This window comes from Mesorhizobium kowhaii (assembly GCF_042431665.1).
Lineage (GTDB): Bacteria > Pseudomonadota > Alphaproteobacteria > Rhizobiales > Rhizobiaceae > Mesorhizobium > Mesorhizobium kowhaii.
Genome location: NZ_JBHLYT010000011.1, coordinates 1 through 54,910, shown reverse-complemented (window position 1 = coordinate 54,910; position 54,910 = coordinate 1). Strand labels below are relative to the sequence as shown.

Here is a 54,910-nt window from a genome sequence, read left to right as displayed (position 1 = left end):
CCTCGACCTCGGTCCCGGTCAGAACCTCGATGTTCGGCTGCGCCCTGATGCGCTCGACCAGATAGCGCGACATGCTGGCATCGAGGCTGCCGCCGCGCGCCAGCAGCGTCACCTTGCGGACGTGGCTGGCCAGGTAGACAGCCGCCTGTCCGGCCGAATTGCCGGCGCCGACCAGCGCCACTTCCTGGCTCTGGCAAAGCCGCGCTTCGATCGGCGAGGCCCAATAATGCACACACGTTCCCTCGAACTGCGCCAGGTTGGCGACATCGAGGCGGCGGTAGCGCGCGCCGCTGGCGATCACCACGGTGCGCGTCCGCACGGTCTCGCCGTCGCCAACATCAAGCGTGTAACGGGCGCCGTCGGTCGCAGCGCTCAGCAGCTTCGCCTCGTCCGGTATCACCATTTCGACGCCGAATTTCTGCGCCTGGTTGTAGGCGCGCGCCATCAGCGCCATGCCCGAAATGCCGGTCGGGAAGCCGAGATAGTTCTCGATGCGCGAAGAGGCGCCGGCCTGTCCGCCGAAGGCCCGGCAATCGAGCACGATCGTCGACAGCCCTTCGGACGCCGCATAGACCGCCGCCGCCAGCCCCGCCGGCCCGGCGCCGACGATGGCGACGTCGTATAATTTGTCGGCATCGATCGGCCGCAGCAGGCCGATGCAGCGGGCGAGGTCCTTCTCGCCGGGATTGAGCAAAAGCCGGCCGTTCGGACACAGCACGATCGGCAGATGATGGGGGTCGACATCGAAGCGCTCGACCAGGGTTTTGGCACAGGGATCACTGTCGGAATCAAGCACACGGTGCGGCTGGCCGCTGCGAGCCAGGAAACCCTGCAGCCGCAAGACGTCGCTGTTGTCGACGGGCCCGATGATGACCGGCCCACTGGTGGCGCTTTCCAGCAGCCCGACACGGCGCAGGATCAGCGCCCGCATGATGCGCTCGCCGAGATTGGCCTCCTGCACCATCAGGTCGCGCAGCCTCTGCGAGGGGATGACGAACGCCTCCACCGGCTCGGCGGCCTGCGCATTCACCAGCGAGGGGCGGGCCGAAAGCTGCGCCAGTTCGCCGACAAAACTGCCCGGACCATGCGTGACGATCGTTTCGCGCCGGCCGAGCCCGCCATCCTGGATGATGTCCACTCTGCCCGACAGGACGACGATCAAGCCGGGCGCCACATCGCCGGCTGTGACGATGTGCTCGCCGGCGGCATAGAAGCTGGCCTCGCCGAACCGGCGCATGTGATCGATGTCGGCTTCAGCCAGCGTTGGGAACGCCTGATCGCGACGGGCACCGAAGATCGGGTTGGTGGTTTGAGACATGGTTTCGAGCCTACCGAAGCGGCCGCGGAGTTTGAAGCGGTTTGTTGGGCGCCTAGCCGGGAGGAGAGGTTGGCGGCAACAAAAAAGCCCGGACGAACCGGGCTTTTTTTCTTTGAGTCTCTGAACCGTCGAATGGTTCGAACGGGAATTTGGTGCCCAGAAGAGGACTCGAACCTCCACTCCTTGCGGAACACGGACCTGAACCGTGCGCGTCTACCAATTCCGCCATCTGGGCTGGTGCGGGCTCATGTAAGCGGGCAAGCGATGTGTGTCAACGCGCTTTTTTCAAAGCGTTTGCCGCTTGCCGGCTCAGCCCTCCAGCACTTCCTTGGAAGCCACCGTCGAATCGGCGTTGAGCTGGTAGATGACCGGCACGCCGGTGCCGAGTTCCAGTTTGACGATCTCCTCGCCCGACTTGCCGTCCAGCGCCATAATCAGCGCGCGCAGCGAGTTGCCGTGCGCGGCGACCAGCACGGTGCCGCCGCGCAGCACATGCGGCTGCAGGTCATGCAGGTAGTAGGGCCAGACGCGGGCGCCGGTGTCCTTGAGGCTTTCGCCGGCCGGTGGCGGCACGTCGTAGGAGCGGCGCCAGACATGCACCTGGTCCTCGCCCCATTTCTTGCGCGCATCGTCCTTGTTGAGGCCGGAGAGATCGCCATAGTCGCGCTCGTTCAGCGCCTGGTCGCGGATGGTTTTGAGATCGCTCTGGCCGACGGCGTCGAGAATATGCTGGCAGGTTTTTTGCGCCCGGATCAGCGCCGAGGTGAAGGCGATGTCGAATTTCACGCCGCGCGCCTTGAGTTTTTGGCCCGCGGCCTTGGCCTCGGCGTGGCCCTGCTCGGTCAGGTCGACATCGCGCCAGCCGGTGAACAGGTTCTTCAGGTTCCATTCGCTCTGGCCGTGGCGCACGAGCACGAGGGTTCTCGACATGTTTGCTCCCTTCAGTTTGGCAGATTGGCAGATTTTGGCCGCTCAGCTGAGGCCGAGCACGTCCCGCATCGAATACAGTCCCGGCTTGCGGCCACGCGCCCACAGGGCGGCCTTGACGGCGCCGCGGGCGAAGATGGCGCGGTCCTCGGCATGGTGAGAGAGCGTGATGCGCTCGCCGGTGCCGGCCAGCAGCACGCTGTGATCGCCGACCACCGAGCCGCCGCGCAGCGTGGCGAAGCCGATCGAACCCGTTTTTCGCACCCCGGTGTGGCCGTCGCGGACGCGCACATCATTGCCGGTAAGCGTGATGCCGCGCCCGGCGGCGGCGGCCTCGCCGAGCAGCAGCGCCGTGCCCGACGGCGCGTCGACCTTGTGCTTATGGTGCATTTCGAGGATCTCGATATCGAAATCGTCGGCGTCGAGCGCGCGTGCCGCCTGTTCGACCAGCACCGCCAGAAGATTGACGCCGAGGCTCATATTGCCCGACTTGACGATCATCGCATGGCGCGCCGCCGCCGCGATTTTCGCATTGTCGTCGACCGAGCAGCCGGTCGTGCCGATGACATGGACGATGCGCGCCTGCGCCGCGTAGCCGGCGAATTCGACGCTAGAGGCCGGCGTGGTGAAATCGAGCACGCCATCGGCCCTGGCGAAGACCGGCAGCGGATCGTCACCGATCGGCACGTCGATGCGGCCGATGCCGGCAAGTTCGCCTGCATCCTTGCCCAGATAGGGTGATCCCGCGCGCTCGACGGCGCCGATGACCCGGGCGCCCGGAATGGTGTGGATGGCGCGGATCAGCGTCTGGCCCATACGGCCGGCAGCACCCACCACGACCAGGCCCATATCGCTCATGAAGGTCTCCCGACCGCCTTTTTCGCGCGGCTGCGCGGCGGCGGAGTTTGGATTGGCTTGGCATCATCGACAAGCCCCAGCCCCTTTTTGCCCTGCACCCGGTGGAAGCGGGCATAGACGCTGTGCGGATCGGCCATCAGCGAGGCATGCGTGCCCTGTTCGACCAGATGGCCCTGTTCCAGCACGATGATGTGGTCGGCATTGACCACCGTCGACAGCCGGTGGGCGATGACGATGGTGGTGCGCCCTTCCATGACCTGGATCAGCGCTTCCTGGACCCGGGCCTCGGCCTCGTTGTCGAGCGCCGACGTCGCCTCGTCGAGCAAAAGGATCGGCGCCTGCCGCACGATGGCGCGGGCGATCGAGACGCGCTGGCGCTGGCCGCCCGACAGTGTCACGCCGTTTTCGCCAACCGGCGTGTCGTAACCCTGCGGCTGCTGGCGGATGAAGCCGTCGGCCTCGGCCTGCCGCGCGGCCTGTTCGATCTCGGCATCGGTGGCGTTCAACCGGCCATAGCGGATGTTGTCGCGGATCGTGCCTTCGAACAAATAGGGCTGCTGCGAGACATAGGCGATGGAGCTGCGCAGCGAGTGCTTGGTGATCTTGGAAATGTCCTGGCCGTCGATCTCGATCGCACCTGCCTCGACGTCGTAGAAGCGCTGCAGCAGCGCCACCAGCGTCGTCTTGCCGGCGCCGGAGGCACCAACGATGGCGGTCATCTTGCCGGCTGCGGCGACGAAGCTCAGGTCCTGCAGCACCGGCGCCTCCTCGACATAGCGGAAGGACACGTTGTTGAAACGCACTTCGCCCGTGGTGAACCTCGCCTCGGCGGCTCCCGGCGTGTCACCCTGCTGCGGCTCGATATCGAGAAGTTCGTAGATCATGCGCGCATTGACCAGCGCGCGCTCCATGCCGACCTGCATGCGCGCCAGCCGCCGTGCCGGATCATAGGCGAGCAGCAGCGCTGTGATGAAGGAAAACACCGCACCCGGCGGCTGTCCGAGAACGATCGCCCGATAGCCGGAATAGGCGATGACACCGGTGACGGCGAGGCCGGCCAGCATGTCGGAGATCGGCGACAGCCGTTCCGAGACGCGGGCGATCTTGTTTCCCCGCAGCTCGGCGCTGTCGGCGAGCGCGCCGATGCGGCGCGACAGCTCCTCTTCCATGGTGAAGGCCTTGACGATGGCAATGCCTTGCGTGGCCTCCTGCACGGCGCCGATCAGCCGCGAGTTGATCTGCACCGATTCGCGGGTGATGCGGCGCACCCGACGCATCAGGTAGGTGACGGTCCAGATCAACGGCGGCCCGATCAGCAGGGAACTCAGGGAGAGAACGGGATCCTGGTAGATCATGACGCCAAGCAGGCCGAGCAGCGTCACGCCATCGCGCGCAATCGACGTCAGCGTCATCGACAGGAGGTCGCGGATGCCGTTGACGTTCTCGTTCATCTGCGCGGCCAGACGGCCCGAACGCGTGTCGCTGAAAAAGCCGACGCCAAGCTTCATCAGATGGTCGAAGAGGCGTTTCTGGTAGCGCGCCACCAGATTGTTGCCGACCTTGGCCAGCGTCACCGCCTGGCCATAGCCGGCGAAACCGCGCACGAGGAAGGCTGCCATGATGGTGGCGCATATCCACACGATCAGATCGCCACGCCGTTCATAGAATATCTGGTTGACCACCGGGCTCATGACCCAGGCGGTGAAGGCGGTTGTCCCGGACACCGCGATCAGGCAGGCCGCGGCAAAAGCGTAGGACCAGCGGTAATCACGGCCGTTTTCAGCGATGATGCGGCGGAGCACCGCCGTGACCGCGCCGGGCGTGACTTTCTGCTTGCTTGGTGTTTGAAATGTCAAATCGGAGCGCTTCACAGGTTTCTGCATCCCGTGGCCGGGTTACAATTCGGCACTCCTCTTAGCGCCAAGGGGCCGGCTTGCCTATGCCTTGGGGTGACTAACTTCGTCGCGCCAGCGCCGGCCCGCGGTCTGCACACCGAACAGCGACGGGTTTCTGGCATAGGCGGCAAGGCCCAAAAGCGCTGCCAGCGGGTGGGTGATCACATAGACCGGCATGGTGCGCATCAGCGCACTGTGCGGCGCCTTGTCCTCGAAGGCGGCGCGGAAATTGCCGGCCTTCAGCGCCGGCACGATCTTCTGCGCAATGCCGCCAGTGAGGAACACGCCGCCGCGGCTCATGAACACCAGGGCAAGATCGCCGGCGGTGCGCCCGAGGCAGGTGACGAAGGTCTCCAGCGCTTCTTCCGCAACCGGATCGGTCTTCGCAAGTGCTGCGGCGGTGACTTCCGCCGGCGTGGTGAAGGGCGACGGCTTGCCGTCGGCCCTGGCCACCGCCCGGTAGACGTTGACGAGGCCGCGTCCGCACAGGATCTGCTCTCCCGAAATGCGGCCTTCGAGCTTTTCGATATGCGGGAAAACCTCGAAATCGCGCGGCGTGCGCGGGCCGATGTCCATATGGCCGCCCTCGCCCGGCACCGGTATCCAGTGGGCAAGCGCATAGACCAGCCCGGCAACGCCGAGCCCGGTTCCCGGACCGAGCACCACGCGTCCGGCATTGGGTTCCGGCGTGCCGCCGCCGATCTTTTCCATGTGCTCCTCGCCGAGCGCGACGACGGCCAGCGCCTGCGCCTCGAAATCATTGAGCACGACGATGTCGCTCAAGCCGAGGCTGGCGAACATCTGCCTGGGCTTGACGATCCACGGGCAGTTGGTGAGCTCGATCTCGTCGCCGTCGACCGGTCCGGCCACCGCCAGCACCGCCGAATTGGGGCGGACCGACGAGCGGTCGAGCACGGCCGCCTGGATCGCCTCGTCGATGGTGTTGTAGTTGGCGGTCTGGACGATGGTCGGCTCGCCGGCCTCGGAATTGGCGTCGAGCACGATCGAGAAGCGCGCATTGGTGCCGCCAATGTCGCCGATCAAGATCGGAAACCGCAACAAAGTATCGTCGTCGCCTGTGCTTGGCATGCTCTCGTCCGTCCCCGGCGCCCCCGACGGCGTATCGCCGTTCTTCCGTTGACTAGCGCATGAGTTTGAAAAGGGAAACGGTTTTCGAACCCGGTGGTGCGCACAGTCAGGTTCTGCGGCCAAACGGCCACTATTTTGCAAAACCGGGCACGCTAAACCGGTTCAACCCTGGATAAACGCGGCGGCGATCAGTTTCCCGGCCGTGGCCGCGGCAGCGGAATGCCTATCTCGGGGGTCGCTGTGAAAGCGTTCACCGAGCTTGGCAAGCCGGCCGCGCCATTGGCCGTGGTGGCGGGCAGCGAAGGCGCTTCGGGTTCAGGCATTGCGGCCGCGACCGGCACGCTGCCGCCATGATAGGTCGCGGCCTCGGCAGACGCCGGCCCCGGCGCGTCGAGCACGGCGCGGCATTCCTTCGGCAGGTTCGCCATCGTCATCAGGTCACGGGCCTTCGGCGCATCCGGGTTCTTGTTGGGCCGCCAGGGCTCTTCGGTGAACCACCAGGCCAGCGGCTTGCCGCAGCCATCATCGGGCGGCGTTGCTTCCTGCGCCTTGCAGTTGGGCGAACCCGGCTGGCAGCCGATGCGCATGTGGAAATGATAGTCGTGGCCCCAGAACGGCCTGATCTTGCGCAGCCAGTCGCGGTCGCCCTTGACGGTGTCGCAGAGCTTTTTCTTGATGCCAGGATTGACCAGGATGCGTTCGACCTCGGGATAGCTCGCCGCCCGCTTCAAAAGCCTTGTATGCGCCGGCGTCCACAGGGTGTCCTTCACCAGATGGGTCTTCTCGTCGACCATCAAGGTGGCGCTCTTGGTTTCGCGCTGCGCCGCCGACAGCGGGGAACTGGGCATCGGCGTCAGCCAGATGTCGGCGTCGAGCCCGATCTGATGCGAGGCATGGCCTGTCATCATCGGGCCGCCGCGCGGCTGCGAAATGTCGCCGATCAACAGACCGGGCCAACCATCGGCCGCGGCGTCGCGCGACAATTTCTCGATCACCGCGATCATCGCCGGATGGCCCCAGCGGCGGTTGCGCGACGGCCGCATCACCTCCCAGGTCGGACCATCCATGGGAATGGCGACACCGCCAGCAAAGCAGCCCTTGGAGTAGAAGCCTATCGACTGCGACGATGTCGCGGCCGGCAGTTTCTTGGCACCGAACAAGACCTTCGCCCGCTCCTCGGCCGCCGCCGGCTGCCCGGCGAGCCCGGCCAGCGCGAACAGGCCGAGCGCTGTGGCCAGCAGTGATTTCCTGCCGAAAGATGGCCGCGTCGCTGTCTTCATGAAACCGGATCCCCACCGCAATCCAAGGCCGAATCATAGCACGCAACGCGCGGCGCTTCGATGATTAGCGCTTCATCGGGCTGCGCGGCTCGCCATCGCGCCAGTCGCCGCTTGCCCACATATGGTCGAATGCGGCGCGGTAATCCGGAAAGCGAAGGGAATAGCCCGCCGCCTTGATCGCCGCATTGGCGACGCGCTTGTTCTCGCCATAGAAGGACCGCGCCATGGGCGAAAGTTGGGCGGCGTCGAAAGGAATTTCGGGCGGCGGTTCAATGCCCATCAGCCCGGCGGCATAGGCGACGACATCCTGCGGCGGCGCCGGCAGGTCGTCGGTGACGTTGAAGATACCGCCTGTATTGCCGGCGATCAGCTGCCACAGCGCGCCTGCAATGTCGTCGCAATGGATGCGATTGAACACCTGGTCCGGCTTGACCAGCCGTCTTGCGGTGCCGTTTTCCAGATTGACCAAAGCGTTGCGGCCCGGCCCGTAAATGCCCGACAGGCGCAGGATCGCCACCGGCCGGCCGATCTCCCGGCCGAGTTCCAGCCAGTCCTGTTCGGCCGCCACCCGCATCATCGAGCGCTTCGACACCGGCCGGCACTCGGCCGTTTCATCGACCCATGCGCCGTCATAGTTGCCATAGACGCCGACCGTTGAGAGATAGCCGATCCATTCGAGCGCCGGCATCCGGGCCACGATGTCGGCGCGGGCGGCATTCAGCACGGGATCGCCGGCCTCTTCCGGGGCGACCGAGATCACCAGATGCGTGGTGTTTCCCAGCGCATCGCCGATTTCACCGGTCAGTGCGCCGTCGAACAGCAGCGGCGCGATGCCGGCCTGCCGCAGCGCCTCGAACTTCTCCGGCGATCGCGTCGTCCCCGAGAGCCTGGCGGAACCTTTGCTGGCGCGCGCAAAAGCCTTGCTGGCTCGGGCAAAAGCCTTGCCGGAATAGCCGGCGCCGAAGATGAAGATCTGTTTTTCACTCATGCATGCGCCCTGGTTGGCCGCGCCAGACGCCATTCGTCGCGCACGGCCGCATCGCCTTCGGTTTTTAGGCCGGTCGCGGCCCGTTCGGAATATTCGGCGTCGGGCACGAGCCGCGCCAGCGCCCATATTGCCGCGCCCCGCACCAGCGGCGAGGTGTCGTCCAGCAAGACACGCACGGCGCCAGCAAGTGCTGCATCGCCGGAATTGCCGGCGGCGATCAGCACGTTGCGGACAAAACGATCGCGGCCGATGCGTTTTATCGGCGAGCCGGAGAAAAAGGCGCGGAAGGCTGCATCGTCGAGTTGCAGCAATTCGGCGAGCGGCGGTTCGCGCAATTCGTCACGCGCGGCGAGCTTTGCCTCGGAAGCCGCCCGGGCGAATTTGTTCCACGGGCAGGCGGCGAGGCAGTCGTCGCAGCCATAGATGCGGTTGCCGATCTTCTCGCGGAATTCATGCGGGATCGGCCCCTTGTTCTCGATGGTGAGATAGGAGATGCAGCGCCGCGCATCGAGCCGGTAAGGTGCCGGGAACGCATCGGTCGGGCAGACGTCGAGGCAGGCGCGGCAGGAGCCGCAATGGTCGATCTCCGCCCGGTCGGGCAAGAGTTCGGCTGTCGTGAAGATGGTGCCGAGGAACAGCCAGGAGCCGTGCTCGCGGCTGACCAGATTGGTGTGCTTGCCTTGCCAGCCGAGTCCGGCGGCCTCGGCCAGCGGCTTTTCCATCACCGGTGCCGTGTCGACGAACACCTTCACGGCGCCGCCGGCGCGCGCCACAAGCTTGCCGGCGATCTCCTTGAGCCGGCCCTTCATCACCTCGTGATAGTCACGGTTCTGCGCATAGACCGAGATGGCGCCACGGTCGCGCTTGGCCAGCACCCCGCGCGGATCATGGTCGGGGCCATAATTCATCGCCAGCACGATGATCGAGCGCACTTGTGGCCAAAGCGCGGTTGGTTCGCTGCGGCGTTGAAGCGTTTCGGCGATCCAGTCCATCGAACCGTGAAAGCCGTCGGCGACGAACTCGGCCAGGCGCCCAGGCGCCAGCGGGATCGCATCGGGGGTGGTGACGGCGACGGCATCGAAGCCGGCGCGATGCGCCTCTGCGTCGATCAGCGCGCGCAGTTTTACGGGATCAGAAGTCGAGGTCCGCATAATGCGACACCGGCGACAGGCCGCGCACCCGGTCGGTCAAAAGCGGCCGGAAAGAGGGCCGCGACTTCACCCGCGTGTACCATTCGCGCGCCGCGGCGTGTTCGCGCCAGTCGATCTCGCCGAGATAGTCGAGCACCGACAGCGTCGCGGCGGCCGCGAGATCGGCGTAGGTGACCCTGCTGCCGGCCAGCCAATGGCGGGTGCCGGCAAGCCAGTTGGTGTATTTCATGTGTTGGCGGATGTTGGCGCGCGCCGCGCGGATGGCTCCCGAATCGGGCGAACCGCCGCCCGCCGTTTCCGGCATCACCGGCTTCAGCACGCGCTCGCGCACCAGATGGCGGGTGACTTCGCTTTCGGCCTTGTTGAGATACCAGTCGATCAGCCGGCGGATTTCGGCGCGCTGCATCGGGTCTTCGGCGAACAGCCGCTTGTCGCGCTTCAAGACGCCGCGCGTCTCATCGAGATATTCGGCGATGACGGTTGCGCCGACGATCGGCACGTCGCCTTCGGCCAAAAGGATCGGTAGGGTGCCGGCCGGGTTCAGCGCCAGGAACTCCTTGCGCCGGGTCCACGGCTTTTCCTCGATCAGGGCCAGCTCCTCGCCATACTCGCCAAAAGCGAGGCGGACGAAGCGACAGGTGGCGAACATGGGATGGTGGAAAAGCGTCAGCATGGTTCCGCGATGATAAAGCGCACTGGCGAATCGCCGGGCGCACCGGTAAGTCTTGGCCGCCCGGTTAGCGGGCCGTCAGGGTGTTGCGACCTATAGGGGGACTTGCAGGCCATGACAAGCAAGCCGTTCTGTTAGCCGTCACGCCAATGCCGAGGTAGCCATGGAAAGCCAGACCATCGTCGAAGCCCTGCTGCTCGGCCTGCTGGAGGGGCTGACCGAGTTCATCCCGGTCTCGTCGACCGGCCATATCCTGCTCGCCGGCCATTTCCTCGGCTTCCATTCGACCGGCAAGGCCTTCGAGATCCTCATCCAGCTCGGTGCCATCCTGGCTATTCTGAGCGTCTATTTCCGCCGTCTGTGGAAAATGCTGCTCGATCTACCGCATGACCGGCTGACGCGGCATTTCGTCATCGGCATCCTGATCGCCTTCCTGCCGGCGGCGATCATCGGCGCGCTGGCGCATGATTTCATCAAGACGGTGCTGTTCGAATCGCCAAGGCTGATCTGCATCATGCTGATCATCGGCGGCGTCGTGCTGCTGGTGGTTGACCGCATGAACCTCAAGCCGATCTACCGCGACGTCGAGCGGTTCCCGACCCGGCTTTACCTGCAGATCGGGCTTTTCCAGTGCCTGTCGCTGATCCCCGGCACGTCGCGCTCGGGGTCGACGATCGTCGGCGCGCTGCTGCTGGGCGTCGACAAGCGGGCGGCGGCGGAATTCTCCTTCTTCCTCGCCATTCCGACGATGGTCGGTGCCTTCGCCTTCGACCTGTTCAAGAACCGCAACGTGCTGAGCAGCGCCGACCTGCCGATCATCGCCATCGGCTTCGTCGCCGCCTTCGTCACGGCGCTCATCGTCGTGCGCTTCCTGCTCGATTACGTCTCGCGCAACGGCTACTCGCTGTTCGGCTGGTGGCGGCTGGTGGTTGGCGGCGTCGGGCTGGTGGCGCTGATGATCTGGGGTTGAGCAGACCGCTACCTTACTGCTCCGTCGAGTTCCTTCGCGCCCCCCTCTGTCCTGCCGGACATCTCCCCCACTTGTGGGGAGATTGGATGTCATGAATGCTTTCGCTAATTTTCAACGTCGAAAAGAAAGGCGATTGAGCCGAAACTGCCAATCTCCTCCCGTGTGGGGGAGATGGCCGGCAGGCCAGAGGGGGGCGCTGTCCCGCCGACGTTTCGCAGGATTCGGCCTAGCGTGGCCCTCCTCAATTCCTTCCATAAAACGCGTTCTCGACATGCACCGGCCAGCGCCAGGGCAGCACCGCGACCATGTCGAAGCGCATCGACAGTTTGCCATAGTCGGACTGGCGCGACAGCCAGATGTCGGCCGCCGCCTCGATGCGGCGCTCCGATTCGTGGCCGATCGCCTCCATGGCTTCGATCAGCGTGCGGCGCACTTTGACCTCGACGAACAGCACGAGATCGCCGCGCCGAGCGATCAGGTCAATCTCGCCGAAGCGGGTGCGGTGGCGGCGCGCGAGGATCCGGTAGCCCTTGAGCATCAGCGCTGCCGCCGCCAGCCATTCGCCGCGATGACCGCGCCGATAGGCTTTTTGGCGGCTGGCGCTCGGGCGCTCAGCCACCACTCTCTCCAGCAGCATCCCTGAGCTCGAGCAGCCGCCGATAGAGCGCCTGTTTCTGGCCGCCGGTCATTTTCGCGGCTTCCGCCGCCGCCTTGGAAGCCGGCATTTCGGCGGCGAGCGACAAAAGCAGGCGGTCGACGTCGGCCGGTTCGTCGGCCTTGGTCTCGGCGGGGCCGACGCAGACGACGATCTCGCCCTTCGGCGTATCGGCCGCCGCATAGTGGTCGGCCAGCACCTGCAGCGTGCCAGTGCGCATCTCCTCGAACGTCTTGGTGAGCTCGCGGCCGATGGCGGCCTTTCGCTCGCCGCCAAGGGCCTCGACCATGGCGCCTAGGGACTCGGCCAGCCGGCGCGGCGATTCGAAGAAGATCAGCGTCGCCGGCACGGCTTTCAGGGCTTCGAGCCGCGTCAGCCGCTGGCCAGTCTTCACCGGCAAAAATCCGGCGAACAGGAAGGCGTCCGACGGCAGGCCGGACGCCGTCAGCGCGGCGAGTGGGGCCGACGGACCGGGGATCGGCACGACGCGTATGCCATGGTCGAGCGCCTCGCCGACCAGCCGGTAGCCGGGATCGGAGACGAGCGGCGTGCCGGCATCGGAAATCAGCGCCACGCTCTGTCCGGCCTGAAGTGCCGCGATCAGCTTCGGCCCGGCCTCGCCGGCATTATGCTCATGATAGGCCGTGGTGCGGCGGCGAATGCCGTAGCGGTCGAGCAGCACGCGCGACACCCGCGTGTCCTCGCACGCTACGATGTCAGCGGCGGCCAGCGTTTCCAGCGCGCGCAGCGTGATGTCGGCGAGATTGCCGATCGGTGTCGCCACCAAATAGAGCGCCGGTTCGAGCGGCCGGGCCGCGATCTCGGTCTGCCCGACCACATAGCTGCGCTTGCCCGTCTCGCCGGTCACCGATGCATCTCCATTCGAACCTTGTTTGGCACGGCTGAGGCCGGCTTGCAAAAGCTGACGTTGGGTCCGCCTCGCCATTCCTTTGCCACAGTAGGGAACGAAACCGGTTTCGGCAGATTTACCCCCTGATTCCGGAGGAGGACAGGATGGACAGCCTAAAAATACAGGATGCTTTCGCGCCCTACTATGCCGGCCGCAAGCGCGTTGCCGCACCCAGGGACAAGCGCCTGCCTGCCAAGACCGACACCAGCCTGACCAAGCGGGCCACAAGCGCCTTGCCGACGAACGTCAGGCTTTCCGACAACAAACCAGACAGCACGACGGAGCACTGACCGGACGATGCCCAATCGCTTCGATATCTTCATCACCCGTCTTGAAACGAAAAACGCCCGCAACGACGCGCCGCTACCCCCGATACGCGACCAGCACCGCGCCCGCGGCGACAAGGGCGACACCAAGCCGGTTCGCTCCGGAGAGTCGCCCGCCGAGAAAGACCGCGCCAAACACCGCCACAAGCACGACGCCTAGCGCAACAGCTTGCGACGGCTCAGAATTCTGCCATTGCATGCCGCCGCAAGGGTCGCGGCATGGATCCTCGGGTCAAGTCCGAGGATGACGAACGTGGGGTTGCGAACGCTCGGCCACATCATTCAGCCCAGATATCGCGGGACCTTCGCCTCGAGAAGCTGGACCAGCACCGGATCCATGAATTCATAGTTGTCGGGGATGTCCAGGCAGATGACCCGGGCCTTCTTTAGGCTGGCCTTGAATTTCTTCTGCAATTTGGCGCGGTGCGCCTTTTCCATGACGAAGATGATGTCGGCCCAGGCGACGAGCTCATGCGTCAGCGGCGTGTCGGCATCGTGGTTTGTTCCCGCCGACGCAACCTCGATGTCCCGGCGCTTGGAAAACACCTGCTCGGCGGTCGGGCTGCGCAAGCGGTTCTGGCTGCAGACGAAGAGGATGTTCTTCAAGGGCAATACCCGAGCATGATCTTGTCCGAAAACCGGTGGCCACTTTTCGGGATCATGCTTTAGCGCGCCAGATCGGCCACCACCGCGTCGAGCACGATCATGCCGGCCGGCGTGGCGCGGAGCCGAGCATTGCCGATCGGCGCCACCAGCCCCTCGCCCTGCAGCACCGACAGCCGCGCGCTCGACAGGCTGCGCCCGGAAAACGCTTCGTAGCGGGAAAGGTCGATGCCTTCGGCCAGCCGCAATCCCATCAGCAGGAACTCGTCTGCCTCTTCCGAGCGCGTCAGGATCTCGCCGCCGGTGACGCCGTGGCCCTTGGCTTCGACCAGATTGGCCCAGGTTTCCGGCATCCGTTCGGCGATCGTGACCGTGCGGCGGCCGTTTTCGACGAAACGGCCATGCGCGCCGGGCCCGACGCCGACATATTCGCCATAGCGCCAATAGGTCAGGTTGTGCCGGCTTTCGGCGCCCGGCCTGGCGTGGTTGGAAATCTCATAGGCCGGCAGGCCATGCGCCGTCGTGATCTCCTGCGTCAACGCGTAGAGGTCTGCGGCGTGGTCATTGTCGGGAATGATAAATTTCTTCGCCGCATGCAGGGCGTGGAAGGGCGTGCCTTCCTCGATGGTCAGCTGGTAGAGCGACAGATGATCGGCGGCATGGCCGATCGCCTGTTCGAGCTCGGCCTGCCAGGCGTCCGGTGTCTGGCCGGGCCGGGCATAGATCAGGTCGAAGGACAGGCGCGGGAAGATTTCGCGCGCTAGGCCAATCGCATGAAGCGCTTCCTCGACATTGTGCAGCCGGCCGAGGAAGCGCAAATCCTTGTCGTTCAGCGCCTGCACGCCAAGCGAGACGCGATTGACGCCTGCAGCGCGATAGCCGCGAAAACGTTCGGCCTCGACCGAGGACGGATTGGCTTCCAGCGTCACCTCGATGCCATCCGGAACGGTCCAGTTCTTCGCCACCGCGTCGAGGACCCTGGCCACGGTTTCCGGCTTCATCAGCGACGGCGTGCCGCCGCCGAGGAAAATGCTGGTCACCTCGCGCGGCCCGGTGCGCTGGCGCATGGTCGCAAGCTCGGCCTCGAAGGCACTGGCGAAGCGGTCCTGGTCGACTGGCTGGTGGCGGACATGGCTGTTGAAGTCGCAATAGGGGCATTTGGCCGCGCAGAACGGCCAATGGATGTAGACGCCAAAACCGGGCGCCCGGTCGAGCAGCATGCTCATGCCGAGCCCAATCGTGCCAAATTCAATCGTGCTTGAGCGAATTTCTGGAAAGCGCGGGCGCGGTGCGACAACGCGGTCGGCTGGCCGGGCTTCCAGCCGTGCTTTTCCTCGGCGCTCATCTCGCCAAAGGTCTTGTCGAAGCCATCGGGCAAAAAGACCGGGTCGTAGCCGAAGCCAAGTTCGCCGCGCGGCGGCCAGACCAGCGTGCCTTCGGCCTCGCCGCGATAATATTCGGCGTCGCCGTCGGGAAAGGCCAGGCAGATGACGGCGACAAAGCGCCCCTTGCGCTGTTCCGGCAAGGCGGCGCCGACTTCCTGCAGCGCCACTTCGGTGCGCTGCATGGCCATGGCGAAATCGCGCGAACCGTCAGGGGTTTCGGCCCAGTTGGCGGTGTAGACGCCGGGCGCGCCGTCGAGCGCGTCGACACACAGGCCGGAATCATCCGACAGCGCCGGCAGGCCGGTCGCCTGGGCGGCGGCGAGCGCCTTGATGTAGGCGTTCTCCTCGAAGGTCGTGCCGGTCTCGTCCGGCTCCTGCAAGCCATAGTCCTTGGCCGATTTCGCTTCGAAACCGAATGGCCCCATCAAATCGGCGAATTCGCGCAGCTTGCCGGCATTGTGGCTGGCCACGACAATTTTCTTTCCATCAAGCGTATGAACAGTTGGCGAATGCATCATATGCCCCAGATTCGTGGCTCGGCGAATTCGATCGAATTGCCCGAGGGGTCGCGTATATAGATCGAACGGCCGCCTTGCGGCCATTCGAATTCGCTTTCGATGGCGATCTTCTTCGCCTCGAGATGCGTTTTCCAGCGCGCGATCTCGTCGGCGCTGGCCGCAAAGCAGAGATGACCCTCACCAACCGCGCCGTGCGGCGGTACTTTCAGTCTGGCATCGGGCGCGGGCGGCACTTTCGTCGCCTCGGCGTTGAAGATGAGCAGCACGCCGGAGCCGCAGCGGAAGAAGAGGTGCCTGCCGTCAACCTTGCCGAGCAGGTCGAGCCCGAGGACGCCGGTGTAGAAGGCTTCGGCGGCGTCGAGGTCGGTGACGTAGAGGGCCGATTCCAGAATTGTGGAGGGAGTCACGCTCAAACTCGGCATTTGAAAATTACGCCACCGCCATCTGCTGCAGGCTGACCAGGCGCTGGATGCCTTTCTTGGCCAGACCCATCAGGGCGGCAAACTGTTCCTCGGAGAAAGGCTCGCCCTCGGCGGTGCCCTGGATCTCGACGATGCCGCCCTTGCCGGTCATGACGAAATTGGCGTCGGTGCCGGCCGAGGAATCCTCGATATAATCGAGGTCGATGACCGGCTGGCCGTCATGGATGCCGCAGGAAATCGCCGCGACATGGTCCTTCAGTACCTTGGCGACGCTGGCCATCTGGCGGGCTTCCATCCAGCGCAGGCAATCATACAGCGCCACCCAGCCGCCGGTGATCGAGGCGGTGCGGGTGCCGCCATCGGCCTGGATGACGTCGCAGTCGACGGTGATCTGCTGCTCGCCCAGCGCCTGCAGGTCGACCACGGCGCGCAAGGAGCGGCCGATCAGCCGCTGGATTTCCAGCGTGCGGCCACCCTGCTTGCCGGAAGAAGCCTCGCGGCGCATGCGCTCGCCGGTCGAGCGCGGCAGCATGCCGTATTCCGCCGTGACCCAGCCTTTGCCGGAATTGCGCATCCAGCCCGGCACCTTTTCCTCGAGGCTGGCGGTGCACAGGACATGGGTGTCGCCGAACTTCACCAGGCATGAGCCTTCGGCATGCTTGGAGACGCCGCGCTCGAAGGAGATGGCGCGCATTTCGTCGAATTGGCGTTTGGAGGGGCGCATACAGGCTTCTTTCCCGTCATTTTTCGGATTCTTGGCCGGCTTGTAACCACATGGGGCGCGTGGCGCAAAGGAAAATGGCCGGCGACCTGACTCAGACACCCGCGTGATCTGCCTCAAGACACCGGGTGATCTGACAAAGACACCGGGTTGCGCGGGCCGTGGTGAAGTCTATATCCTTGAGGCGGAGGTTTTTGGCCGAATGACCAAGGCAGTTGCCGAACCCAGCCTGCTGTCGCCCGCGCTGCAGTCGCTCGACATGCGTTCGCGCGACATCTTCCGGCGCATCGTCGATTCCTACCTGAAGGACGGCGAACCGGTGGGATCGCGCAGCCTGTCGCGCATCCTGCCGTCCTCGCTGTCGCCGGCGACCATCCGCAACGTGATGAGCGACCTCGAACATCTCGGCCTGATCTACGCGCCCCACATCTCCGCCGGCCGTCTGCCGACGCAGGCCGGCCTCCGCTTCTTCGTCGACGCCTTCATGGAACTCGGCGACCTCTCGGACGAGGAGCGCCGCACCATCGAGGCGCAGGTGCGCGCGTCCGGCTCGGGCGCGACGCTGGAACATATGCTGACCGAGGCCAGCCAGATGCTGTCCGGCATGTCGCGCGGCGCCGGCCTGGTGCTGGCCGCCAAGAACGAAGTAGCGCTGAAGCACATCGAATTCATCCAGCTCGAGCCGACCAAGGCGCTGGCGGTGCTGGTGTCGCAAAATGGCGACGTCGAAAACCGTGTCGTCGACCTGCCCGCCGGCATCACCGTCTCGCAGTTGCACGAAGCCTCGAATTTCCTCAACGCCCATATCCGTGGCCGCACGCTGGCCGAGGCGCGGATCGAGATTGCCCGTATCAAGGAAGAGACCAGGGCCGCGCTCGACACGCTGTCGCAGGACCTGGTCGAGAAGGGGCTGGCGGTGTGGGCCGGCGCCGACAGCGGCCTGCCGGCGCGGCTCATCGTGCGCGGGCGCGCCAACCTGCTCGAAAATGTCACCGCCCAGGCCGACATCGAACTGTTGCGCCATCTGTTCGAGGACATGGAGACGCAGGACGGGCTGATCCAGCTGCTTGACCTTGCCGAGGAAGGATCGGGCGTGCGCATCTTCATCGGCTCGGAAAACAAGCTGTTTTCGCTGTCGGGCTCGTCGCTGGTCGTCGCGCCCTATCGCGACAAGGATGCCCGCGTCGTCGGCGCGCTCGGTGTCATCGGTCCGACCCGGCTCAACTATGCCCGTATCGTGCCGATGGTCGACTATACGGCGCAGCTGATTTCCCGCATGCTGCGTTGAGGTAGGTGTATTGATATTCAGGTGATGCCGGCCTGCAAACGGCGGCTTCCTGCGCTTCCGGTGCTCACGTACGAAAAGTACGCTCCGCTCCGGTTCTCGGAAACCACCATTTTCGGCTCGGCCTGACCTGAATCTCAACACACCTTAGAGCCCAAACCGAAGAACAGGCTGCCGAGGAGAAAAACAATGGCGCTCGAAGAATTCAAAGCCCGGATCAGCCTGTTGCTTGAGGAAATGGTCAACCAGCCGGAGGATCAGCACGAAATCCAGGAGCAGTTGCGCGAAAAACTGCGGGAAATGCGTGCCATGGGCCTGCCGCTGCCGGCCGATCTCGTCGAACTGGAAAAACGCCTCGACGACGATTTCTACGCTGCCGGCAACTGAGGCTGGAGCCTCCGTTTCGCTTCAACTCATCGTGTGTCGCGGAACGATCGACGAAACCGCCCGTTTGTTCTCTCGCAACCTGTCTCTGCGACCAGGGTGGAGGACAGAATGATCCGGTTGGCTTGGCTGGCGTTTCCCGCCGCACTGTTTCTCACGACCTCGGCATTTGCCCAGCAGGCGGAGCAGCCGTTGCTGAAAGGTGCGGCCGCCTTCGGCGACTGGCGTGCCGACAGGCCAGGCGTACGCCGCCTGATCAAGCCGCAAGACCTGCCAAGGCCTTACGTCACCAAATCCGCCTCGAACAGCGCCGGCCTAGCCGACAGGCCGGCGGACGCCGAGCCGAAACTGCCACCGGGCTTTTCCGCCGAGCTGATCGCTTCGGGCATCGACAATCCGCGCGTCGTGCGCATCGCGCCGAATGGCGACCTGTTCATCGCCAACAGCGACGCCAACCAGATTCGCGTCTATCGCCTGACCGAAGGCAGCGCGAAGCCGGCGAAGGACGGCATCTTTGCCGGCAATCTCAACCAGCCTTACGGGATTGCCTTCTATCCGCCGGGCAATGACCCGCAATGGGTCTATGTCGCCAACAGCGACAGTATCGTGCGCTTTGCCTACCGCAATGGTGACCTGAAGGCCGCCAGTGATCCGGAAACTGTCGTCGACAGCATCCCTGCCAACCATCACTGGACGCGCGACATCGTTTTCTCGCCGGATGGCAAGACGCTCTATCTGTCGGTCGGCTCCGGATCGAACGTCGCCGAGGATATGGCAAAGGAGCCGGAAGGTGGCCTCGACGCCTGGGCCAAGTCCAAGCCGCTGGGCGCCACATGGGGCTCGGAGGACGGCCGCGCCGACGTGCGGGCTTTCGACCCAGATGGCAAGAATGGCCGCATCGTCGCCACCGGCTTGCGCAACTGTTCGGGCATGACCGTTCAGCCGGCGACCGGGGCGTTGTGGTGCGTCGTCAACGAGCGCGATGCGCTCGGCGACAATGTGCCGTCCGAATATGCGACTGTGGTCAAGGACGGCGGCTTCTATGGCTGGCCCTGGTACTATATCGGCAACAATCAGGATCCGCGCCACAAGGGCGAACGCCCCGATCTTGCCGGCAAGGCGACCATTCCCGATGTGCTGATGCAGGCACACTCGGCGCCGCTCAACATCGCCTTCTACGATGGAAAGGACGTGCCCACCGGTTCCGGCTTTCCGGCGGAATACAAGGGCGACGCCTTCGTCGCTTTGCACGGTTCATGGAACCGCGGCAACAGGACCGGGTACAAGGTGGTGAGATTGCTGTTCAGGGACGGCAAGCCGACCGGCGAGTACGAGGACTTCATCACCGGCTTCGTCGTCTCCAACGGCGAGGTGTGGGGACGACCGGTCGGGGTGGCGGTGGCCCGCGACGGTGCGCTGATCGTGACCGAGGACGGCAACGGCACCATCTGGCGCGTCACCTATAGTGGCGGCCGTTCCTGACGGCGTGGTCATACCACCGGCGTGGTGCAATCGAATCCGGTTTCAGGGAATTCACGCGTAGCTGACCTTGTGTCATAAGGCGCCGTCTCAACAGCGTCGCGCGCAAGGCCGCACCCATGACCCTTACCGGCTTCCTCGCCTACAGTGCCGCTCTCGGCATCGCCGCCGCCATTCCCGGCCCCGGCGTCACCGCGCTTGTCGCGCGGGCGCTCGGCTCCGGCTTCCGCTCGTCGTTGGCCATGTCCTTTGGCCTGATGCTCGGCGACCTCACCTATCTGACTGCCGTGGTGCTGGGCCTCGCCTTCGTCGCGCAGACCTTCGGCATGGTGTTTCTCGCCATCAAATGGCTCGGTGTCGCCTATCTCGCCTTCCTCGGCTGGCGCTTCTGGACCAGCGGCATCACGCCCGAAACGGTCGAGGCGAAGAAGGGCAAGGGCGGGCTGGTTTCGAGCTTCCTCGCCGGCCTCACCGTCACGCTCGGCAATCCAAAGACGATGATCTTCTACCTCGCCATCACGCCGACCATTGTCGACCTGAAGACGATCACGCTGGCCGATTACGGCATTCTCGTCGCGCTGACGATCGTCGTGCTTTTGGTGGTGCTGGTGCCCTATCTGGCGCTGGCGGCCAAGGCGCGCTGGTTCCTGAAGTCGCCGCGCGCGCTCAAGGCGCTGAACCGCACCGCCGCCGGCTTCATGGTCGGCGCCGCGGCGGCGATTGCCGCCCGTCAGTAGGCCCCTTTCGGCCAAATCGTTCCAGGGACAGGCTTTTCCGGGAAATGCTTTTCCGGGAGCCCGATGTTTTAGACACGGGTCCCACTCGATATTTTCGGCCGACAGTCTATCTTGCGCGACCGAAGGTCCTATCTTGCCGGCTGCAATGCCATTTGCCTGAAGTCCTCCACTTGCCTGAAATTCTCACTGCCTGAAGTTCTGGGAGCGAAACCAATGAACAAGCCCGTCACCCCTGCCCGCGTGCCCGGCCGCGGCCGCGTCTACGATTCCATCACCGACACGATCGGCGACACGCCGCTGGTGCGGCTCGACAAATTCGCCAAGGAAAAGGGCATCGTCGCCAATCTCATCGCCAAGCTCGAATTCTTCAATCCGATCGCCTCGGTCAAGGATCGCATCGGCGTGGCGATGATCGAGGCGCTGGAGGCAGCCGGCAAGATTTCTCCCGGCAAGACCACGCTGATCGAACCGACGTCCGGCAACACCGGCATCGCGCTTGCCTTCGCCGCTGCCGCCAAGGGCTACAAGCTGATCCTGACGATGCCGGAAACGATGTCGATCGAGCGCAGGAAAATGCTGGCGCTGCTCGGCGCCGAGCTGGTGCTGACCGAAGGTCCGAAAGGCATGAAGGGCGCCATCGCCAAGGCCGACGAGCTGGCGGCGACGATCCCCAATGCGATCATCCCGCAGCAGTTCGAAAACCCGGCCAATCCGGAAATCCATCGCACGACGACGGCCGAGGAAATCTGGAACGATACGCATGGCGAGGTCGATATCTTCGTCGCCGGCATCGGCACCGGCGGCACCATCACCGGCGTCGGCCAGGTGCTGAAGAAGCGCAAGCCCTCGGTGCATGTCGTCGCCGTCGAGCCGGAATCCTCACCGGTGCTGTCGGGTGGCCAGCCCGGCCCGCACAAGATCCAGGGCATCGGCGCCGGCTTCGCACCAAAAATCCTCGACACCACGATCTATGACGAGATCGTCAAGGTCTCGAACGAGGATTCGGTCGCCAATGCGCGCCTCGTCGCCCGCCTCGAGGGCGTGCCGGTCGGCATCTCGTCGGGCGCGGCGCTACAAGCGGCGATCGTCGTCGGCTCGCGGCCGGAGAACAAGGGCAAGAACCTGGTGGTGATCATCCCGTCCTTCGCCGAACGCTATCTGTCGACGATCCTGTTTGAGGGGTTGGGGGCTTAGGGGATAGATTCGTCGCGATCCTTCCCACCCCCCTCTGCCCTGCCGGGCATCTCCCCCTCGAGGGGGGAGATTGCGCGCTCGACCGCTTTCGCGAACCGTCGACGCTGTAAGGTGAGCGAGACGACGAAGCTGCCAATCTCCCCACTTGAGGGGGAGATGTCCGGCAGGACAGAGGGGGGCGCTGTCCCTCCGGCTTCAAAAGTTTTGCACCAACGTTTCGGCCTGGCCCGCTGAAAAAACTGCCCGTGGCGGCCGCCGCCGGCTTGAGCCGAACCCTGCTTCCGGTTCATATCGCCACCGGCCTGCTTTGCGCGGGTCGGGGGAGAATTTTCATGTACAAGCTCTACACCCGTCCGGGCAGCGGCGGTTTTGTCGTCGAGGCAGCGCTGGCGCTGGCGAACGCGCCGTTCGAGCAGATCGACGTGCCGAAGACGGACCGGCCCGATCCGGCGTTCCTCGACATCAGTCCCTTGAACCAGGTTCCGGTACTGACCTTGCCGGACGGCCGCTCGATGACCGAATCGGCGGCGATCTGTATCCTGCTTGCCGAGCGTCACCCCAATGCCGGCCTGGCGCCGGCTATCGACGCGCCGGCCCGCATCGACTTCCTGCGCTGGATGGCCTTCATGTCGTCGGTGCTCTATCCGGCAATCCTGCGGCTGTACTACGCCCATCGCTACACGACCGACGCCGATGGCACGAAGGCCGTCAAGCAGGCAGCGATTGCCGAGATGGATCGCGGCTTCGCCGTTCTCGACACCGCTCTCGAGGGCCGTGACTGGCTGGTCGGCGACATGATGTCGGTGGCCGACATCTATCTCGTCATGCTGGTGGCCTGGCACCCCGACGCAGACAGGGCGCGGGCGGCGTGGCCGAATGTGGAACGTTTGTGGGCCGGGTTGCGCGACCATCCGCTGATGAAGACGCTCAACACGTCACATGAGATGTGGCCGGCCTGAATGACTGCCGACGGCGAGGCTTAATGTCTGAGGGCTGCCCGTTTTCCCTGCAGGAAGCGGCGCACCGCCAGGTCGCGCTCAAGGCCGATCGCCCGGTCATAGGCCTCGATCGCCTGCGGCACCTGACCGAGCCTGGCTAGGAGACCGGCACGCGCCGCCCAATAAGGCTGATAGTCGTTGAGCCGCTTGTCGTCGCCCAGCACATAAAGAGCCGCCAGCCCCGCCACAGCGCCCTCAGCCTCCGCGATCGCTATCGCGCGGTTGATCGCCACCACCGGCGATCCGGCGATGACTGACAGCGCATCGTAGAAATTACGGATCGCGGCCCAGTCGGTCAGGCCGGTCAGCCGTCGCGCCGCATGGACGGATTGTACGGCTGCTTCGAGCTGGTAACGGCCGATGACGCCCATGGTGGCGGCGCGGCGGAGCAGGGATTCCGCCTCGTCGATCAAGGCGGCGTCCCAGTCCGCACACTTCTGCTCGGCCAGCGGCACATAATCTCCGGCCGCATCACGGCGCGCCGGGCGGCGTGCCTCGGCAAACAGCATCAGTGAAAGCAGGCCGAGCGCCTCCGGCTCATCCGGCATCAGCGAAGCCACCAGCCGGCCGAGCCAGATGCCTTCGGTCGCCAGATTGCGGCGCTGCGTTTCGGTGCCGGCCGGATCGGACCAGCCTTCGGCGAAGGCGGCGTAGATCGCTTCCAGCACCGCGTCCAGCCGCTCGCCGAGTTCGGCCCGCTCCGGCACGCGGAACGGAATGCCGGTTTCACGGATGCGGGTCTTGGCGCGCACCAGGCGCTGGCCCATGGTTGCCGGCGAGACCAGGAAAGCAGAAGCGATCGTGGCCGCGTCGAAGCCCAGGACGGTCTGCAGGATCAGCGGCGAGCGCACGCCGGCCTCGATCGCCGGATGGGCGCAGGCAAACATCAGCCGCAGTCGTTCGTCGGGCAGGTCTTCGTCAGTCATGCGAGCTTCCACCTCCTCGGCGATCAGCTTGAGATGATCGCGGCCTGCCTCGCTGATCAGCCGCCGCCGCACCGCATCGACGCGCCGCCGCCGCGCCACCGCCAGCAGCCAGGCTTCCGGCTTTTCGGGCACGCCGGTTCGCGGCCAGCGTTCGAGCGCCGCAGCAAAGGCATCGGCCAGCGCATCCTCGGCGGCGGCCACGTCGCGTGTGCGCGCCGCGAGGTAGGCGACCAGCTTGCCGTAGCTCTGCCGGGCGGCGGCCTCGGCAGCCGCCCGGGCAGTATCTGACCCGATAGCCGTCACGCAGCGTATTCTGCCATCGGCCAGATCGGCCGCACCTCCATTGTGCCGCTGCCGGCGCCGGGGCAGCGCGCCGCCCAGGAAATCGCCGCGTCCATGTCGGGCACTTCGATCATGTAATAGCCGCCGAGCTGTTCCTTGGTGTCGGCATAGGGACCATCGAGCACGTTGGTCTTGCCGGCGGCCACCCGCACGGAGGTCGCGTTTGTTGTCGGCCTCAATCGCTCACCGCCAACGAACACGCCGGCCTTCTTCATCGCTTCGGTATAGGCGCCATAGGCGGCGCTCATCTGGGTGAGCGCCTCCTTGGGTGCGGCTGCCATTCCGGCTTCGTTGGAATAGATAAGAAGCAGATACTGCATGATCATCTCCCGTGGTTTCGAAGGCCGCGTTCTTGCGAGCCAGACGTATGTCGCGCGGTATCGCCCGATTTCGACAGGTTGCGGAAAAAACTTTCGGCTCCGATGGCTTCTTGCGCAAGCCGCCATCTGTTTCCTGATCCCTCAACCGTTCGCCATCAGCGACGGCTCGTTCTCCAGCAATTGGACGATGCGGCCACCAGCGGCGCCTTAGCCGCCGCCAATGAGAAGCCTCATCCGCTGCTCCCCCCGGAGCCACGCTTTTTAGCCAAGGAACCGCTCCCGCAGCTCGGGAGGAGGAATGTCGCAACTGTCCTTCCTGCCGAACAGGGCGTAGCGGTTTTTGGCGATCCGGTTGTAGAGCCAGCTGCGGAGCGGGCGCGGCAGCAGCAACAGAACCTTGGCCGCCCGCCACGGCCAGCCGAGTTCCGCCATGACGGCGACGAAGCTGTCGAGCCGCGTGAAGGCGGCGGCGTCGACCAGGACGAGATTGGTTTCGTAAGAATCCGTGCGCAGCCCGTGTTGCCTGAACAGCGCTTCGCCGAACGGCGACTGCGCGGTGGCGAAGCGGAAGCGGCTTTGGCGGTCGAGCTTGATCACCATGCGCACGAAACCGGAGCACAGCACGCAGACGCCATCGAAGACGATCAGCGGATGTCTGGGATCGAAGGGTTCAGAGGGACGACTTGAATGGGGCCGACTTGAATGGGAAAGCTCGGTCACGCGGGCCTCGGCTGCTTGTGTCTGATGACACTAAGCCAGCCGGAGGCGGCATCAAAGCCGTGGCGATGTCGCACGCCGCCTGTCGACGAGAGCGGGACGCTCGGCGCGATAGGTGGTGGCGCGGGATTCGGCGGCCGGCCTGCAGATCCGGCTGTCATGGCGATTTTCGAAGCTCATGATCAGTGCGCGCTCACACCGAGCGAATTGCCGCGACGTGCACAGGCCGGGCCCGGGCCGCGCATGTAGTAGCGCTCCGGCCGATAGGTCGGCGCAACGAATTCGCGGATGGCGGCGGCATAGCCGATGAGGTGCGTGAGGAAGTTCATTTTACCTGTCCCTGTCCCGATTTTCGGATGTCCCTTCCGATTTGCGGGCATCATAGCGTCGAGGCGTGAATAGTCGGTGAACACGATGTTAATATCTGGTCGAAAAGGCCTTGGTTCATGGCCGGAATGCGGCTGATTCGGGGTCTTTCCGTGTGGTTCGTCGACATTTCGGCCAATGTGACTTTTGCATCACATATGTTTCGTTTGAATGTCGCCTGCGTGCGGTTCTGTTTCAATTTTTGCCGCGCCCGTGAAATTTCCGTGCTTGCCGCCACAACGCCTCAGGCGCCTTGTCCTCCCGATCAGCGCGCTATGGCGGAACTGGACCGGGGTCTGTCCGTTCTCACCTTCATCTGGTTCTGGAAGGGAAGATATTATGGCGCCGCGTCCTGCCTGGAAGGGTTATCTGAAGCTGTCGCTGGTCACCTGTGCCGTCGAGCTGACCAATGTCGTCACCCACACCGAGAAGGTCTCGTTCCGGGTGCTGAACCGCAAGACCGGCAACACGGTGAAGCGCATCTATGTCGATGCCGAAACCGGCAAGCCTCTCGGCGACGGCGACGAGATCAAGGGCTATGAAATCGACAAGGACGATTTCGTCCATATCGAGGAGGACGAGATCGAAGCGGTGCAGATCGAGTCCTCGCACACGATGGCGCTGGATGGTTTCGTCGACAAATCCTCGATCGAGCAGATCTATCTCGACACGCCCTACTATGTCGCGCCGGCCGACAAGGTGTCGGAGGAGGCGTTCGCCGTCATCCGCGATGCCATGGCCGGCAAGAAGATGGCCGGGCTGGCGCGTATCGTGCTCTATCAACGCGAACGCCCGGTGGTGATCGAACCGCTCGGCAAGGGCATGGTGCTGACGACGCTGCGCTACGACAACACGGTGCGGCAGCCGGACAGCGTGTTCGGCGACATCAAGTCGGTGAAGACCGACCAGGAGATGACCGATCTGGCCGAGCTTATCATCGACAAGAAGAAGGCGACGTTCGATCCCTCGAAGTTCGACGACAAATACGAGGACGCGCTGCTGGAGCTGATCCGCGCCAAGAAGGCCGGCAAGAAGGCGCCCACGGCCAAGGCGGCACCCAAACCCTCCAATGTCGTCAACCTGTTCGACGCGCTGAAGAAGAGCCTGTCGTCGGATGGCGGCTCAGCGAAGGCTTCCCCATCGGCGAAAGCCAAACCGGCGGCCAAAGGCGCCAAGCCGAAAGCCGTTGCTGCGAAGCGCAAGTCGGCCTGAGGACAGGGGAAGCCATGGCCAACCTCGAACAGTACCACTCCAAGCGCGATTTCAAGAAGACCGCCGAGCCGGCCGGCAAGGCCGCGCACCGCAAGAACGCCAAGGCGGGCGGTATCTTCGTCATCCACAAGCATGCCGCGACACGGCTGCATTACGACCTTCGGCTGGAGCATGACGGCGTGCTGTGGAGCTGGGCGGTGACGCGCGGCCCGAGCCTTGACCCGCATGAAAAGCGGCTGGCCGTGCATGTCGAGGACCATCCGATCGACTACGCGCCGTTCGAGGGCACCATTCCCAAGGGCGAATATGGCGGCGGCTCGGTCATCGTCTGGGACGAGGGCACCTGGGTTCCCGAGATCGATCCGGCCAAGGCGATGAAGAAGGGCCATATCAGCTTCGAGCTCAAAGGCCATAAATTGCATGGGCTCTGGCATCTGGTGCAGCTGAAGCCGCGCGTGGGCGAAAAGCGCGACAACTGGCTGCTGATCAAGTCGGACGATGCCGCGGCGCGTCCCGGCGAGGATATTCTGAAGGAGGCGCCGGAATCGGTGAAGTCCGGCCTGACGATCGAGGAGGTCGGTGAGGGCAAGACCGCCAGGGGTGAGAAGCCGAAGCTCTGGCATTCCAACAAGCCGGCCGCCGGCAAGGCGAAGGCCAGCAAGCGCCTCGATTTTGTCGAGCCGCAGCTCGCCACGCTGGAGCGGGATGCACCGCCGGGCAAGGACTGGCTGCACGAGGTGAAGTTCGACGGCTATCGCATGCAGGCCCAGATTGCCGGCACCGAGGTGCGGCTGCTGACCCGCACCGGCCTCGACTGGACGGAGAAGTTTGGCGGTGCGATCGCGGCGGAACTCGCTGCGCTGAAATGCAGCGATGCCATCATCGATGGCGAGATCGTCGTGCTGGCCGACAGCGGTGTTTCGTCCTTCGCGCTGCTGCAGGCGGATCTGTCGGCGAAGCGGACAGATCGCTTCGTCTACTATGTCTTCGACCTGATGCGGCTCGACGGCGAGGATTTGCGCGGCGAGCCGCTGGTCGAGCGCAAGCAGGCCTTGCAGGACCTGCTGGGCAAGCAGCCAGAGAATTCGGCAGTCCGTTTCTCCGACCATTTTGCCGAGCCCGGCAAGATCATGCTGGAGCATGCCTGCCGCATGGGGCTGGAAGGCGTCGTCTCCAAACGCGCCGATGCGCCCTATCGCAGCGGACGCGGCCCGTCCTGGGTGAAGTCGAAATGCACCGCGCGGCAGGAATTCGTCATCGGCGGCTATCTGGCGTCGGACAAAACCGGGCGCGGACTGCGATCGCTGCTGGTCGGCTATCACGAGGATGGCAGGCTGCACTATGCCGGCCGCGTCGGCACCGGCTTCTCCGCCAAGGGCGCCACCGACCTCAAGACAAAACTCGACGCGCTGAAGGCGGAGGATTCGCCCTTCGACAAGGCCGTGCCGAAAGGCAAGGGCCTGGTCTGGGTGAAGCCAGAACTGGTCGGCGAAGTGGAGTTCCGCAGCTGGACATCGGACCGTATAATACGCCATGCCTCGTTCCAGGGGTTGCGCGAGGACAAGCCGGCGGAGGAAGTCGTGCAGGAAAGGCCCAAAGCATCGACAGACAAGAGCCCGGCCAAGGCGAAGCCGGCATCAAGCGGCGCTGGCAAACCTGCCGGAGCGATGACGACCAGCGTAAAACTCTCCCACCCCGACAAGCTGCTGTGGCCCGAGGAAAAGATCTCCAAGCAAGGCCTGCTCGACCATTACGCGCAGGTGTGGCCGCGCATGGAACAGTTCATCGTCAACCGGCCGCTCAGCCTGGTCAGGGCGCCAGACGGCGTCGGCGGCCCGCGCTTTTTCCAGAAACATGCCTCGGCCGGCATGAGCGACAAGATCGCCCGGATGAAGGACCCGACCGACGGCGAGGAGATCCTGTTCATCCGCGATTTCGACGGCGTTGCCGCACTGGTCCAGTACGGCGTGGTCGAGATCCACATCTGGGGCTGCACCGTCGATGCGCTGGAACTGCCGGACCAGATCGTCTTCGATCTCGACCCCGATGAAGGCGTCGACGTGAAGGCGGTGCGCGAAGCGGCACTCGATATCAGAGGCAAACTTGACGAGCTGTCGCTGCCGAATTTCGTCAAGACGTCGGGCGGCAAAGGATTTCACGTCGTGATACCGCTGAAACCATCGGCGGATTGGGAAGCGGTCAAAACCTTCGCCCATGATTTTGCCAAGGCGCTGGAACAGGCCTCGCCCGACCGCTACACGGCGACGCTGTCGAAGAAGGCGCGCACCGGAAAGATCTTCGTCGACTATCTGCGCAATGGCCGGGGCTCGACGACGGTCGCGCCCTATTCGTCGCGCGCCAAGAAAGGCGCCACCGTGTCGATGCCTGTGACCTGGGCCGAGATAGAAGCCGGGCTGGCGCCGAACGCCTTTCCAATCGGCGACAAGACGACCTTGAAGCAGCTGGCGGAAGCCGATCCGTGGGCGGATTTCTTCAAGCAGGGGAAGGTGCTGAAGCGGGGGTAAGAGACGAAGATGACGGATCCAGCGTCAGCCGAATGGCGGATGTAGCGATCCTTCCCACCCCCCTCTGTCCTGCCGGACATCTCCTCCCGCAAGGGGGTGCTGTCCCGCTAACATCGCGAAATCAGCCCCGGCCTCTCAGCCCAAAAACACCCTCTCGAAAGCCTGCTTGCCCGGCGGCGAGAAAATGACCGCGCGGCTGTCCTTTTCGCGGCGCGCCCATTTTTCCAAAAGGATCTTTTCGAGAATGGCGGCGCCCAGCGTGCCGGCGAGGTGCGAACGCCGCACGCTCCAGTCGAGGCAGGCGCGGCAGACCGGCCGGCGCGGCTTGGCATCGACATCGATGCCTATTGCCGCGAAATGTGATGCCGCCGACGGCCCGAGCCTGATCTCCTTGTCGTTACGCAGCAGGATTTCCTTCTCGACGAGACGATCGAGCATCGCCACCGCCTGCTCGCCGGCGAGGTGGTCGTAACAGACACGCGCCACGCGCATCGCGCCGTCGCGCGGACCCGGCCGCACGCGCTTTGGGCCAACGGCTTCCGCGACACCGGTGATGGCTTCGATCATGCCCGCCACCTGCGGCCCGGCGAGGCCGTAATAACGATGCCGACCCTGGCTCGCCAGCGTCAACAGCCCGCCCTCCATCAGCTTGGACAGATGCGAGCTGGCCGTCGGCAGCGACACGCCGGCCTCGAGCGCCAGTTCGCTCGCCGTCAATGCCGTGCCGCCCATCAGCGCGTTGAGCATGTTTGCCCGCGCCGGGTCGCCGACCAGGCTGGCGATGCGGGCGATGTCGGGTCCTTCACGCATAGTTCGTTCCTCATCGAAGCATTCTTGTCAGATAAGCATTATTCTCCGACCCGATCAAGGAGACGACGATGACAACCGCTTCCACTTCCGCACCATTCCCTAGCCGCCGATCGTTCCCGTTCGTCACCTGGATCCGCTCGCGGCAACTGGCCCGCTGGTATGACCGCCATCTGCAGCGCCTCGACCTCGCCGAGATCGACGACCACCTGCTGCGCGATCTCGGCCTGACGCCGGAAGACGTGCGCCGCGAATGCGCAAAATCCTTCTGGCAGGCATGATCCACAAGGGAAATGCCTAGCACATCGACCCTGGGGATGCTTCGACCCCGCTCGAAATGTCCCCGCAAGAAGAAATCAACCCACCAAGGAGACGACCATGACCATCACCTGCTTCATCCGCTACGAGATCGACCCGTTCGGCAAGGTCGCCTTCGAGGAATATGCGCGCAACTGGGGCCAGGCCATTCCGCGCTGCGGTGCCGACCTCATCGGCTATTTCGCACCACATGAGGGCTCGGCCACGACAGCCTACGCCGCCTACAACATCGACAGCCTGGCGGCCTACGAAGCCTATCGCGCGCGGCTTGCCGCCGACCCCGCCGGCAAGGCAAACTACGAGTTCGCCCGCCGCGAAAAATTCATCCTCAAGGAGGACCGCATGTTCCTGAAACTGGCTTCCGGCCCACACGCGAAACTGGTGCTGCCGTGATCGCCGTCATCTTCGAGGTCGAGCCGGCAGCCGGCAAACGCGATGCCTATCTCGGCATCGCTGCTGACCTGCGCCCTCTGCTCGACGGCATCGATGGGTTCATCTCCATCGAGCGCTTCCAGAGCCTGGCCGACCCGAACCGCATCCTGTCGCTGTCGTTCTGGCGCGACGAGGAGGCGGTCAAGGCCTGGCGCAACACCGAAGAACACCGGCAGGCGCAGAAGGCCGGCCGTGGCGGTATCTTTGCCGGCTACCGTCTGCGCATCGCCCATGTCGTGCGTGACTACGGCCTGGCGGAGAGGGCCGAGGCGCCGGCGGATAGCCGGGCGGTGGATGGGTGAGGTTCTTCCTTCTCCCCTTGTGGGAGAAGGAAGAAGCTAAGCATTCCCGATCAGCACGCCGGCCGCGAACACCAGCGCGCCGCCCAGCACCACCTGGAAGGCGGCGCGCAGGAAGGGCGTCTGCATGTAGCGGTTCTGGACGAAGGCGATGGCCCACAATTCGAAGAACACCACCACCGCGGCGACGGCGGTCGCCGTCCAGAACTGCGGGATGAGATAGGGCAGCGCGTGGCCGAGGCCGCCGAGCGTCGTCATGATGCCGACGGTGAGGCCGCGCTTGACCGGTGAGCCGCGGCCCGACAGCTTGCCGTCATCGGACGCGACCTCGGTAAAACCCATCGAAATACCAGCGCCGATCGAGGCGGCAAGCCCGACCAGGAGCGTCTGCCAGGTGTCATGCGTGGCAAAGGCGGCGGCAAAGATCGGCGCCAGCGTCGACACCGATCCGTCCATCAATCCGGCCAGCCCCGGCTGCACATAGGTAAGGATGAACTGGCGCTGCTCGGCAACGGCCTCTTCGTCCTTCACTTCGCCCGGCACGTGCTTTTGCTCCAGACGCTGCGCCAGCGTCTCATGGCCCTGCTCGGCTATCGCCAAATCGTCGAGCAGTTTTCGGGTCGAGGCGTCGGTGGTGCGCTTGGCCGCCTCGACGTAGAATAGATAGGCGCGCCGCTCCATCGCCTCGGCCTGGCTGCGCACATGCTCGATGCCGAGCGGTCTCACCAGCCAGTCGGGCTTGCGCTCGAAGTAGCCTTTCACATGTTCGCGCCGGATCAGCGGAATGCGGTCGCCGAAACGCTTGCGGAAAAGCTCGATCAGCGCGTCGCGATGACCGTCCTCTTCCTCGGCCATTTCCTCGAACACTTTTGCCGATTGCGGGAAGTTTTCCGCCAGTCCGTCGGCGTAGGCCCGGTAGATGCGCCCGTCATCTTCCTCGGACGAAATGGCCAGCGCCAGGATCTCCTGTTCGGAGAGCGATTCGAAAGGACGGCGGCCGAAACCGAAAACACGGGAAAGCATGAGGAATTCACCCTAGTTTAGAATTGTTCTAAACTATGGTTTGGCGTGCCAGAGGTCAATTGCGCGCTTGGGTCGCGGTCAAGAATTGTTGAAGCCTGTGCGCGGGGCACACCTCTTCATTATCAGTGAATGTTCACCTATATGTGGGAGCCAAAGCCAAGAAAGGGAATCCGCAGATGACGGCAAAACAGCCCCCGCACCACTATGATCCCAAGCCCGTTCTCGATCTCATCGCCAGCATCGAGGCCGATTTGCAGCGCCTGAAAGGCCTGGTCGAACAGCAGGTCGAGAAATTCGATCCCGCCAACCCGCACAACAAGGCTCCGGACGGCAAGTTGACCGAAGAGGGCGTCGAATGCTGCTACCGCATGTTCGACGAAGGCAAGTCGCGCTATTCGGTCGCCCAGCAGATGAAAATCTCCTTCGCCGCCGCGACGCACCGATTTAACAATTGGCGCAAGCTGGGTGGCACCAAGCGGCAGAGGGCGTTGTTGGGGTGAGAGCACGGTTCGCCGCAGGCGAATTGAAAGGTCCGGTGGACCTTTCAAAGGGCTCGAACCGGGGAGCTGCCGCAGGCAGCGAGCCCCCGGCTGAGGCGCTCGGCAGTAGCGGAGCGAGACGTCGGCGGGACAGAGCCCCCCTCCTGTCCTGCCGGACATCTCCCCCACGAGGGGGGAGATTGGCAGCTTCGCCAGCAGCTCCCTTCTTCCCACCTTGGCGATCGGCGAAAGCGGTCGTGACGGCCGATCTCCCCCCGTGTGGGGGAGATGTCCGGTAGGACAGAGGGGGGCGCGACAGCCGAGGCCGTGGTGATCTTTCACTCATGACTCGCCAAACTTTGTAACCGTCACATTTTTTCGTTGGTGTCGCGCGGCCCTTTCCGTGCACCATGGTCGGATCACATTTTCGCAGGATCCGCCATGACCACCCCTCCCGGCATAGAAGACATCCACCGCGCCGCAGCCCGGCTTTTGGGGCTGATCGTCGAAACGACGTTGATCGAATCGCAGGAACTGAACAAGCGCTTCGGCGCCCGCATCCTGTTCAAGCCGGAGACGCTGCAGCGCACCGGCTCGTTCAAGTTCCGCGGCGCCTACAACAAGCTGTCGTCGCTGAGCGAAGAGGAGCGCAGCCGTGGCGTGGTCGCCTTCTCGTCGGGCAACCACGCACAAGGCGTCGCGGCGTCGGCGGCGATGTTCGGCGTCAAGGCGGTCATCGCCATGCCGGCCGACGCACCGGCAATGAAGATCGGCAATGTCCGCAAGATGGGGGCGGAGGTGGTGCCGTTCGATCGCTTTCGCGACGACCGCATGACCGTGGTGCGCCCTTACATCGAGAAAGGCATGGTGCTGGTGCCGCCCTTCGACGACCCGGCCATCATTGCCGGCCAGGGCACGATCGGCCTCGAATTGATGCGCCAGGCGAAAGCGCTTGGTGTCAGCCTCGACGCGGTCGTCATTCCTTGCGGCGGCGGCGGCTTGTCGAGCGGCATTTCCGTTGCCGTAAAGGACGCTTCGCCGGACACCGCGGTCTGGGCGGTGGAGCCCGAGAATTTCGACGACACCCGCCGCTCGCTGGCCGCGGGCACCAGGGTTTCGAACGAGCCGGGCTACAGTTCGATCTGCGATGCGATCCTGACCGCCGAACCGGGCGTGATCACCTTCGAAATCAACCGCAGGAACCTCGCCGGGGCCATCGCCGTCTCCGACAAGGCGACGGCGCAGGCAATGCGCGACGCCATGGCCTATCTCAAGCTGGTGGTCGAACCAGGCGGCTGCGTCGCGCTGGCGGCACTTTCATCGGGCGAGATCGAGCTATCAGGCAAATGCGTTGCCGTGGTGCTGTCCGGCGGCAATGTCGATTTCGGCACCTATGCCGAGATCATGGCGGCGGCATAGGGCGGCGGTCAGTCCCGGATCGCGCGCCGTTCCTCAGGGTAGAGTAAGGCAATGGCAGAGCACCTGTTTACTATTGAGGACGTGTTTACAATTACCGGACGCGGCGTTTTGGTGACCCCTGGGCCGCTCCTTTCTGAATATGACGGTCCTCGCCAGCTATCCGTCAGGCTGATACTCCCCCGCGGCGAAGAAATGAGAGCGACATTGACGCTAGAGTTTATCCGTCAAACGCCCAGTCTAAGGGAGCCTCGTTGGGGTTGTCTCCTTGACGCTGTCGCGCAACGCGATGTCCCGGCTGGAACAGAAGTTTGGACCTAGTGACCGAATGTCGGCTGTCCACGTCGGCCATTTGCCTTCCGGCTCATTAAGTTTTGACCTTAATCCAGCGTCCGCCTGAACCGCACCAGCGCGACGCCGGCAAACAGCGCCACGAACACCACCAACCAGCCGATCTCCGTCGCCACCGCCGGCAGTTCGGCGCCCTTCAGCATCACCGCGCGGATGATGCGCAGGAAATGCGTCAGCGGCAGGATCTCGCCGAAGACCTGCGCCCAACCAGGCATGCCGCGATAGGGGAACATGAAGCCGGACAGCATGATCGATGGCAGGAAGAAGAAGAAGGTGAGCTGCAGCGCCTGCATCTGCGTGCGGGCGATGGTCGAGATCGTGTAGCCGAGCAGCACCAGCGCCAGCACGAAGATCAGCACGGCGGTCAGGAGCAGCGACATCGAGCCGGTGAAGGGGATGGCGAACAGAAGCTTCGCCGCCGCCAGCACCACCACCACCTGCACCCCGCCGACCGCCAGATAGGGCAGCACCTTGCCCATCATGATCTCGAGCGGACTGGACGGCATCGCCAGAAGGTTTTCCATCGTGCCGCGCTCAGTCTCACGGGTCAGCGCGATCGAGGTCATCATCACCATCGTCATCTGCAGGATGACACCGAGCAGGCCGGGCACGATGTTGTATTGCGAAATGCCTTCGGGATTGTAGCGCCGGTGCACCACCACTTCGAGCTGCCCGAGGGCTGCCTCGGCGGCGGCCTCCTGCATGCCGCGCGCCCTGAGCAGTGCCTGGCTGGCGACGGTGCCGAGCGTCGAGATGGCGCCGCTGGCGACGGCCGGGTCGGTGGCGTCGGCCTCGATCAGGATCTGCGGGCTGTCGCCGCGCTCGACCCGCCGGGCGAAATCAGCGGGGATGGTGACGACGAAGGCGACATCGCCGCGCGACATCAGGAATTCCGCATCGGCAGCACTTTGCGAGACATGGTCGAAGCGGTAATAGCCGGTCGTCTGCAGCGCCGAGATCATGGCGCGCGTATAGGGATCGCTGCTGGTCGCCACCAGTGCCGCCGGCAGGCTTTTGGGATCGTTGTTGATGGCGTAGCCGAACAGCACAAGCTGCATCAGCGGCACGCCGAGCATCATTGCGAAGGTGATGCGGTCGCGCCGCATCTGGATGAACTCCTTGATCAGCAGCGCGCCGAGCCGGGCGAAGGAAAAGACGCTGTTCATGCCATGTTGTCCTTCGAGCCGGACATGAACTGGATGAAGACGTCCTCGAGGCTGGTTTCGCCCGGCGCCACCTTCACGCCCTTGTGCTCTTTCTCGACATCGGCGAGCGCGGCCTCCAGCTTCTTCTTGTCGGAGCCGACGACATGCAGCGTCGCGCCGAACGGCGCCACCTGGTCGACACCGGGGCGGCCCTGAAGCGCCTCAGCCACCTGGTCGAGGCGTGGGCCCTGCAGGACGAAAGTGGTCAGCCCGGCATTCTTCACCACCTCGGCAACGGTGCCGGTGGCCAGCATCTTGCCGTAGGAAATGTAGCTGATGCGGTGGCAGCGCTCGGCCTCGTCCATATAGTGGGTGGAGACCAGCACGGTCAGTCCGCCGCTGGCGAGGCGATGGATCTCGTCCCAGAATTCGCGCCGCGCCTTCGGATCGACGCCGGCCGTCGGCTCGTCGAGCAGCAGCAGCTTCGGCTTGTGCATGATGCAGGCGGCCAGCGCCAGCCGCTGCTTCCAGCCGCCCGACAAGGTGCCGGCCAGCTGGTTGCGACGCGACGTCAGGCCGAGGTCTTCGAGCGTTGTCGCGACATGCTCGTTGAGCGGCTTCAACCGGTAAAGCCGCGCCACGAATTCGAGATTCTCGCCGATCGTCAGATCCTCGTAGAACGAGAATTTCTGCGTCATGTAGCCGACTTCGCGCTTGATGCGCAGGCTGTCGGTGCGGATGTTGAAGCCGAGCACCGTGCCCTCACCCTCGTCGGGCGTCAGCAGGCCGCACATGATGCGGATGGTGGTGGTCTTGCCCGAACCGTTGGGGCCGAGAAAGCCGACGATCTCGCCTTCGGCGACCGTCATCGTCACATGGTCGACGACGGTCTTGTCACCAAACCGCTTGACCAGGCCATGGACGTCGATGGCGTTCATTTTCCGCCATCCGCGAGATCGACATCGACGATCTGGCCCGGCTGCAGTGGGCCGGCGTCGCCCTCCGGCCGTGCCTCGACCAGATAGACCAGCTTCTGTCGGTTCTCGAGCGAATAGATCACCGGCGGGGTGAACTCGGGATCCGGCGAGACGTAGCTGACTCGCGCCTTCACCTCCGGGCCGCAGCCGTCACAATGGACGCCGAGCAAAGTGCCCACCTTGATCGAGGAGAAGGCGGCTTCCGGAATGTAGACGCTGAGCTTCACCGCGCCGTCGGGCAGGATCGAAATGACCGGCGCAGTCGGGCCGGCGGTGTCGCCCGGATTGCGGATGACATCGTTGACGCGGCCCGGCGACGGCGCCGCCAGCACCCGCTTCGACAGCCGCCACTGCGCCTGCTCCAGTTCCGCCTGCGCCTGCTTGACCTGATTGTCGGCGGCCTTGATCGTCTCCGGGCGCGCCGGCAGGCCGCCGACAGCGAGATTGGCATTGGCCTGGCCGACCTGCGCGTTGGCCGTCTCCAGCGTCGCGGAAGCGGTGTCGAAATCGGCCTGCGTGCCGGCGCCGCGCTTGAACAGATCGGCGGCGCGGTCGTATTTGCGCTTGGCGTCGGCGGCCTGCGCGCTGGCCATGTCGACCTCCGCCTTGAGCACCGCGATCTCTTCCGGGCGCTTGCCGATCTGCAGGTCGGCCAACTGCGCCTGCGCCTGGGCCAGGCCGGCCTCGGCCTGGGCGACCGCGATCTTGGCATCGGCGCTTTCCAGCGTCACCACGGTCGTGCCGGGCACCACACGATCGCCGCGCTTGACCGTGACGGTCTCGACCTGCGCCACCTCGATCGGCGCCAGCAGCACATAGTCGCCCTCGACATAGCCGACGGCCAGCGGCGCTGCCGGCGCACAGGCGCTGAAAAGCTGCGCGGCGAGCGGCAGCGAACACAGAAAGCTCATGGTCTTTGCCCCTTCATCCTTGCGCTCTCCTGGCAGCCAATATGGCCTTGAGATTGCCCGATGTGGCCGCCACCACCTTGGCCGCCTCGGCGGCGCCGATATCCTTCCAGCCCATGCGGCGCATCACCGCCTCGCGGCCGATGCGGAAATAGATGACCTGGCCGATCAGCGTGAACACGGTGAGCCTCGTGGCCTCGCTTTCGGCCGGCTCCCCCGTCGCCTGCTCCCAGAGCTGGCACAGCCGGCGGTGCGTCGGCTCGAACACGCCGTCATAGATGCGGTCGAGCGCTGCCGTCGGATGCGAAAGCTCGCGCAACACGAACTGCACGATCTCGCCGGCCTGCGGACTGGCCACAACGAAGCCGACCATGCGCTCCAGCGCCGTGAAGAGCAGCGCTTGCGCCGCCTCCGGATTGGCCGGTCCCGGCGCGGGTGCCTGCACATTGCCGAGCGCCTGGCCGGCAACCGTCTGGATGGTCTCGACGATAAAGTCGGCAGCGGCAGTGCGAAGGCCCTCCTTGCCGCCGAAATGATAGGCGATCGAGCCGATATTGGCTTGCGCCTCGGCTGCGATCTGGCGCGTCGAGGTGCCGTCGAAACCCTGCCGTCCGAACAGTTTCAGCGCCGCCTGGACAAGGGCAGCGCGCGTCATGTCGGCGGGAGAAATGTCGCGGCGTGAGGCGTTCGGGCTCTTGCTCATACTTGGTATTTAATCAATCGATTGATTAAAGTCAAGCGTCGGCCATGCTGGCTAGGTTGAACTTGGTCGAAGGCAACCTGGGATCGCTTGCCTTATCCGGGCCGCCGCGCTTTAGTGCGCGGCCATGGGCAAGGAAGTCGAACGCAAATTCCTGGTCTCCGGCACCGCATGGCGGGATCTGGTCGAGGCGGATATCCGCATTCGCCAGTTCTATCTTGCCTCGGCCGCCGGTCGAAGCCTGCGCATCCGCATCAGCGACGACGCTTCCGCCAAGCTGACGCTCAAATTCGGCAGCAGGGCGCGCGAGCGCGACGAATTCGAATATCCGATCCCGCTGGCGGAGGCCAAGGAGATGCTGGCATTCGCCCTTGGACGTGTCATAGAGAAGACACGCCACCATGTTAGGCACCACGGCTATCTCTATGAGGTCGATGTCTTTGGCGGTCCGCTTGCGGGACTTGTGGTCGCGGAACTTGAGACGCCGGAGGACGTGCCGGACGAAATGCTGCCTGACTGGCTCGGCCGCGAGGTCACCGGCGAGTCTGAATTTTACAACGCGTCGCTCGCCCTCGGGGGGATTCCGGAGATCGCCGCATGAGCTTTCGCATCGATCCGCGCCTGCCGCTGACCGGCGAGGTCAGGCGTATCCTAGCCGAGGAGATCGGCAAGGCATTGGCCCATCTTGACGCCGCGCGCAGCCGGCCGGAACAGGGGCTGCACAAATGCCGCAAGCGGCTGAAGAGCGCGCGAGCCTTGCTGCGCCTTGTTCGTTCCGGTGACGAAACATTCTGCGAGACAGAGAACCAATGCTACCGCAACGTGGCGGGCCTGCTTGCCGGGCCGCGCGAGGCGACGGCGCTGATCGAGACCATCGACCGGCTGGCGGCAAGCTTTCCCAAGGAGAGCGCCGACGATGGGCTGGCTGCGGTGCGCGACAGGCTGATTGCCCGCCAGCATGAATTGCACGAAGGCACCGGGCTCGACGCGGCGATTGCTGCTGCGACCGCCGCTTGCGAGGAAGGCCTGCACCGGATCGACACACTCGCTCTGCCCGACCAGCCGGAACAGGCCGCCGACGTGCTTGCCGAAGGCGCCCGTGTCACCTTGCGGCGGGCCAGGAAGGCACTCGACAAGGCCGGATCGCGCGGCGCGGCCAATGATTTCCACGATCTGCGCAAGGCGGCCAAGACCCACGGCATGCATCTGTCGCTGCTCGGCAGGCTGTGGCCGACGCCGATCAAGGTCAGGCGCAAGGCGGTCGATGAACTGGGTGAGCGGCTGGGCGACCTGCACGATGTGTTCGTCATGCGCGACCTGCTCGAGGCCGATGACCGTCCGCTCGGACCGCCCGAGGATACCAAGCTCCTGGGCAAGCTTTTGAAGCGGTCGGAGAAGCAGCTGAAGAAGAGCTGTCTCGCCGAGGCGGCCGAGCTGTTCGGCGACAGTCCCAAACGCTCGACACGCAAACTGGCCCGCAAGGCGCGCGACGATCTGGCCGCCGCCCCATTGCCGGAAGATGCAGCAGCTCTCGCCAGCTGACGGACGTGCGGCTAGCGTCCAGCCGCCTGCATATGTTAATCGCCATATGGCATGACCGAGCTTGGCGAAACGCTTCTGGATCGACTTGGCCGCCGGCTCGCCGGCCGGCTGCAGGAAGAATCTTCCGGCTACGAGCCCTACACACCGTCCGATGCCGAGACGCTGCGCCGCACGCTGGAGCCCGGCGACATCCTGCTGATCGAGGGCAACCAGAAAATCTCGGCGGTGATCAAGTACCTGACCCAGTCGACCTGGTCGCATGCCGCCTTCTATATCGGCGACGCCTTGCCCGAACCGCAGGACGGAACGGAGCGGCCGCGCCTGATCGAGGTCACGATGGGCGATGGCTGCGTCGCCGTGCCGCTGTCGCGCTATCGCACCTACAACACCCGCATCTGCCGGGCGAGCGGGCTGGCGCCGGAGGACCGCGACAAGGTCGTCGCCTTCATGATCGGCAAGCTCGGCCTGAAATACGATCTCAAGAACATTTTCGACATGCTGCGTTTTTTTCTGCCGACGCCACCTGTACCAGTGCGCTGGCGCCGCCGCATGCTGGCGTTCGGCTCCGGCGACCCGACACGGGCCATCTGTTCCTCGCTGATCGCCGAGGCCTATGGCCAGATCCGCTATCCGATCCTGCCTGAGATCACCCGCGCGCCCGGCCGCGCTTCGGCGCAGTCGAACTATTCGCGCAAGGAAATCCTGCACATCCGCCACCACTCGCTGTACACGCCGCGCGATTTCGACCTGTCGCCCTATTTCCGCATCGTCAAGCCGACGCTGGAATATGGTTTCGACTACCGGGCGGTGACCTGGGACGACAAGGCAAGCGCAGACGCCGCAGCCGCAAAGGCTGGCGCAATCGCCTCAGACACGTGATGGCTTTCGGCCTAGGTCAGGACATGCCCCTATGGCGCGGCCTCCAGCCGAGGTGCAGGCGTTTCACATGGCGGCCTATATCATGCCGAAACCGCAATAGCACCCTGGTTTTCGGCTCTGTGTTCGACCCAGACATGGACCGGTTCGTCTCGGCCGCGGATGCTCACCGGTCCATGATCGCGCGCATTCAACTGTGTCGTGGGCGATTCCGCCTTCGCGGCCTCAATCAGTCGTGACCCAAAGCAAATATTCGCCTGAAGCTCACGGCAGAGCGACTGCAAACGGCTGGCGACGTTGACGGTGTCGCCCACCACCGCGAAAGACAGATTGCGCTCGCTGCCGACCGCGCCGATGACCACTGCGCCATATTGTGCACCGATCCGAACGTCCAGCGGCGGGTATCCCCTGGACACCCGCTGTACATTCCAGTCTTCGAGAGCGGCGACCATCGCTTCAGCGCACTGGATGGCCCGAGTCGCATCGTCATGGCTGGCTTGCGGAACCCCGAATGTCGCCATGATGCAATCGCCGATATAGTTATCGACGGTGCCATGGTGGTCGAAAACGACCTGTTCCATACGACGGTGGAACTGACGCAGAAGTTCGAACACTGCTTCGGCCGGATGATCCTCGGAATAGTGTGTGAAACCGACGATGTCGGCGAACAGCACCGCGATATCCTGCCGGCGGACCGGGCCGAAGGGCTCGTCATCGGTGGCGAGCTGGTCGACGACATTGGGCGAAAAATGCCGGGCGAGATTGGCGCGGGCGCGCTCTGCCTTGACATAGTCTTCCGACAGATGTCGGGAACGAAAGACGACCAGCGCCATGATCGCGCCGATAATCAGCACAACCAACACGTTGGTCGCCTGCGCAAATGTATCGACGAAATTGGGGTTGAGATAGAGGTTCAGTTGCTCTGTCATCGGCAGCGAATAGAGGTTCGTCGCCGGAATGACGGTTCCCGGATGAGAAATCACCCATCCCACCCCGATCGCCCATGTCAAGGCAGCGAGCGCGCCGAGATAGAGCGCCAATCGTGTCGAAAGGGTCAGCGCGCCAAGGCATACGAAAATCAGCAGGAATTTGAAGCTGCCCTCGCGCAGTTGCATCGCGGCCGGCGCGACCTCCAGGGAAAATGGGTTGGGCGTTACCAGCAGAACGGTTAAAAGAATGATGTCCAGCGTACCGACGAGGTAACCGATCCACCATCGCGCCGTGCGACGGCGCGCAAAGAGAAACTGGATCAGGCCGACGAGCTGGAACAGCACGAGGCCCGCCAGCACGAAGAGCAGCGAAGCATCCCAGCGACTGATCAATGAAAAGAAGCAGGAGATCGCAGCGAGCGATGCCGTACGCGCCCAGAACTGCAATGCAGCACCCTGGCGTTCTGCGCGCGCCCGCAAATTTTTCAGGCGCGAATAGCGGCGAAGTTCAAGTGTTGGCGCGGTCGGCATAGGATCACTTCGATTTCACGGGGACGTGTCACGCATTCGGCAAACCCGCCCTCTACAGTCTGGCAAATCAGTGCGCGAACTCTATCATGAATGTGATTTGATTTTTGAAACGCGGCTGCAAAGAGCAAAAATGTCCGGACAAAAGATCATGGTGAAAACCGAAGCAGGACAGGCGGAGACTTCCCTGTTCAGGTCACCAAAAAACCGCAGTGCCCGGCGTCATTCTCTACATGGATGCGTTCGGCCCGCCGTGTTGGTGCCAGATCTGTTCTGTCCCAACGCGCCCTATCCTGCTCGGGATAATTGGCCGTGTCAGGCCGGTAACGGGCGGCGTCCCTTTGCAGGAGTGGCGGGCCGATCGAACGCGCCGGCATCGCGCGGGTGCGGGCCGATCGGCATGATCGCCGGAAACGGCGTTGCGCCAAACGCAAACGTCCATTTGTAGCCGACCAGCCCCTCCTCCGGCGTGGTGTGCTGGTCGTGATGGGCAAGCAATTTGGCGCGGTCCGCCAGATCCTCCGCCTCGCGCCGCACCATCTCCGCCGTCTCCGGCCGCATCCGCCTGGAGAAGCTGACGAAGGTCGCTTCCTTGTCGATATGGGTGATGGCCCAGCCGATGAAATTCTTGTTGGTCATCTCGAACAGGGGCCGCAGTGGCCCTTCGAAATTCCACTGGATCGGCGTCTCGACCAACAATCGCGCCGTCAGACCCCGGCCGAGCGCGATCAGGCCGAGCTCCTCCAGATCGCGAAGATAGAGGAACATCGATGCCTCGCTCAGGCCTTGCGAGCGCATGATGCCTTCGGGGGTGAATTTCTCCGACAGCATGACGAAGATGAACAGCAGCGCCGGCCTGCCGGCGAGCTTACGCTCGATTTCCGGCGCGATGTGGTTGACCGGCCCCGGCCCGCGGTTCATCGAACCGAGCACGTTTTCCAGTTCGACCCCGGCAGCCGTACAAATCTCCATCAGCCGGTCGAGCTTGCAGTTGCGCTCGTGGAAGATGCGCTTTACCGTCGGCTCGGAAACGCCCATGCGTTCGGCAAGCTGGCGATAGGTGACGCCTTTCGCCTTCAGCGTCCGTTTCAGCGCCTCGAAGATCAGACCGTTCATCGGATGCACCTCTTGCCGGCAGTTTGGTATCGACTTTCGATACTAGCGGTAATCGGCCTTTTCGGAAAGTATCGAAAACCATAGCTCTTCCCCGTCATAACAGGAGAGCACTCATGAACCGCTTCATCCCCTCAGCCCTTTTCGCAATCATCGGCATCGCGGCGGCGCCTGCTGCCCAGGCGGGCGAACTCTGGCGCGCGACTGGCCTCGAACAGCCGGAATCGGCTCTGTTCGACGCCACCAACAACCGCATCATCGTCTCCAACATCGTCGGCAATTCCGGCGATGCCGACGGCAACGGCTATCTGTCGGTGCTGTCCATCGACGGCAAGACGGTCACCCAGCACTGGACCGACGGCATGGACGCACCCAAGGGCATGGCGATATCGGGTGGCAAGCTCTATGTCGCCGACATCACGAAGGTTCGCGTCGTCGATCTCGCCAGCGGCAAACTGGTTTCCAGCATCACGGTGCCGAACGCGGTCTTCCTCAACGACATGACATCAGACCAATCCGGCAAGGTCTATGTCACCGACATGCTGGCCGACGCCATCTACCGCATCGACGGCGACCGGTCGGAACTGTTCATCAAGGGCGCGATGCTGGCTTCGCCCAACGGCGTCTTCGCCGATGGCGACCGGCTGATCGTTGCCTCCTGGGGCAAGGGCATCAAGCCCGACTTCAGCACGGCGGAGCCGGGCGGACTGCTGTCGGTCGATCTCGCTAGCAAGGTGGTTTCGCCATTGCCAGGTGCGCAGAAATTCGCCGACCTCGACGGCGTCATCGCCATCGGCGATACCATCTACGCCACCGCCTACATGACCGGCACGCTCTACCGCTATCATGCCGGCGCCGCGCCGGAAGCGGTGGCGCATTTCAAGCCGGGCAGCGCCGACATCGGCACCGACGGCAAGTCGATCCTCTATGTGCCGCTGATGAACGAGGGCGAAGTGGCCGCGCTGACACTCGACTGAGAACTGTCTCCCGACATTGTTAGCCGGCTCTCTAGCGTCGTGACCCGCCCCTTCGCTGGGATGCCCCTCTGGAAGGCCCGCTCTATCTGTTGTTTGAGCATGATCTTTTCCGAAAACCGGGACCCATTTTTTGCTTCGCTGACCTTCGGTTCGGGATCACGCTCCAGGCCAGCGTATGGTGCGCCGGCCGGCGGCGAAGGAGATTCAATATGGACGACAGGGAGATACTAGCGGCTCTGGATCGCCACTGGGCCGCCTCCGATGCGAGTGATTTCGAGGCGGAGCACCAGATCTACCGGGAGGATGCGGTGCTCGACTATCCGCAGTCGGGCGAGCGCATCCGCGGGCGGCGAAACATTCAGTCGTCTCGCGCCGCGCAGCCGAACCGGAAGCGCTTCACGGTGCGGCGGATCATCGGGGCGGGCGACCTCTGGGTCACTGAATATGTCCTGGCCTATGACGGGCGGCCGTCTTACACCGTGAGCATCATGGAGTTCCTCGATGGCAAGGTGGCCCGCGAGACCCAGTATTTCGGCGAACCGTTCGAGCCGGGGCTTTCGCGCGCGCAATGGGCAGAGCGGATCCCGTGAACCGCTACAAGGATGATCATCCGCCGCTCGCTCGCGCGGAGCTGCCGGCGGATACGGCCGCTCTCGCCCGCTATCTCATTGGCAAGGTGGTGGTGCGCGAGTTGCCGGAAGGCGTCGCCAGCGGCCGCATTGTCGAGACCGAGGCCTATGTCGTCGGCGACGCCGCCGGGCATGGCTACCGGGGGATGACCCCGCGCAACCGATCGCTGTTTCTCGAGCGCGGGCACGCCTATGTCTATCTCGCCTACGGCATCTCCACCATGCTGAATGTCTCGAGCGAGATGCAAGGGATCGGAACCGGCGTCCTGATCCGGGCACTCGAGCCGCTAGAAGGCATTTCGATCATGCGCCTCAATCGCGGCGTCGAGCGCCTACGCGACCTGGCACGGGGACCGGGAAGGCTCGCGGCGGCGCTGCGGATTGATCGTTCGCTGGACGGGCTCAATCTTTGCCGAGAAGGTTCTTTGTGGCTTGCACGCGACGGCCACGAACCCGGCGAAATCGGGCATAGCATCAGGATCGGCATTTCGAAGGATGCGGACCGCCTGCTGCGGTTTTATGTCAGGGAGAGTCCGTTCGTCAGCGGTCCAAGATCGCTCAGCCAATAAGAGACGGCCACAGTCGCCTCCTCCCTTGAAAGGCAGGCAGGACCCGAAGCCCCGTTTGCGCTGTTGGCGAACGCACCGGGCCGCAAAATCCTGCGCTCCGGATTGGACCGCCATATCGACGGGGCTGCCATCTGGTCCTGCCGTTCGCTCTGAGATATCCGGCTGCACATGAGTGACGCCGTGAAGACATCCAGCCTGACCGGCGCCGTTTCGCCGATGACCCCGGTGCTCGTATGCGCCTTCGCGATCTTCCTGCTGTCGGGGATGGATGCGGCGATGAAGACCCTGGTTATCGCCGTCGGCGTCTACAACACGGTGCTGTGGCGCAGCATGGTCGCGACTGTCGTCGCCGGAGCAGCCTGGTCGGCGGGGTCGCGCTCAAAGCCAACCGTTGCGGTGCTGCGGCTGCATGCGCTGCGTGCCGCTGTCGTCGGCATCGTCCTGATATGCTTCTTTTGGGGCCTCGCCAGGCTACCGCTGGCGGAGGCGATCGGGCTCAGCTTCATCGCGCCCTTGTTCGCCCTCTTCCTCGCCGCATTGTTGCTCGGCGAACGAATCCGGCGGCAGGCCATTTGGGCATCGCTGGCCGGCATTGCCGGCGTCGCGATCATCATGGCCGGCCAGTTCGGCCAGGCAGCCTATTCGCACGATGCCATGCTTGGCACGGCAGCGGTGCTCGTATCGACGGTGTTCTACGGCTACAATCTGATCCTGGCCCGGCAACAGGCGCAGTTGGCCAAACCAATCGAGATCATGCTGTTCCAGAACCTTTGCGTGGCCATCCTCCTCGGCCTCGCCGCGCCGTGGCTCGCCGTTGCGCTGCCGACCAATCTTTGGCTTCCCCTGGCCGGGGTGACGGTGCTGTCGCTTGCCGGGCAATTCCTGATGAGCTGGTCCTACGCCCGCGCCGAAGCGCAATATCTGATCCCGACGGAATACTCGGCCTTCATCTGGGCGATCGCGCTTGGCTGGTTCTTCTTCGGCGAGGAGGCCACCTGGACCACGCTGACCGGAGCATGCCTGATCGTCGCCGGCTGCCTGATCGCGGCGCGCGCGAACCCGAAGCTTGCCGAGCCGATCGAGGCGACAGTGTGAGGAAGCGCGTCTTCTCGCGTTCCCGGCCCTAAGCGGCCATGCGTTCTTGCATGGCCGACGGGCGCAACCAGGGGCGGAGCGGTCTGCTCTCCACGACCAAAAGCGAAGCTGCGCCAGGGTAAGACGCCACTTGGATCATCGCCAACCTTACCTCATCGACATCAGATCCGTCATGAGGCCGACCCTGACGATGAACTTTGGCGCAGGGGACTCCGGATAGCCGATGTCCTTTAACTGATCAGGCGTCAGGTCTTTTATCGCCCTGCGCGCTGCAATGGTTCGCTGCCACGCCGTGAAGGCGGCGACCACCGTTGCCACGCTTTTCGACGTTACCCCAGGCAACCGACGTTTCGATGTGCGGGTCTCGGCGCGAGCTTGCGTGTGAGTCATTTTACTCTCCCGTTTCAGATTACCATCGTAGCTTGTCGCACGGGCGCTTTGCGGCTGTTCAGTCGGGCGTGAACCGCGGAGGAAAGCACGGGGGGCTGCCGTTAAATCCGCGTTAAATCGGCTGCCGAAGATGCTATTGTGCTGCCAGCGCATTCGAAATCTGGAGAGGGCTCGTGCGCATTCGGTTGCTTGGCGGTCTCGAAGTGACTTCCGGAGAGGGCCGGCCCGCCCGCTTCGCAACGCGCAAATCCGCACTTCTTTTTGCCGCTCTGGTCCTGGCGGGTCGTCGCGGCCACCATCGCGAGCAACTTTCTGAAGGGTTCTGGCCAGGACGAGGCGACGCGCAGGCGCGCAACAGTCTGCGCCAGGCCTTGGCCGATATCAGGCGATGGTTTCCCGCCGGCGGCGACGCAGCCATCTATATCGAGGGGGATCAGGAGACGGTGGCGCTGACAGCCAGTCAGGACGACGCGGATATTTGGCTCTTTGAGCGGAAGCTCGCCGAAAGCGCGACGGCGGACCTCGCCTTCGCCGCCGACCTCTACCGTGGCGATGTCCTGGCCGGTGAGGCCATTCCGGACGGTCTGGATGAATGGTTCAGCCCGTATCAGATCAGATACCGGCAGAAAGCGCTGCAATTGGTGGAGCGCCTGAGCCTGGCACAGCCTGAAGCCGGATCCGCGGATCAAGCGGCTTGCGAAGGGCTCGCGGAAAGGCTGCTCGCCTCGGATCCGACCGCGGAGCCAGCACATCGAGCTCTCATGCGAATCCACGCTGCCAGAGGTCATGAAAATGCGGCCTTGCGCCAGTTCGAGTCCTGCCGCGTGCTGCTGAAGAAGCATCTGAACGTGCAACCCGAGGCAGAGACGCACTCATTGGCGGCGTCTCTGCAAACGCGGAGCGGAAATCGACAGGCCGCGTCGGCGCTCGACACCGCCCAGCCGCCTCAGCCTGCCACCAAACCGGCGAGGCCGCATGACCAGCCGTCTGTGGCGGTGATGCCCTTCGACAACCTTGGTGGAGCGGACGACGAGTATTTTGCCGACGGCGTTGTCGAGGAGATCACTGCCGCGCTCTCCCGCATCCGCGATTTCTTCGTTATCGCGCGCCAGTCTGCTTTCACTTACAGGGGCCGCTTCGTCGACGTGCGCGAGGTCGGCAGGGAACTCGGCGTCGCTTACGTGGTCGAAGGCACTGTTCGGCGGGGCGGCGACCGGCTGCGCATTTCCGTGCAACTGGTCGATGCCGAAACGCGGGCGCAACTGTGGTCCGAGCGCTACGAGGGTGCGACGGAGGACGTGTTCGAGTTCCAGGACAGGATTGCCGCGCAGGTGGCCGGCGCCATCCATCCGGCCATCCGCGGCGCCGAGATCGAGCTGGCCAAGCGCAAGCCGCCAACCAGCCTGCGGGCCTATGATCTCGTCATGCGCGCCTATCCGAACCTTTGGGGCCGCCGCAAGGACACCAACAACCAGGCGATAGAGCTGCTGCAAAAGGCGATAGCGATCGATCCGGCCTATGGTCGCGCGCATGCGCTTTTGGCATGGTGCCACGCCTCGAAGGCCGCGTATCTGTGGACCGATCAGCCGGAGAACGAGCTGGAAAAGGCGCGCGCGACGGTTGAGGCTGCGGGCTCGATCAGCGACGATCCAACCGCGTTGACCGCCGCCGGCTCGGCCATGAGCATGTGCGGCGACCAGGAGCGCGCCACCACCTTTATCGAGAAGGCTCTCAAGCTTGATCCAAACAATGCGTGGGCATGGGCACGCCATGGCTGGATCGCGATCTACAAGGGCGAAGTCGCTCACGCGCCCGAACGGTTCCAACAGGCGATGACACTGAGCCCAATGGATCCGCTCACATTCAACATGAGGCTGGGAATGGCCACCGCCATGGCCAAGACAGGTTCTCTTTCCCAGGCCGCCGCCATCGCCCGTGAGGTCATCGCCGCCCATCCAGACATCATCATGTCCTATCGATACCTCGCCGCCTGGTCGGCGATGGACGGAGACCTCGAGACCGCACGATGGGCCGCGCAAAAGCTCCTCGCCGCCCAGCCGGGCTTCACGATCGAGCGATATCGGTCGTTACCTTTCTTCCGACACATGCCGGAGTGGGCGGATCAGGTGGCCGAAGCTCTGAGGGTGGCGGGATTGCCCGAACGCTGACCAATGCATAATCGCGGGGTTTCGCATCGTCTGCTTTTGGCGCACGCCGACCTCCAGCGCGGTCGCATACGACGTCAGCTTTCAGGAAGCCGCAAAGCGGATCTGTACGGCCGATATCGGGACTCGCCAACTTCACACGACGAAACGGTGTCCCCACGAGTCGGTGGAATGCCGTTTTCTGCATTGGCAGACGTCAGCCCAGAAGGTTGCGCACTGTCCGCATGAACACCTTCGATCCAATCGGGATCAGGTCGTCCGGGAAGTCATAGTCCGGATTGTGCAGCGCCGGGTGCCGCTCGCCGGCGCCAAGGAAGAACATCGCCGATGCTGCCTTGTGGCCGAACACGCCGAAATCTTCCGAGGCGCGCATCGGCAGGTTTTCTTCTCCGTGCGAGACGCCCTCTTCATCGAGAGCTTGCCGCAGATGCTCCACCGCCTCCGGTGCGTTGACGCTGGCAACGAACACCTCATGATAGTCGTACCGGGGCGACAAACGATGCTCGGCGGCGATTCGTGTGACCAGAGCTTCCGCTGCGGCGCACAGGGTGGCCATGCGGTCGTCGCGCCGGGTGCGCAGCGTCGCCCAGATCTCGGCATGGCCGGGCGCGATGCCGAACACGGCTTCGCCCATCTCGACATGGGTGACAGTGACCATGCTGAATTCGTCGTCGGCAAAGGTTCCGCGCCCGAGCGCCGGCAAGGCCGGCATCAGTTGGCTGATTGCCATCATGGGCGAAACGCCGGTCTCGGGCATGGACGAATGCGCGGTCTTCCCCTCCAGCACGATGCGCATGCCGCGTGAGGCACAGTTCACCACGCCCGGTTTGAGCCGGACCTCGCCGAGCGGCACGCCCGGCAGATTGTGCAATGAGAACGCGAAATCCGGCGCAATCGCGCCGAAGCGCGGGTCGGCGACGACGCCGGCCGCGCCATTGCCGGTTTCTTCCGCCGGCTGGAACATCAGCACGACACGGCCGCGAGCGGGCCTCTCGCGCCCCAACTGACGGCCAAGTGCTGCCAGGATCGCAGTGTGTCCGTCATGGCCACACATATGCGACTTGCCTGGCACCAGCGATGAATGTGGCGCGTCCGAAAGTTCGTGGATCGGCAGCGCATCGAGTTCCGAGCGGAACAACACCGTTGGTCCCGCCTTGCCGCTTTCGTAGACCGCTGCCACGCCGTGTCCGCCCAATCCGGTCAGCACCTCGTCCGGCCCTGTATCGGCGAGGAAGTCGACGACCTCTTCCGCGGTCTTTTCCTCCTCATTCGAGATTTCCGGATGCTGGTGCAGTTGGCGTCGCCACGCCGTGAGCTCGACAAGGTCTCGATTGGTCAGGGTCACGTTTTCCGTCTCCACTTGCGCTGAATTCTGCATAACACACGCAGCGAAACTTCCGCCAAACGCCGGAAGCGGTCAATCCGGAGCGAGTTCTGGCCGGAGCGAGTTCTGGAATGACCGCAATTGGGTCGGAAGCGGACTTGCGGATTCGAGGCCTGGAATGTGAGAAGCGGACATTCAGGCGCCCCATGCAGCGACGTGAACTGACTCACAGCCTTTGCCACGCCGATTTGGCCGCTCTTAAGCGAACCGGAACCGGCATCTCTGACCCAAAGACGACCTCAGTTGCTCAGGGCTAACGGGCCGGCTTGGTCCGTCGGCCATTGGTTACGACTGGCTCAAGCCGCCTTGATCTTCATCTCTTCTTCGCCGCGCACCATTTTGGTCACAGCTGCGAAGTCGAGCTTGCCGGAGCCGAGGACTGGCACTTTCGCAACGACGCGCACTTCGGCCGGCACCATCAGGTCCATGCCGCCGTTGGCTTTGGCGAAGGCCAGAAATTCGGCGCGCGTGGCGTTGGCGGCCTCGGTGATGAGGATCAGCTTTTCGCCCTTGCGCGCATCCGGCATGGCGGCGACCGCCGAGAGCGAGCCTTTCCACAATTCGCCCGCCAGCGCCTCGATGGCGGCCAGCGATATCATCTCGCCGCCGATCTTGGCGAAACGCTTGGCGCGGCCGCGAATGGTGATGAAGCCAGCGTCGTCGACGGCGACGACGTCGCCGGTGTCATGCCAGCCGTTTTCAAGCGGTTCGAGCACGCCGGGCTTCTCGGCCCTGAGATAGCCGGCCATGACATTGGGCCCGCGCACGAAAAGCCGTCCGCCATCCTCGACGCCGGGAACCGGATCCAGGCGATACTCCATGCCGGGCATGATTTTGCCGACGCTGCCGGAGCGGTTGTACATCGGCGTGTTGATTGAGATCACCGGCGCGGTTTCGGTCACGCCATAGCCCTCGAGGATACGCAGGCCGAACTTCTCCATGTAGGTCTGGCGCGTTGAAGGCTTGACCGGCTCTGCGCCGGCAAAACAATAGCGCACCGAGCGGAAGTCGTAAGGGTGCGCGGTGCGCGCATAGCCGGCGAGGAACGTGTCGGTACCAAAGATGATGGTCGCGTTCGACGCGTAAATCAGTTCAGGCACGATGCGGTAGTGCAGCGGCGAGGGGTAGAAGTAGATCGGCACGCCGGAGATCAGCGGCAGTACCGTGCCCGCCGTCATGCCGAAGGAATGGAAGATCGGCAGCACGTTGAAGACCTTGTCGCCGGCATGGAAGTCGATGCGCGACGCGGCCTGGGCGGCGTTGGCCAGGATGTTTCGGTGGGTCAGCACCACACCCTTCGGTGTGCCTTCAGAGCCTGACGTGAACAGGATCACGGCCGGGTCCGTGGATTTGCGGGCAACGCGCGGCGTGCTTTTGCGCAAGAGGCCGAGCAGCTTGTCCTTGAGGCCGATAGTGGCGCGCAGGTCATCGAGCCAAACGATGCTCACCGAGCGGCCGAGCTCTTCGACGACGGCGCCGAGCTTGGCCTGTTCGATGAAGGCGCGCGACGTGAGCACGGTGCGCACCTCGGCGGCCTTGCAGGCGGAGAGGATGTTGGCCGCGCCGGCGGTGAAGTTCATCATCGCCGGAACCTTGCCGGCCGACATGACACCGAGCAGGGTCGCGCAGGAGCCGTTGGCGTTGGGCAGCATGATGCCGAGCGTCTGCTGACCGGCATAAAGCGTCTCGAATTTCTCACCGAGCACTGCGGCAGCGGTCAGCAGCTTGCCATAGCTCAGCGAACCGGTGACCGGGTCCTGAACGGCGAGCTGCTTCATGCCACGTTCGTTCGCCGTCTCAATGATCTTCTCCAGCACGGTCTTGTCGATGTCCTGCGTGCGAAAGACGAGGTCCGACATCACCTGATAGAGGGCGGCGCCCGCCGCGGCGCGACGCTTGCGGCCCTTAAGCTCCTGCGGCACTTCGAGCTTGACCGGTTCCAGGATGGTCACCTTGACCTTCGGGAACAGGCGGCGGCGCACATGCAGCGAGGTCAGCCGCGAAAAATAGCTCTTCTCCAGCCCGTCGATGCGCACCGGCACGACCATCGAACCAGTCTTGTCGGCAACCATGGCGGCGCCGTCATAGACCTTCATCAGGCCGCCGGTGACGGTGATGCGGCCTTCCGGGAAGATGACCAGCGGATCGCCACCTTGCACGATCTTGATCAGCGTGCGGGTCGACATCGGCTTGGCCGGGTTGAGCGGCAGCGCGCGGGCGAGTTTCATGAATGGCTTCATCCACCAGGCCTGGGCGATGGTGTAGTCAATGGCGAAGACCGGCTCCTCATCGGTCAGCGTCAGCGCCAGCGGACCGTCTAGGAAGCTGACATGGTTGAGCGCCAGGATCGGCGCCGGGCCGGCCGCCTTGAGGTTTTCCATCCCCTCGACTTCGAGGCGATGGAAGGCGCGGAACAGGATGGAGACGAAATCGCGGAAAGCGTTCGTCGGCAGGTATTTCAGCATCAGCCAGGCGGCGACGGCGTTGAACGCGGCGAGGCCGAACAGGATGCCTCCAGTGGAGACGCCGGCTGCCTGAATCGCGGCGACGAGCACGCCGCCGACCGTCATAAAGCCTGCATTGACGATGCTCACGGCGGCGACGACGCGAGCGCGGCGCTCTTCGGGCGACCAGGCTTGCACGGCGGCGAAGGTCGGCACCACAAGGAAGGCGCTGGCAATGGCCATGCCGGCGAGGTCGATCGCAACATGGATCGTGTTTGGCCCGGCGAAGAACATGGCAAGGCTTTCGGCCCTGGGCGAAGGCTGCATGCTCCAGATGGTCCAGGCCAGGTCCAGTCCGAACACCGCAAGCAGCGCCGTGCCGACCGGTGCAGGCAAGAGCACGATACGTCCCTGCGACATCCACGCGGCAATGGCGGAGCCAATGGCGATCGAGACGGCGAACACGGCGAGATAGACGGTGACCGCCATCTCGTTGCCGCCGAGCGAATCCTTGACCAAGGTAGGCAGGATCGAAAGGACGATGGCTCCGATCAGCCAGAACCACGACGTCATCAGTCCGGCGCGCCAGATTCGTTTGTCGGCACGCAATCCGTTGACCTGGCGCCACGTCGATCGAAAGATGTTCCTGTCTATAGCGAGGTTAGGGGCGGCAGAACCGGTTGACGGGATGTAACGGCTGACAACCCAGCAACTGACGGCGAGGATCATCATTATCGGCCCGAAAACCGAGACGCTTATGCCATCGGCCGAGACGACGCCGCCGGCGATGGTGCCGCCGAGGATGGCGGCGAAGGTCGCCGATTCGATCCAGGCATTGGCGCCGGGCAATTCCTTGCGCTCGAGATGATCCGGCAGGATGCCGTATTTGATCGGTCCGAACAGTGCCGAGATGATGCCGAACATCAACAACGCCACCATCAGCACCGGGATCGACGACAGCGCGATGCCGACGACAGCAACAGCAGCAGCGGCGATCTCGGTGAATTTCAGCCGACGGGCGATGAGGGCCTTGTCGAACCGGTCGGCGATCTCGCCACCGAGGGCGGACAAGAGCAGGAAGGGAGCCATGAAGACGGCACCCGCCAGGGTGACCAGTGACGCCGCCTTGTCCGCCGCCAGGGTGAACAGAATAAGGAACACCAGCGTGTTCTTGAGGAAATTGTCGTTGAAGGCGGACAGGAATTGCGTCCAGAAGAGAGGCGCAAAGCGCCGTGACGTCATCAGATGGCTGTTCGCATGATTGTTCGGGGCGATGTCCATAGCGGCGACTTCCATCGGGTTAGACCGTTGAAATCCTGGTCGGATCGATCCAGTGGTCTTGCGCGGTTTGAGCCTTGTTGTAGCGGGAACGCGGTTACACTTCGTTACTGCGGCTGACGTCCATCGGCAGCTTCTCGGTCTGGCAACTTCCAGCCGGTTGATGGAGCGGCTTGCTTCTTCCACGTCACGCAGCGCCTTGGTGATGGTGATCGAGGTATGCACCAGCATAGTCGCGGCCATCGCATAGAGCCCCTTGGCGGCGAATCATGCCTCCATGAAGTAGATGCCGTCCACCCTCATCGAGGCAGCGATGGCGAAACTGTCCATGGTCAACGTTTTCCAGGCGCTTGAGTTCTTGGGCGCGTAGCTGTTGGTGATCATTCGATATGATCTTTTCGTTTCAAGGTTAAGTCGGGTCGGTGTTGGTCTGTTTCAGGCCGGATACAATCAAGCCGGCTTGCCAATCGTTTTCGCCAGCCGTTCGAGCACGGCGGCGGCGCGCTGCAGCCGGCGGTCGCCAACCAGCTTGAGGCGCAAAGCCGTTGTTGACGCGACCCCAAGTCCGGTTCCGAATGTCGTCGCGAACATCGTCGTGACCCCACCCCTTGCAGACGGTCAGACTAGTTCTGAGCAAGAGCCGACTGAAAGTCTTTGGTGTTGTTGCGATTGGGATAGGACTGGTCCGGTACTGGCACGCCAAGATGCAGGCAGAGCGGCTCCCATCCGTCGCCCAGATTGTGGACCAGCAGCCGACCCGGCGGTACTGTCGCAATGACCGCCCTTACATTGGCTTCGTAGACGCCTATGGCGTTGGCGCGATCGTGCGGCCGGCCGCCGAAGACCTGCCTGGAGATCAAGGCAAGACCCAGCGACTCCTGATCCGTGCTCTGGCTGATGCCTGCCAGGATCGTGTTCTCGAAGCTTTTCCACCAGCTTTCCGGCGATCGGTATGTCAGGATAAC

Annotated in this window: 56 protein-coding genes, 1 tRNA gene and 1 pseudogene (1 of these 58 cut by a window edge); 23 read left to right on the top strand and 35 right to left on the bottom strand. The window is 64.0% G+C overall.

What is annotated here, in order from left to right; genetic code table 11:
• The 10 genes from ACFFNA_RS12025 to ACFFNA_RS11980 form a co-directional block, all read right to left on the bottom strand.
• A protein-coding gene (locus ACFFNA_RS12025; RefSeq protein ID WP_378918420.1) for an FAD-dependent oxidoreductase crosses the window boundary here: on the bottom strand, positions 1-1,318 show its 5' portion. Its footprint begins 374 nt before the window's first position; the window shows 1,318 of its 1,692 coding nt (coding positions 1-1,318); the start codon lies at positions 1,316-1,318; the stop codon falls past the left edge of the window.
• Positions 1,319-1,468: 150 nt separating this feature from the next.
• A tRNA-Leu gene (locus tag ACFFNA_RS12020) sits at positions 1,469-1,553 on the bottom strand.
• Between the two features lie 74 nt (positions 1,554-1,627).
• Positions 1,628-2,248 (bottom strand): 2,3-bisphosphoglycerate-dependent phosphoglycerate mutase, encoded by a 621-nt coding sequence (locus ACFFNA_RS12015; protein WP_378918418.1) that lies wholly within the window; start codon positions 2,246-2,248, stop codon positions 1,628-1,630.
• Positions 2,249-2,290: 42 nt separating this feature from the next.
• Positions 2,291-3,103, bottom strand: coding sequence for a 4-hydroxy-tetrahydrodipicolinate reductase (gene dapB, locus ACFFNA_RS12010; RefSeq protein ID WP_111545342.1), 813 nt, complete (start codon positions 3,101-3,103; stop codon positions 2,291-2,293).
• Positions 3,100-4,986, bottom strand: a complete 1,887-nt coding sequence (locus tag ACFFNA_RS12005; protein WP_378918415.1) for an ABC transporter ATP-binding protein — start codon at positions 4,984-4,986, stop codon at positions 3,100-3,102. The genes dapB and ACFFNA_RS12005 overlap by 4 nt, the downstream gene beginning before the upstream one ends.
• Positions 4,987-5,040: 54 nt before the next feature.
• Complete coding sequence (locus ACFFNA_RS12000; RefSeq protein WP_111545343.1) at positions 5,041-6,087, bottom strand: glucokinase; 1,047 nt, start codon at positions 6,085-6,087, stop codon at positions 5,041-5,043.
• A gap of 188 nt (positions 6,088-6,275) precedes the next feature.
• Entirely contained in the window at positions 6,276-7,367 is a 1,092-nt protein-coding gene (gene mepA, locus ACFFNA_RS11995; RefSeq protein ID WP_378918413.1) for a penicillin-insensitive murein endopeptidase, read from the bottom strand.
• 64 nt (positions 7,368-7,431) lie between these two features.
• Positions 7,432-8,355 carry an SDR family oxidoreductase gene (locus ACFFNA_RS11990; protein WP_378918411.1) on the bottom strand — a complete coding sequence of 308 codons (924 nt, stop codon included), beginning with the start codon at positions 8,353-8,355 and terminating at the stop codon, positions 7,432-7,434.
• Positions 8,352-9,506, bottom strand: a complete 1,155-nt coding sequence (gene queG, locus ACFFNA_RS11985; protein WP_378918409.1) for a tRNA epoxyqueuosine(34) reductase QueG — start codon at positions 9,504-9,506, stop codon at positions 8,352-8,354. The genes ACFFNA_RS11990 and queG overlap by 4 nt, the downstream gene beginning before the upstream one ends.
• Complete coding sequence (locus tag ACFFNA_RS11980) at positions 9,487-10,179, bottom strand: glutathione S-transferase family protein (RefSeq protein WP_111545347.1); 693 nt, start codon at positions 10,177-10,179, stop codon at positions 9,487-9,489. Before ACFFNA_RS11980 ends, queG begins: the two co-directional genes overlap by 20 nt.
• 160 nt (positions 10,180-10,339) lie before the next feature.
• Here ACFFNA_RS11980 and ACFFNA_RS11975 point away from each other — a divergent pair, with 160 nt between their 5' ends.
• The gene (locus ACFFNA_RS11975) at positions 10,340-11,146 is read left to right on the top strand and encodes an undecaprenyl-diphosphate phosphatase (RefSeq protein WP_378918408.1); all 807 of its coding nucleotides are present in this window, start codon (positions 10,340-10,342) and stop codon (positions 11,144-11,146) included.
• Positions 11,147-11,387: 241 nt separating this feature from the next.
• Here ACFFNA_RS11975 and ACFFNA_RS11970 read toward each other — a convergent pair whose 3' ends face one another.
• Positions 11,388-11,765 (bottom strand): YraN family protein, encoded by a 378-nt coding sequence (locus ACFFNA_RS11970; RefSeq protein WP_378918407.1) that lies wholly within the window; start codon positions 11,763-11,765, stop codon positions 11,388-11,390.
• A complete protein-coding gene (gene rsmI, locus ACFFNA_RS11965; protein WP_378918405.1) occupies positions 11,758-12,669 on the bottom strand; it encodes a 16S rRNA (cytidine(1402)-2'-O)-methyltransferase in 912 nt (303 codons plus the stop codon). The genes ACFFNA_RS11970 and rsmI overlap by 8 nt, the downstream gene beginning before the upstream one ends.
• Positions 12,670-12,815: 146 nt before the next feature.
• On the opposite strand from rsmI, the gene ACFFNA_RS11960 reads away from it, so the two are divergent.
• Entirely contained in the window at positions 12,816-13,001 is a 186-nt protein-coding gene (locus ACFFNA_RS11960; RefSeq protein ID WP_378918403.1) for a hypothetical protein, read from the top strand.
• Between the two features lie 73 nt (positions 13,002-13,074).
• Here ACFFNA_RS11960 and ACFFNA_RS11955 read toward each other — a convergent pair.
• The 6 genes and pseudogenes from ACFFNA_RS11955 to rph all read right to left on the bottom strand — a co-directional run.
• Positions 13,075-13,197: pseudogene (locus ACFFNA_RS11955) on the bottom strand (EamA family transporter); the annotation flags it as partial.
• Positions 13,198-13,319: 122 nt separating this feature from the next.
• The gene (locus tag ACFFNA_RS11950; protein ID WP_378918401.1) at positions 13,320-13,643 is read right to left on the bottom strand and encodes a low molecular weight protein tyrosine phosphatase family protein; all 324 of its coding nucleotides are present in this window, start codon (positions 13,641-13,643) and stop codon (positions 13,320-13,322) included.
• Positions 13,644-13,702: 59 nt separating this feature from the next.
• Positions 13,703-14,866: a radical SAM family heme chaperone HemW gene (gene hemW, locus ACFFNA_RS11945; RefSeq protein WP_378918399.1), complete on the bottom strand. Its 1,164-nt coding sequence runs from the start codon at positions 14,864-14,866 to the stop codon at positions 13,703-13,705.
• Positions 14,863-15,540 (bottom strand): RdgB/HAM1 family non-canonical purine NTP pyrophosphatase, encoded by a 678-nt coding sequence (rdgB, locus tag ACFFNA_RS11940; RefSeq protein WP_378918397.1) that lies wholly within the window; start codon positions 15,538-15,540, stop codon positions 14,863-14,865. Before rdgB ends, hemW begins: the two co-directional genes overlap by 4 nt.
• Complete coding sequence (locus tag ACFFNA_RS11935; RefSeq protein ID WP_378918395.1) at positions 15,540-15,950, bottom strand: VOC family protein; 411 nt, start codon at positions 15,948-15,950, stop codon at positions 15,540-15,542. Before ACFFNA_RS11935 ends, rdgB begins: the two co-directional genes overlap by 1 nt.
• A 22-nt stretch (positions 15,951-15,972) precedes the next feature.
• Complete coding sequence (rph, locus tag ACFFNA_RS11930; protein WP_111545353.1) at positions 15,973-16,689, bottom strand: ribonuclease PH; 717 nt, start codon at positions 16,687-16,689, stop codon at positions 15,973-15,975.
• A 199-nt stretch (positions 16,690-16,888) separates the two neighbouring features.
• Between rph and hrcA the strand changes: the two genes are divergently transcribed.
• From hrcA to ACFFNA_RS11900, 6 genes are all read left to right on the top strand, one after another.
• Positions 16,889-17,974: a heat-inducible transcriptional repressor HrcA gene (gene hrcA, locus ACFFNA_RS11925; RefSeq protein WP_378918393.1), complete on the top strand. Its 1,086-nt coding sequence runs from the start codon at positions 16,889-16,891 to the stop codon at positions 17,972-17,974.
• Positions 17,975-18,160: 186 nt separating this feature from the next.
• Complete coding sequence (locus ACFFNA_RS11920) at positions 18,161-18,358, top strand: hypothetical protein (RefSeq protein ID WP_111545355.1); 198 nt, start codon at positions 18,161-18,163, stop codon at positions 18,356-18,358.
• 108 nt (positions 18,359-18,466) lie between these two features.
• Positions 18,467-19,837 carry a PQQ-dependent sugar dehydrogenase gene (locus tag ACFFNA_RS11915; RefSeq protein ID WP_378918391.1) on the top strand — a complete coding sequence of 457 codons (1,371 nt, stop codon included), beginning with the start codon at positions 18,467-18,469 and terminating at the stop codon, positions 19,835-19,837.
• 116 nt (positions 19,838-19,953) lie between these two features.
• Complete coding sequence (locus tag ACFFNA_RS11910; RefSeq protein WP_095083777.1) at positions 19,954-20,571, top strand: LysE family translocator; 618 nt, start codon at positions 19,954-19,956, stop codon at positions 20,569-20,571.
• Between the two features lie 213 nt (positions 20,572-20,784).
• Positions 20,785-21,765: a cysteine synthase A gene (gene cysK / locus ACFFNA_RS11905; RefSeq protein WP_111545358.1), complete on the top strand. Its 981-nt coding sequence runs from the start codon at positions 20,785-20,787 to the stop codon at positions 21,763-21,765.
• 332 nt (positions 21,766-22,097) lie between these two features.
• Complete coding sequence (locus ACFFNA_RS11900) at positions 22,098-22,724, top strand: glutathione S-transferase family protein (RefSeq protein ID WP_378918388.1); 627 nt, start codon at positions 22,098-22,100, stop codon at positions 22,722-22,724.
• Between the two features lie 20 nt (positions 22,725-22,744).
• Here ACFFNA_RS11900 and ACFFNA_RS11895 read toward each other — a convergent pair whose 3' ends face one another.
• The 4 genes from ACFFNA_RS11895 to ACFFNA_RS11880 all read right to left on the bottom strand — a co-directional run bounded on the left by ACFFNA_RS11895 (position 22,745) and on the right by ACFFNA_RS11880 (position 25,397).
• A complete protein-coding gene (locus tag ACFFNA_RS11895) occupies positions 22,745-23,992 on the bottom strand; it encodes an RNA polymerase sigma factor (RefSeq protein WP_167458523.1) in 1,248 nt (415 codons plus the stop codon).
• A complete protein-coding gene (locus tag ACFFNA_RS11890; RefSeq protein WP_378918386.1) occupies positions 23,989-24,351 on the bottom strand; it encodes a YciI family protein in 363 nt (120 codons plus the stop codon). The genes ACFFNA_RS11895 and ACFFNA_RS11890 overlap by 4 nt, the downstream gene beginning before the upstream one ends.
• A 261-nt stretch (positions 24,352-24,612) precedes the next feature.
• Positions 24,613-25,071: a thiol-disulfide oxidoreductase DCC family protein gene (locus ACFFNA_RS11885; protein WP_378918384.1), complete on the bottom strand. Its 459-nt coding sequence runs from the start codon at positions 25,069-25,071 to the stop codon at positions 24,613-24,615.
• Positions 25,072-25,250: 179 nt separating this feature from the next.
• Positions 25,251-25,397, bottom strand: a complete 147-nt coding sequence (locus tag ACFFNA_RS11880; RefSeq protein ID WP_111545360.1) for a hypothetical protein — start codon at positions 25,395-25,397, stop codon at positions 25,251-25,253.
• 376 nt (positions 25,398-25,773) lie between these two features.
• On the opposite strand from ACFFNA_RS11880, the gene ku reads away from it, so the two are divergent.
• Both ku and ligD read left to right on the top strand, forming a co-directional pair.
• The gene (gene ku, locus ACFFNA_RS11875) at positions 25,774-26,646 is read left to right on the top strand and encodes a non-homologous end joining protein Ku (protein WP_378918382.1); all 873 of its coding nucleotides are present in this window, start codon (positions 25,774-25,776) and stop codon (positions 26,644-26,646) included.
• Positions 26,647-26,660: 14 nt separating this feature from the next.
• Positions 26,661-29,171: a DNA ligase D gene (gene ligD, locus ACFFNA_RS11870; protein WP_378918380.1), complete on the top strand. Its 2,511-nt coding sequence runs from the start codon at positions 26,661-26,663 to the stop codon at positions 29,169-29,171.
• A 135-nt stretch (positions 29,172-29,306) separates the two neighbouring features.
• Here the strand turns inward: ligD and ACFFNA_RS11865 are convergent, their stop codons facing one another.
• A complete protein-coding gene (locus tag ACFFNA_RS11865) occupies positions 29,307-29,981 on the bottom strand; it encodes an ArsR/SmtB family transcription factor (protein ID WP_378918378.1) in 675 nt (224 codons plus the stop codon).
• Positions 29,982-30,049: 68 nt separating this feature from the next.
• On the opposite strand from ACFFNA_RS11865, the gene ACFFNA_RS11860 reads away from it, so the two are divergent.
• The 3 genes from ACFFNA_RS11860 (at position 30,050) to ACFFNA_RS11850 (ending at position 31,030) form a co-directional block, all read left to right on the top strand.
• On the top strand, positions 30,050-30,259 hold the full coding sequence (locus tag ACFFNA_RS11860; RefSeq protein ID WP_378918376.1) for a DUF1127 domain-containing protein: 210 nt from the start codon (positions 30,050-30,052) through the stop codon (positions 30,257-30,259).
• Between the two features lie 97 nt (positions 30,260-30,356).
• Positions 30,357-30,689: an NIPSNAP family protein gene (locus ACFFNA_RS11855; protein WP_378918374.1), complete on the top strand. Its 333-nt coding sequence runs from the start codon at positions 30,357-30,359 to the stop codon at positions 30,687-30,689.
• The gene (locus ACFFNA_RS11850; protein ID WP_378918372.1) at positions 30,686-31,030 is read left to right on the top strand and encodes an antibiotic biosynthesis monooxygenase family protein; all 345 of its coding nucleotides are present in this window, start codon (positions 30,686-30,688) and stop codon (positions 31,028-31,030) included. Before ACFFNA_RS11855 ends, ACFFNA_RS11850 begins: the two co-directional genes overlap by 4 nt.
• A 36-nt stretch (positions 31,031-31,066) precedes the next feature.
• Here the strand turns inward: ACFFNA_RS11850 and mbfA are convergent, their stop codons facing one another.
• Positions 31,067-32,050 (bottom strand): iron exporter MbfA, encoded by a 984-nt coding sequence (mbfA, locus tag ACFFNA_RS11845; RefSeq protein ID WP_111547748.1) that lies wholly within the window; start codon positions 32,048-32,050, stop codon positions 31,067-31,069.
• A gap of 176 nt (positions 32,051-32,226) precedes the next feature.
• Here mbfA and ACFFNA_RS11840 point away from each other — a divergent pair, with 176 nt between their 5' ends.
• Positions 32,227-32,550 carry a hypothetical protein gene (locus ACFFNA_RS11840; protein WP_111547779.1) on the top strand — a complete coding sequence of 108 codons (324 nt, stop codon included), beginning with the start codon at positions 32,227-32,229 and terminating at the stop codon, positions 32,548-32,550.
• 420 nt (positions 32,551-32,970) lie between these two features.
• Complete coding sequence (locus ACFFNA_RS11835) at positions 32,971-33,948, top strand: threonine/serine dehydratase family protein (RefSeq protein ID WP_378918369.1); 978 nt, start codon at positions 32,971-32,973, stop codon at positions 33,946-33,948.
• Between the two features lie 377 nt (positions 33,949-34,325).
• Here the strand turns inward: ACFFNA_RS11835 and ACFFNA_RS11830 are convergent, their stop codons facing one another.
• From ACFFNA_RS11830 to ACFFNA_RS11815, 4 genes are read right to left on the bottom strand one after another with little or no spacing between them, the layout of a single operon-like run.
• Complete coding sequence (locus ACFFNA_RS11830) at positions 34,326-35,462, bottom strand: ABC transporter permease (protein WP_378918364.1); 1,137 nt, start codon at positions 35,460-35,462, stop codon at positions 34,326-34,328.
• A complete protein-coding gene (locus ACFFNA_RS11825; RefSeq protein ID WP_111547751.1) occupies positions 35,459-36,379 on the bottom strand; it encodes an ABC transporter ATP-binding protein in 921 nt (306 codons plus the stop codon). The genes ACFFNA_RS11830 and ACFFNA_RS11825 overlap by 4 nt, the downstream gene beginning before the upstream one ends.
• The gene (locus ACFFNA_RS11820) at positions 36,376-37,329 is read right to left on the bottom strand and encodes an HlyD family secretion protein (protein ID WP_378918362.1); all 954 of its coding nucleotides are present in this window, start codon (positions 37,327-37,329) and stop codon (positions 36,376-36,378) included. Before ACFFNA_RS11820 ends, ACFFNA_RS11825 begins: the two co-directional genes overlap by 4 nt.
• A gap of 13 nt (positions 37,330-37,342) precedes the next feature.
• Positions 37,343-38,029 (bottom strand): CerR family C-terminal domain-containing protein, encoded by a 687-nt coding sequence (locus ACFFNA_RS11815; protein ID WP_378918360.1) that lies wholly within the window; start codon positions 38,027-38,029, stop codon positions 37,343-37,345.
• A gap of 124 nt (positions 38,030-38,153) precedes the next feature.
• On the opposite strand from ACFFNA_RS11815, the gene ACFFNA_RS11810 reads away from it, so the two are divergent.
• Genes ACFFNA_RS11810 through ACFFNA_RS11800 form a run of 3 tightly spaced genes read left to right on the top strand, consistent with a single transcriptional unit; the run spans position 38,154 to position 40,447 of the window.
• Positions 38,154-38,627, top strand: coding sequence for a CYTH domain-containing protein (locus tag ACFFNA_RS11810; RefSeq protein WP_378918358.1), 474 nt, complete (start codon positions 38,154-38,156; stop codon positions 38,625-38,627).
• Positions 38,624-39,568: a CHAD domain-containing protein gene (locus tag ACFFNA_RS11805; RefSeq protein ID WP_378918356.1), complete on the top strand. Its 945-nt coding sequence runs from the start codon at positions 38,624-38,626 to the stop codon at positions 39,566-39,568. Before ACFFNA_RS11810 ends, ACFFNA_RS11805 begins: the two co-directional genes overlap by 4 nt.
• Positions 39,569-39,619: 51 nt before the next feature.
• Entirely contained in the window at positions 39,620-40,447 is an 828-nt protein-coding gene (locus ACFFNA_RS11800) for a C40 family peptidase (protein ID WP_378918354.1), read from the top strand.
• 80 nt (positions 40,448-40,527) lie between these two features.
• Here ACFFNA_RS11800 and ACFFNA_RS11795 read toward each other — a convergent pair whose 3' ends face one another.
• On the bottom strand, positions 40,528-41,904 hold the full coding sequence (locus tag ACFFNA_RS11795) for an adenylate/guanylate cyclase domain-containing protein (RefSeq protein ID WP_111547757.1): 1,377 nt from the start codon (positions 41,902-41,904) through the stop codon (positions 40,528-40,530).
• Between the two features lie 312 nt (positions 41,905-42,216).
• Positions 42,217-43,017, bottom strand: coding sequence for a type II toxin-antitoxin system RelB family anti-toxin (gene relB / locus ACFFNA_RS11790; protein ID WP_378918352.1), 801 nt, complete (start codon positions 43,015-43,017; stop codon positions 42,217-42,219).
• 113 nt (positions 43,018-43,130) lie between these two features.
• On the opposite strand from relB, the gene ACFFNA_RS11785 reads away from it, so the two are divergent.
• From ACFFNA_RS11785 to ACFFNA_RS11770, 4 genes are all read left to right on the top strand, one after another.
• Complete coding sequence (locus ACFFNA_RS11785; RefSeq protein ID WP_378918350.1) at positions 43,131-43,991, top strand: SMP-30/gluconolactonase/LRE family protein; 861 nt, start codon at positions 43,131-43,133, stop codon at positions 43,989-43,991.
• 209 nt (positions 43,992-44,200) lie between these two features.
• Positions 44,201-44,581 (top strand): nuclear transport factor 2 family protein, encoded by a 381-nt coding sequence (locus ACFFNA_RS11780; protein ID WP_378918348.1) that lies wholly within the window; start codon positions 44,201-44,203, stop codon positions 44,579-44,581.
• The gene (locus ACFFNA_RS11775; RefSeq protein ID WP_378918346.1) at positions 44,560-45,189 is read left to right on the top strand and encodes a DNA-3-methyladenine glycosylase; all 630 of its coding nucleotides are present in this window, start codon (positions 44,560-44,562) and stop codon (positions 45,187-45,189) included. Before ACFFNA_RS11780 ends, ACFFNA_RS11775 begins: the two co-directional genes overlap by 22 nt.
• Positions 45,190-45,357: 168 nt before the next feature.
• A complete protein-coding gene (locus ACFFNA_RS11770; protein ID WP_378918344.1) occupies positions 45,358-46,284 on the top strand; it encodes a DMT family transporter in 927 nt (308 codons plus the stop codon).
• A 147-nt stretch (positions 46,285-46,431) separates the two neighbouring features.
• Here the strand turns inward: ACFFNA_RS11770 and ACFFNA_RS11765 are convergent, their stop codons facing one another.
• Positions 46,432-46,674 (bottom strand): DUF1127 domain-containing protein, encoded by a 243-nt coding sequence (locus ACFFNA_RS11765; RefSeq protein ID WP_378918342.1) that lies wholly within the window; start codon positions 46,672-46,674, stop codon positions 46,432-46,434.
• A gap of 173 nt (positions 46,675-46,847) precedes the next feature.
• Here ACFFNA_RS11765 and ACFFNA_RS11760 point away from each other — a divergent pair, with 173 nt between their 5' ends.
• The gene (locus ACFFNA_RS11760) at positions 46,848-48,842 is read left to right on the top strand and encodes a BTAD domain-containing putative transcriptional regulator (RefSeq protein ID WP_378918340.1); all 1,995 of its coding nucleotides are present in this window, start codon (positions 46,848-46,850) and stop codon (positions 48,840-48,842) included.
• Positions 48,843-49,035: 193 nt separating this feature from the next.
• On the opposite strand, the gene ACFFNA_RS11755 is transcribed toward ACFFNA_RS11760, so the two are convergent.
• The 4 genes from ACFFNA_RS11755 to ACFFNA_RS11740 all read right to left on the bottom strand — a co-directional run.
• Complete coding sequence (locus ACFFNA_RS11755) at positions 49,036-50,184, bottom strand: amidohydrolase (protein ID WP_378918338.1); 1,149 nt, start codon at positions 50,182-50,184, stop codon at positions 49,036-49,038.
• Positions 50,185-50,519: 335 nt separating this feature from the next.
• Positions 50,520-53,948, bottom strand: coding sequence for an acyl-[ACP]--phospholipid O-acyltransferase (locus ACFFNA_RS11750; protein WP_378918336.1), 3,429 nt, complete (start codon positions 53,946-53,948; stop codon positions 50,520-50,522).
• A gap of 447 nt (positions 53,949-54,395) precedes the next feature.
• Positions 54,396-54,536 (bottom strand): hypothetical protein, encoded by a 141-nt coding sequence (locus ACFFNA_RS11745; protein ID WP_378918334.1) that lies wholly within the window; start codon positions 54,534-54,536, stop codon positions 54,396-54,398.
• 32 nt (positions 54,537-54,568) lie between these two features.
• On the bottom strand, positions 54,569-54,910 hold a 342-nt coding region (locus ACFFNA_RS11740; protein WP_378918332.1), incomplete at its 5' end, for a sulfotransferase family protein.

Excerpts from the sequence above, each read along its gene's own strand:
- ACFFNA_RS12015 (WP_378918418.1), bottom strand. The coding sequence starts at position 2,248 with ATGTCGAGAACCCTCGTGCTCGTGCGCCACGGCCAGAGCGAATGGAAC.
- dapB (WP_111545342.1), bottom strand. The coding sequence starts at position 3,103 with ATGAGCGATATGGGCCTGGTCGTGGTGGGTGCTGCCGGCCGTATGGGC.
- ACFFNA_RS12005 (WP_378918415.1), bottom strand. The coding sequence starts at position 4,986 with ATGCAGAAACCTGTGAAGCGCTCCGATTTGACATTTCAAACACCAAGC.
- ACFFNA_RS12000 (WP_111545343.1), bottom strand. The coding sequence starts at position 6,087 with ATGCCAAGCACAGGCGACGACGATACTTTGTTGCGGTTTCCGATCTTG.
- mepA (WP_378918413.1), bottom strand. The coding sequence starts at position 7,367 with ATGAAGACAGCGACGCGGCCATCTTTCGGCAGGAAATCACTGCTGGCC.
- ACFFNA_RS11990 (WP_378918411.1), bottom strand. The coding sequence starts at position 8,355 with ATGAGTGAAAAACAGATCTTCATCTTCGGCGCCGGCTATTCCGGCAAG.
- queG (WP_378918409.1), bottom strand. The coding sequence starts at position 9,506 with ATGCGGACCTCGACTTCTGATCCCGTAAAACTGCGCGCGCTGATCGAC.
- ACFFNA_RS11980 (WP_111545347.1), bottom strand. The coding sequence starts at position 10,179 with ATGCTGACGCTTTTCCACCATCCCATGTTCGCCACCTGTCGCTTCGTC.
- ACFFNA_RS11975 (WP_378918408.1), top strand. The coding sequence starts at position 10,340 with ATGGAAAGCCAGACCATCGTCGAAGCCCTGCTGCTCGGCCTGCTGGAG.
- ACFFNA_RS11960 (WP_378918403.1), top strand. The coding sequence starts at position 12,816 with ATGGACAGCCTAAAAATACAGGATGCTTTCGCGCCCTACTATGCCGGC.
- hemW (WP_378918399.1), bottom strand. The coding sequence starts at position 14,866 with ATGAGCATGCTGCTCGACCGGGCGCCCGGTTTTGGCGTCTACATCCAT.
- rdgB (WP_378918397.1), bottom strand. The coding sequence starts at position 15,540 with ATGCATTCGCCAACTGTTCATACGCTTGATGGAAAGAAAATTGTCGTG.
- rph (WP_111545353.1), bottom strand. The coding sequence starts at position 16,689 with ATGCGCCCCTCCAAACGCCAATTCGACGAAATGCGCGCCATCTCCTTC.
- hrcA (WP_378918393.1), top strand. The coding sequence starts at position 16,889 with ATGACCAAGGCAGTTGCCGAACCCAGCCTGCTGTCGCCCGCGCTGCAG.
- ACFFNA_RS11920 (WP_111545355.1), top strand. The coding sequence starts at position 18,161 with ATGGCGCTCGAAGAATTCAAAGCCCGGATCAGCCTGTTGCTTGAGGAA.
- ACFFNA_RS11915 (WP_378918391.1), top strand. The coding sequence starts at position 18,467 with ATGATCCGGTTGGCTTGGCTGGCGTTTCCCGCCGCACTGTTTCTCACG.
- ACFFNA_RS11910 (WP_095083777.1), top strand. The coding sequence starts at position 19,954 with ATGACCCTTACCGGCTTCCTCGCCTACAGTGCCGCTCTCGGCATCGCC.
- cysK (WP_111545358.1), top strand. The coding sequence starts at position 20,785 with ATGAACAAGCCCGTCACCCCTGCCCGCGTGCCCGGCCGCGGCCGCGTC.
- ACFFNA_RS11900 (WP_378918388.1), top strand. The coding sequence starts at position 22,098 with ATGTACAAGCTCTACACCCGTCCGGGCAGCGGCGGTTTTGTCGTCGAG.
- ACFFNA_RS11890 (WP_378918386.1), bottom strand. The coding sequence starts at position 24,351 with ATGCAGTATCTGCTTCTTATCTATTCCAACGAAGCCGGAATGGCAGCC.
- ACFFNA_RS11880 (WP_111545360.1), bottom strand. The coding sequence starts at position 25,397 with ATGAACTTCCTCACGCACCTCATCGGCTATGCCGCCGCCATCCGCGAA.
- ku (WP_378918382.1), top strand. The coding sequence starts at position 25,774 with ATGGCGCCGCGTCCTGCCTGGAAGGGTTATCTGAAGCTGTCGCTGGTC.
- ligD (WP_378918380.1), top strand. The coding sequence starts at position 26,661 with ATGGCCAACCTCGAACAGTACCACTCCAAGCGCGATTTCAAGAAGACC.
- ACFFNA_RS11865 (WP_378918378.1), bottom strand. The coding sequence starts at position 29,981 with ATGCGTGAAGGACCCGACATCGCCCGCATCGCCAGCCTGGTCGGCGAC.
- ACFFNA_RS11860 (WP_378918376.1), top strand. The coding sequence starts at position 30,050 with ATGACAACCGCTTCCACTTCCGCACCATTCCCTAGCCGCCGATCGTTC.
- ACFFNA_RS11855 (WP_378918374.1), top strand. The coding sequence starts at position 30,357 with ATGACCATCACCTGCTTCATCCGCTACGAGATCGACCCGTTCGGCAAG.
- mbfA (WP_111547748.1), bottom strand. The coding sequence starts at position 32,050 with ATGCTTTCCCGTGTTTTCGGTTTCGGCCGCCGTCCTTTCGAATCGCTC.
- ACFFNA_RS11840 (WP_111547779.1), top strand. The coding sequence starts at position 32,227 with ATGACGGCAAAACAGCCCCCGCACCACTATGATCCCAAGCCCGTTCTC.
- ACFFNA_RS11835 (WP_378918369.1), top strand. The coding sequence starts at position 32,971 with ATGACCACCCCTCCCGGCATAGAAGACATCCACCGCGCCGCAGCCCGG.
- ACFFNA_RS11830 (WP_378918364.1), bottom strand. The coding sequence starts at position 35,462 with ATGAACAGCGTCTTTTCCTTCGCCCGGCTCGGCGCGCTGCTGATCAAG.
- ACFFNA_RS11825 (WP_111547751.1), bottom strand. The coding sequence starts at position 36,379 with ATGAACGCCATCGACGTCCATGGCCTGGTCAAGCGGTTTGGTGACAAG.
- ACFFNA_RS11820 (WP_378918362.1), bottom strand. The coding sequence starts at position 37,329 with ATGAGCTTTCTGTGTTCGCTGCCGCTCGCCGCGCAGCTTTTCAGCGCC.
- ACFFNA_RS11815 (WP_378918360.1), bottom strand. The coding sequence starts at position 38,029 with ATGAGCAAGAGCCCGAACGCCTCACGCCGCGACATTTCTCCCGCCGAC.
- ACFFNA_RS11810 (WP_378918358.1), top strand. The coding sequence starts at position 38,154 with ATGGGCAAGGAAGTCGAACGCAAATTCCTGGTCTCCGGCACCGCATGG.
- ACFFNA_RS11805 (WP_378918356.1), top strand. The coding sequence starts at position 38,624 with ATGAGCTTTCGCATCGATCCGCGCCTGCCGCTGACCGGCGAGGTCAGG.
- ACFFNA_RS11800 (WP_378918354.1), top strand. The coding sequence starts at position 39,620 with ATGACCGAGCTTGGCGAAACGCTTCTGGATCGACTTGGCCGCCGGCTC.
- ACFFNA_RS11795 (WP_111547757.1), bottom strand. The coding sequence starts at position 41,904 with ATGCCGACCGCGCCAACACTTGAACTTCGCCGCTATTCGCGCCTGAAA.
- relB (WP_378918352.1), bottom strand. The coding sequence starts at position 43,017 with ATGAACGGTCTGATCTTCGAGGCGCTGAAACGGACGCTGAAGGCGAAA.
- ACFFNA_RS11785 (WP_378918350.1), top strand. The coding sequence starts at position 43,131 with ATGAACCGCTTCATCCCCTCAGCCCTTTTCGCAATCATCGGCATCGCG.
- ACFFNA_RS11780 (WP_378918348.1), top strand. The coding sequence starts at position 44,201 with ATGGACGACAGGGAGATACTAGCGGCTCTGGATCGCCACTGGGCCGCC.
- ACFFNA_RS11775 (WP_378918346.1), top strand. The coding sequence starts at position 44,560 with ATGGGCAGAGCGGATCCCGTGAACCGCTACAAGGATGATCATCCGCCG.
- ACFFNA_RS11770 (WP_378918344.1), top strand. The coding sequence starts at position 45,358 with ATGAGTGACGCCGTGAAGACATCCAGCCTGACCGGCGCCGTTTCGCCG.
- ACFFNA_RS11765 (WP_378918342.1), bottom strand. The coding sequence starts at position 46,674 with ATGACTCACACGCAAGCTCGCGCCGAGACCCGCACATCGAAACGTCGG.
- ACFFNA_RS11750 (WP_378918336.1), bottom strand. The coding sequence starts at position 53,948 with ATGGACATCGCCCCGAACAATCATGCGAACAGCCATCTGATGACGTCA.
- ACFFNA_RS11745 (WP_378918334.1), bottom strand. The coding sequence starts at position 54,536 with ATGTTCGCGACGACATTCGGAACCGGACTTGGGGTCGCGTCAACAACG.